This is a genomic window from Hymenobacter sp. BT491 (assembly GCF_014349165.1).
GTDB lineage: Bacteria > Bacteroidota > Bacteroidia > Cytophagales > Hymenobacteraceae > Hymenobacter > Hymenobacter jejuensis.
The window spans coordinates 57,672-115,342 of record NZ_JACSJJ010000002.1 but is presented as its reverse complement, the minus strand read 5'-3'; the positions used below and the strand labels follow the sequence as shown (position 1 = coordinate 115,342).

The 57,671-nt window shown below is 57.4% G+C and carries 43 protein-coding genes (2 of these 43 cut by a window edge); 29 read left to right on the top strand and 14 right to left on the bottom strand.

Going from position 1 to position 57,671, the window contains the following annotated elements; all coding sequences use genetic code 11:
* Positions 1–2,027, bottom strand: the 5' portion of a protein-coding gene (locus tag H9I52_RS06355; RefSeq protein ID WP_187453182.1) for a hypothetical protein. It extends 160 nt beyond the left edge of the window; the window shows 2,027 of its 2,187 coding nt (coding positions 1–2,027); the start codon lies at positions 2,025–2,027; its stop codon lies off the left edge, out of view.
* Between the two features lie 256 nt (positions 2,028–2,283).
* Here H9I52_RS06355 and H9I52_RS06350 point away from each other — a divergent pair, with 256 nt between their 5' ends.
* The 5 genes from H9I52_RS06350 to H9I52_RS06330 all read left to right on the top strand — a co-directional run bounded on the left by H9I52_RS06350 (position 2,284) and on the right by H9I52_RS06330 (position 6,307).
* The gene (locus H9I52_RS06350; RefSeq protein WP_187453181.1) at positions 2,284–2,859 is read left to right on the top strand and encodes a DinB family protein; all 576 of its coding nucleotides are present in this window, start codon (positions 2,284–2,286) and stop codon (positions 2,857–2,859) included.
* 4 nt (positions 2,860–2,863) lie between these two features.
* Positions 2,864–3,430, top strand: a complete 567-nt coding sequence (locus H9I52_RS06345; protein ID WP_187453180.1) for a 2'-5' RNA ligase family protein — start codon at positions 2,864–2,866, stop codon at positions 3,428–3,430.
* Positions 3,431–3,589: 159 nt separating this feature from the next.
* Positions 3,590–4,051, top strand: a complete 462-nt coding sequence (locus H9I52_RS06340; RefSeq protein ID WP_187453179.1) for a hypothetical protein — start codon at positions 3,590–3,592, stop codon at positions 4,049–4,051.
* Positions 4,052–4,264: 213 nt separating this feature from the next.
* Positions 4,265–4,441 carry a hypothetical protein gene (locus tag H9I52_RS06335; protein WP_187453178.1) on the top strand — a complete coding sequence of 59 codons (177 nt, stop codon included), beginning with the start codon at positions 4,265–4,267 and terminating at the stop codon, positions 4,439–4,441.
* A 465-nt stretch (positions 4,442–4,906) separates the two neighbouring features.
* Positions 4,907–6,307: an OmpA family protein gene (locus H9I52_RS06330; protein ID WP_187453177.1), complete on the top strand. Its 1,401-nt coding sequence runs from the start codon at positions 4,907–4,909 to the stop codon at positions 6,305–6,307.
* A gap of 80 nt (positions 6,308–6,387) precedes the next feature.
* Here the strand turns inward: H9I52_RS06330 and H9I52_RS06325 are convergent, their stop codons facing one another.
* The 6 genes from H9I52_RS06325 to H9I52_RS06300 form a co-directional block, all read right to left on the bottom strand.
* The gene (locus tag H9I52_RS06325) at positions 6,388–7,359 is read right to left on the bottom strand and encodes a deoxyhypusine synthase family protein (RefSeq protein ID WP_139516499.1); all 972 of its coding nucleotides are present in this window, start codon (positions 7,357–7,359) and stop codon (positions 6,388–6,390) included.
* Positions 7,360–7,509: 150 nt separating this feature from the next.
* The gene (locus H9I52_RS06320) at positions 7,510–8,025 is read right to left on the bottom strand and encodes an STM3941 family protein (RefSeq protein WP_187453176.1); all 516 of its coding nucleotides are present in this window, start codon (positions 8,023–8,025) and stop codon (positions 7,510–7,512) included.
* Positions 8,026–8,039: 14 nt separating this feature from the next.
* Positions 8,040–8,576 (bottom strand): ATP-dependent protease subunit HslV, encoded by a 537-nt coding sequence (hslV, locus tag H9I52_RS06315; protein ID WP_139516497.1) that lies wholly within the window; start codon positions 8,574–8,576, stop codon positions 8,040–8,042.
* Positions 8,577–8,733: 157 nt separating this feature from the next.
* On the bottom strand, positions 8,734–11,283 hold the full coding sequence (locus H9I52_RS06310; protein ID WP_187453175.1) for a TonB-dependent receptor: 2,550 nt from the start codon (positions 11,281–11,283) through the stop codon (positions 8,734–8,736).
* 186 nt (positions 11,284–11,469) lie between these two features.
* Positions 11,470–13,194 carry a pyruvate dehydrogenase complex dihydrolipoamide acetyltransferase gene (locus tag H9I52_RS06305; protein WP_187453174.1) on the bottom strand — a complete coding sequence of 575 codons (1,725 nt, stop codon included), beginning with the start codon at positions 13,192–13,194 and terminating at the stop codon, positions 11,470–11,472.
* Between the two features lie 228 nt (positions 13,195–13,422).
* Positions 13,423–14,046 carry a histidine phosphatase family protein gene (locus tag H9I52_RS06300; RefSeq protein ID WP_187453173.1) on the bottom strand — a complete coding sequence of 208 codons (624 nt, stop codon included), beginning with the start codon at positions 14,044–14,046 and terminating at the stop codon, positions 13,423–13,425.
* Between the two features lie 80 nt (positions 14,047–14,126).
* Here H9I52_RS06300 and H9I52_RS06295 point away from each other — a divergent pair, with 80 nt between their 5' ends.
* The 11 genes from H9I52_RS06295 to H9I52_RS06245 all read left to right on the top strand — a co-directional run bounded on the left by H9I52_RS06295 (position 14,127) and on the right by H9I52_RS06245 (position 25,987).
* On the top strand, positions 14,127–14,573 hold the full coding sequence (locus H9I52_RS06295) for a hotdog fold thioesterase (protein WP_139516493.1): 447 nt from the start codon (positions 14,127–14,129) through the stop codon (positions 14,571–14,573).
* Positions 14,570–15,808 carry a chorismate-binding protein gene (locus H9I52_RS06290; RefSeq protein ID WP_187453172.1) on the top strand — a complete coding sequence of 413 codons (1,239 nt, stop codon included), beginning with the start codon at positions 14,570–14,572 and terminating at the stop codon, positions 15,806–15,808. Before H9I52_RS06295 ends, H9I52_RS06290 begins: the two co-directional genes overlap by 4 nt.
* Before the next feature lie 199 nt (positions 15,809–16,007).
* The gene (menD, locus tag H9I52_RS06285; protein WP_187453171.1) at positions 16,008–17,915 is read left to right on the top strand and encodes a 2-succinyl-5-enolpyruvyl-6-hydroxy-3-cyclohexene-1-carboxylic-acid synthase; all 1,908 of its coding nucleotides are present in this window, start codon (positions 16,008–16,010) and stop codon (positions 17,913–17,915) included.
* 133 nt (positions 17,916–18,048) lie between these two features.
* On the top strand, positions 18,049–18,873 hold the full coding sequence (menB, locus tag H9I52_RS06280) for a 1,4-dihydroxy-2-naphthoyl-CoA synthase (protein ID WP_187453170.1): 825 nt from the start codon (positions 18,049–18,051) through the stop codon (positions 18,871–18,873).
* A gap of 215 nt (positions 18,874–19,088) precedes the next feature.
* A complete protein-coding gene (locus tag H9I52_RS06275) occupies positions 19,089–19,961 on the top strand; it encodes a sugar phosphate isomerase/epimerase family protein (protein WP_187453169.1) in 873 nt (290 codons plus the stop codon).
* Positions 19,962–20,184: 223 nt separating this feature from the next.
* Positions 20,185–20,862, top strand: a complete 678-nt coding sequence (locus H9I52_RS06270; protein ID WP_187453168.1) for an adenylate/guanylate cyclase domain-containing protein — start codon at positions 20,185–20,187, stop codon at positions 20,860–20,862.
* 203 nt (positions 20,863–21,065) lie between these two features.
* Positions 21,066–22,607: a lipase maturation factor family protein gene (locus tag H9I52_RS06265; protein ID WP_187453167.1), complete on the top strand. Its 1,542-nt coding sequence runs from the start codon at positions 21,066–21,068 to the stop codon at positions 22,605–22,607.
* Between the two features lie 97 nt (positions 22,608–22,704).
* Positions 22,705–23,154: a hypothetical protein gene (locus H9I52_RS06260; protein WP_187453166.1), complete on the top strand. Its 450-nt coding sequence runs from the start codon at positions 22,705–22,707 to the stop codon at positions 23,152–23,154.
* A gap of 129 nt (positions 23,155–23,283) precedes the next feature.
* On the top strand, positions 23,284–24,114 hold the full coding sequence (locus H9I52_RS06255; protein ID WP_187453165.1) for a hypothetical protein: 831 nt from the start codon (positions 23,284–23,286) through the stop codon (positions 24,112–24,114).
* 144 nt (positions 24,115–24,258) lie between these two features.
* Positions 24,259–25,404, top strand: a complete 1,146-nt coding sequence (locus tag H9I52_RS06250; protein ID WP_187453164.1) for an AMP-binding protein — start codon at positions 24,259–24,261, stop codon at positions 25,402–25,404.
* 208 nt (positions 25,405–25,612) lie between these two features.
* Complete coding sequence (locus H9I52_RS06245; RefSeq protein ID WP_139516483.1) at positions 25,613–25,987, top strand: hypothetical protein; 375 nt, start codon at positions 25,613–25,615, stop codon at positions 25,985–25,987.
* Positions 25,988–26,062: 75 nt separating this feature from the next.
* Here the strand turns inward: H9I52_RS06245 and H9I52_RS06240 are convergent, their stop codons facing one another.
* Positions 26,063–26,767, bottom strand: a complete 705-nt coding sequence (locus tag H9I52_RS06240) for a hypothetical protein (RefSeq protein WP_187453163.1) — start codon at positions 26,765–26,767, stop codon at positions 26,063–26,065.
* A gap of 183 nt (positions 26,768–26,950) precedes the next feature.
* On the opposite strand from H9I52_RS06240, the gene H9I52_RS06235 reads away from it, so the two are divergent.
* The 6 genes from H9I52_RS06235 to H9I52_RS06210 all read left to right on the top strand — a co-directional run bounded on the left by H9I52_RS06235 (position 26,951) and on the right by H9I52_RS06210 (position 31,874).
* Positions 26,951–27,400 (top strand): ABA4-like family protein, encoded by a 450-nt coding sequence (locus H9I52_RS06235; protein WP_187453162.1) that lies wholly within the window; start codon positions 26,951–26,953, stop codon positions 27,398–27,400.
* A 106-nt stretch (positions 27,401–27,506) separates the two neighbouring features.
* A complete protein-coding gene (locus H9I52_RS06230; RefSeq protein ID WP_187453161.1) occupies positions 27,507–28,178 on the top strand; it encodes a CPBP family intramembrane glutamic endopeptidase in 672 nt (223 codons plus the stop codon).
* Positions 28,179–28,288: 110 nt separating this feature from the next.
* A complete protein-coding gene (locus H9I52_RS06225; protein ID WP_222940424.1) occupies positions 28,289–29,176 on the top strand; it encodes a hypothetical protein in 888 nt (295 codons plus the stop codon).
* 100 nt (positions 29,177–29,276) lie between these two features.
* Positions 29,277–30,377 carry a sensor histidine kinase gene (locus tag H9I52_RS06220; RefSeq protein WP_187453160.1) on the top strand — a complete coding sequence of 367 codons (1,101 nt, stop codon included), beginning with the start codon at positions 29,277–29,279 and terminating at the stop codon, positions 30,375–30,377.
* Positions 30,374–31,144, top strand: a complete 771-nt coding sequence (locus H9I52_RS06215; protein WP_187453159.1) for a LytR/AlgR family response regulator transcription factor — start codon at positions 30,374–30,376, stop codon at positions 31,142–31,144. The genes H9I52_RS06220 and H9I52_RS06215 overlap by 4 nt, the downstream gene beginning before the upstream one ends.
* Before the next feature lie 70 nt (positions 31,145–31,214).
* Entirely contained in the window at positions 31,215–31,874 is a 660-nt protein-coding gene (locus tag H9I52_RS06210) for a GNAT family N-acetyltransferase (RefSeq protein ID WP_187453956.1), read from the top strand.
* On the opposite strand, the gene H9I52_RS06205 is transcribed toward H9I52_RS06210, so the two are convergent.
* From H9I52_RS06205 to H9I52_RS06195, 3 genes are all read right to left on the bottom strand, one after another.
* Positions 31,852–32,655 (bottom strand): LytR/AlgR family response regulator transcription factor, encoded by an 804-nt coding sequence (locus H9I52_RS06205; protein WP_187453158.1) that lies wholly within the window; start codon positions 32,653–32,655, stop codon positions 31,852–31,854. The genes H9I52_RS06210 and H9I52_RS06205 overlap by 23 nt on opposite strands.
* 59 nt (positions 32,656–32,714) lie before the next feature.
* Entirely contained in the window at positions 32,715–33,788 is a 1,074-nt protein-coding gene (locus H9I52_RS06200) for a sensor histidine kinase (RefSeq protein WP_187453157.1), read from the bottom strand.
* Positions 33,789–33,905: 117 nt separating this feature from the next.
* Positions 33,906–34,607 (bottom strand): hypothetical protein, encoded by a 702-nt coding sequence (locus H9I52_RS06195; RefSeq protein ID WP_187453156.1) that lies wholly within the window; start codon positions 34,605–34,607, stop codon positions 33,906–33,908.
* A 1,389-nt stretch (positions 34,608–35,996) separates the two neighbouring features.
* Between H9I52_RS06195 and H9I52_RS06190 the strand changes: the two genes are divergently transcribed.
* Together H9I52_RS06190 and H9I52_RS06185 are read left to right on the top strand one after the other, a co-directional pair.
* On the top strand, positions 35,997–43,394 hold the full coding sequence (locus H9I52_RS06190) for a malectin (RefSeq protein ID WP_187453155.1): 7,398 nt from the start codon (positions 35,997–35,999) through the stop codon (positions 43,392–43,394).
* A gap of 158 nt (positions 43,395–43,552) precedes the next feature.
* Positions 43,553–48,154: a malectin domain-containing carbohydrate-binding protein gene (locus tag H9I52_RS06185; protein WP_187453154.1), complete on the top strand. Its 4,602-nt coding sequence runs from the start codon at positions 43,553–43,555 to the stop codon at positions 48,152–48,154.
* Between the two features lie 104 nt (positions 48,155–48,258).
* On the opposite strand, the gene H9I52_RS06180 is transcribed toward H9I52_RS06185, so the two are convergent.
* The gene (locus H9I52_RS06180) at positions 48,259–50,469 is read right to left on the bottom strand and encodes a TonB-dependent receptor (RefSeq protein WP_187453153.1); all 2,211 of its coding nucleotides are present in this window, start codon (positions 50,467–50,469) and stop codon (positions 48,259–48,261) included.
* Positions 50,470–50,696: 227 nt separating this feature from the next.
* On the opposite strand from H9I52_RS06180, the gene H9I52_RS06175 reads away from it, so the two are divergent.
* A complete protein-coding gene (locus H9I52_RS06175; RefSeq protein ID WP_187453152.1) occupies positions 50,697–51,575 on the top strand; it encodes a pirin family protein in 879 nt (292 codons plus the stop codon).
* Between the two features lie 121 nt (positions 51,576–51,696).
* The gene (locus tag H9I52_RS06170) at positions 51,697–52,146 is read left to right on the top strand and encodes a GNAT family N-acetyltransferase (RefSeq protein WP_187453151.1); all 450 of its coding nucleotides are present in this window, start codon (positions 51,697–51,699) and stop codon (positions 52,144–52,146) included.
* 60 nt (positions 52,147–52,206) lie between these two features.
* On the opposite strand, the gene H9I52_RS06165 is transcribed toward H9I52_RS06170, so the two are convergent.
* Positions 52,207–52,638 (bottom strand): EamA family transporter, encoded by a 432-nt coding sequence (locus H9I52_RS06165; protein WP_139516469.1) that lies wholly within the window; start codon positions 52,636–52,638, stop codon positions 52,207–52,209.
* 313 nt (positions 52,639–52,951) lie between these two features.
* Here H9I52_RS06165 and H9I52_RS06160 point away from each other — a divergent pair, with 313 nt between their 5' ends.
* Together H9I52_RS06160 and H9I52_RS06155 are read left to right on the top strand one after the other, a co-directional pair.
* Entirely contained in the window at positions 52,952–54,469 is a 1,518-nt protein-coding gene (locus tag H9I52_RS06160) for a malate:quinone oxidoreductase (RefSeq protein ID WP_187453150.1), read from the top strand.
* 230 nt (positions 54,470–54,699) lie between these two features.
* On the top strand, positions 54,700–55,311 hold the full coding sequence (locus tag H9I52_RS06155; RefSeq protein WP_187453149.1) for a hypothetical protein: 612 nt from the start codon (positions 54,700–54,702) through the stop codon (positions 55,309–55,311).
* A 79-nt stretch (positions 55,312–55,390) separates the two neighbouring features.
* Here H9I52_RS06155 and H9I52_RS06150 read toward each other — a convergent pair whose 3' ends face one another.
* Positions 55,391–56,356, bottom strand: a complete 966-nt coding sequence (locus H9I52_RS06150; protein ID WP_187453148.1) for an alpha/beta fold hydrolase — start codon at positions 56,354–56,356, stop codon at positions 55,391–55,393.
* A gap of 223 nt (positions 56,357–56,579) precedes the next feature.
* Here H9I52_RS06150 and H9I52_RS06145 point away from each other — a divergent pair, with 223 nt between their 5' ends.
* A protein-coding gene (locus H9I52_RS06145; RefSeq protein WP_187453147.1) for a Gfo/Idh/MocA family protein crosses the window boundary here: on the top strand, positions 56,580–57,671 show its 5' portion. 114 nt of this gene lie beyond the right edge of the window; the window shows 1,092 of its 1,206 coding nt (coding positions 1–1,092); it begins with the start codon at positions 56,580–56,582; the stop codon falls past the right edge of the window.

The window sequence follows — 57,671 nt, the reverse complement described above, 5'->3', positions numbered from 1 at the left end:
GGGTTTTCGTCCCGAATCACGATGCCATTCACCAGTTTGGACGTGACTTTGGAGAGCAGCGTTTTCTGGTCGGCGCCCCCTTTTTTGCTTAGGAAGGACAGCTTTAGATCGTAGTAGCTGGCCCACATAGTGCCGCGGGCCTGCTGCTTGTCGAGTTGAAGCTGAACGGCCACGTGTTGGATCTGACCACGCTCGAAACGCACCATACGCGTGGGTTCGGTCATGGAGTTGAGCAAGGTAATCGAAGCCGGCCCGAACGTGCCTTCGGCCCGGTGTGCCCCGTTCGGGTCGAGCAAGGGCAGCCAAAAAGTAGCCTGCACCAAGCAGGCGTTTTGCAGCAGGCCCGACGCCCGCGCAATGGCCGGGTGGGCAGCCGTCATGTGGGCGGGGTCGTTGGAAATGTTGGTGAGCGTACCGTTCAGGCGCGTCAGGGTCATAGTACCGGTTTTTCCGCTTACCGGGGCTAAGTAGCTGAAGTTCATGTTCCAATCGCTGAGCCGCAGTGCACGCACGTCCAGCCGAAAGGGCAGCTTGCCTAGCGACTCCGGCGTCACGACCGACGGATTGGGATTGACCGGAAAGCGGCCGTCGCCGGCGACCGCCACGCGGGCCTGCCGAATAAGCACCTCGCGCGCTATCACAGCGCCGTGCCGCTCCAAGGCCGCGAAATCGAAGCCGGTTACGCGGACCTGAGGTGTTTGGAGCGTAACATGCGGCGCCTGATGGTGCTTGCGCCGTGAGAGTTCCGCTACCGACATGGTAGGGGCCAGCCGCACGTCCAGCATGTGAAACAGGCCAGGCTTGGTAGATAGGCGCAACTGCTTATACGCCAGCCGGTAATAAGGCGCGTCCAGCAACAGGGTTCCCCGCCCCGTCTGCGCCTGCCAAGCCGTGGCGTACAGGATGCGTTTCGGGTCCTGCGCGCCTACCCCATCAACGCGCAGGTCGCTTCCGTCGATGGCGATGTTTTCGATAACGGGTTTGCGCTCAATGCTTTCCACCTTAATGTATCCATGCGTCAGGCGCAGGTGGTGTAGTTGCACACGGTCAAAGTACGGGGCCAGCAATTTGCTCAGGGCCGGCGGGGGCTGATCGGGTGGCGAAAAGCTAGCATTTGGGCCTTGCAGCAACAGTGACGCAGCCCGAAACTGCCTGCGCGCCAATTGAGCAGTCTGTAGCCCTGTTAGCAAAATACGCGGCAGCCGGAGCGCTATGCGCAGGTTTCCTTGGCGCTTGGCGTTGGCAAAAAGTGGGGTTACGCGCAACGAATCGGCCTCCAGCCGGTGCCGCGCCGAAATGAACTGCACCGCCGCCAAATTCACCTCATGGCGCTGCACGGTTGCTTGCCAGCCCCGCACGCGCACGGCCACCGTGGCGGCATAGCCAATGCGCTGGATGTCAGCGGCCCCCGTAGCTGAGAGCAGCAGATCTCGAACCAACGCATCGCCTTGCCGAAATTGCAGAACGGGCTGTTCATTAGGCCCATAGGCCGCCTGGATTCGCGTGAGCGCTATTTCGCCTAGACGCAGCCCTTTCAAATCGAAGGGTAACTGCTGGTAAAGAGGCTTGCTGGAAGCGTTACGGCTCGTTTTGGGCCATTCGTACACGCGCAGGTGCAACGAATCCAGTTGCACTTTATCAACGGCCACGACGTCGCGCCGGAGCAGGTCGCTCAGACCGATGCCCGCAATGCGCAATTCTTGCAACGCGAATTGCAAATGGGGTAACGCATTGATATTCTTTAACTTACCAAAAGAAGCAGTAGGTTTCAGCCGCACGCCGTTCAGCCGAATGCTACGCTGCCACAAGCTGGTTTGCAAGGAGGCGATGCGCAGCTCGTAGCGGCCCGCCGAGCGCGTTGCTACCTGTTTTTCGAGCTTCTGGCGCAGCCACGAGTCGAGAAAAAGCAACGCCACGCCGAGTAGCAGCGCTAGTAGGCCCACGCCCATCAACGGCCAGAACCACCAGCGCGATCGCGTTTTGGCAGGCGGCGTAAGGGGTTCGGGCAACGCTGGAGAATGGGGCACGCGGCAGCAATGAAAGTGGTAGTGGCGCTGATTGGTTCTGCCCTAAACGGAAAACGGAACGGCGGTGGCTATGCAGGACCAACAGTTATTTTCCTGGCTGGTGACGACAGCGTTTTCTGCAACAACTGACGGGCCTACTTGCCGATCTGAGCGCACGAAAAGTTTCTGATTTCCTATTTAGTCGCCTGTTTACCACCTCGATATGGGTGGAAGGACTACCTTAGGGCTCTTGACTCTGCATCACACTTTGTTGTCTATGGATGTTGCCCCCGATTCGGTTGCCGCAGCCGTGCTGAGTTCCTTTCAGCACAGCTTCCGCAGTTACAAAACCCTCGCTGAGCGCGCGCTGGCCCAGCTCACCCCCGAAGAATGGCTGTATCGGCCGGCGCCAGGCTCCAACAGCACCGCCGTGATCGTGAAGCACATGGTGGGCAATCTGCGCTCCCGCTTCACCGATTTTCTGACCACTGACGGCGAAAAACCCGACCGCAACCGCGATCAGGAGTTTGAGGAACCCACTGATGTAGAAGCCATTACTCCTCTGCAGAAGCAGTGGGAAGCGGCATGGCCTATTTTGCTGGATCTGTTGGATACCCTTACCCCCGCCGACCTCCTGCGCACCGTCACGATTCGCGGCGAAGCCCACTCGGTGCTGGCGGCGCTACAACGGCAAGCAACTCATTATGCGTATCATACGGGCCAAATTGTGCAGCTAGCCAAACAGATTCGTGGGGAAGCGTGGCAAACCCTGAGCGTGCCACGTGGACAAAGCCAGGCGTTTAACGCGGCCAAATGGGCCGAATCCAACAACGACGACGCCTCTAGGTTGTAGCATCATGTTGGCCATCACTTCGCTTCTGAATCCGCAAAACGCTGCGCGCATTAATGGTATCATCAAAGGGCTCGAAACCGAGTTTGGGCTCGACGACGTGCAGGCCACACCCGACCCCCATCTTACGTATCAGCTGGCCGGCGTGCGCAAGCTTTCGGCCCTGAACGCGGTGCTGCGCGAAGTAGCCCAAAGCACCAAGCCTTTCACCGCTTACACCACGGGCTTGGGCGTGTTTCCGGGCCCCAACCCCGTGATTTACATTCCGGTGCTGCGCTGCGATGCCCTCAACCAACTGCACAGCCGCATCCTGAAAGCCACGGCACCGCTGTGCCTGCGCACCGATAAGTTTAGCGGCCCCGACTGCTGGCTGCCGCACATCTCGCTGGCCTTGCACGACACCACCCCCGATTTGCTCGGCCCCGTACTGCAATACCTTAACAAACAGACTTTTAACCTTAAGCTCACCATCAACAACATTGCGGTGCTACGGCAACAGGGCGATATGTTTCTGCGCGAGCGAGTGTTTTCTTTTGAGGGCCATAAGCAAGAAAAAACAGCTTCCTTGTTCTAACATAACTGTCTCATTATAAGAAACTTATATAACAATGCATTCCAAGCTGTAGCCTTCCCTTATTGTCGGCCGCCTCAAATTTCTCCTTATCTCCTGCGGCATTTTCCTCGGCGCCTCCGACCTTTACCGCCTCACTTCACCCTGCTACTCCTGCTACTTATGTACGACATTTTACTGCATGTCCACTCCTGGACGCGTTGGCTCGTGGTTGTTTTTGGCCTGATTGCGGTTTTTCGCGCCTTTTCGGGTTGGCAGGGGCGCCGCCGCTACGTGGGCGCCGACAACGGCATGGGCGCAGCCTTTGTGGGCTCCATGCACCTGCAGTTGCTCGTCGGCCTGATTTTGTATTTAGGCCTGAGCCCCGTGACCAAAACTGCCCTGGCCAACATGGGCGCGGCCATGAAAAGCCCCGAGCTTCGCTTTTGGGGCGTTGAGCATATCACCGTGATGGTACTGGCCGTGATTGCGGCCCAAGTGGGTCGCTCGCTCTCCAAGAAAGCGACGGAGCCGGTGCTGAAGCACAAGCGGGCTTTCGTGTGGTTCACCATCGCGCTGGTACTGGTGCTGCTGATGATTCCGTGGGGCATCTGGAATCCGGCTCGTCCGCTGTTCCGGTTCTAAATTAGGCCGCTTTTGGGTAGCCATTGCAAAAAGCAGACGTTCCAGCCGGAGCGTCTGCTTTTTTAATTTTAGTCCATTGTTCGCGGTTCACGTAAGGGGAGAAACAGCCGGTTTATAGACGAAAATATTAATTTGTCAATATTGCAGAGCTGAAACTAAACATCGTACTATTGCGACGTTTTCCCGTCCTCTGAGGGCTAAGTAACAGTACTAGTGACTCCTTCACCCGCCAAAAACCGCTTTTCACGAGAAGAATTTCTCAACCTGATGGCCATGCAATTGGACACCCTCGAGGGTCGGCAAGATGCGCAGCGCCAGTACGGGCCGGTATTGGCAGCCCTACGGTTTCATTTGGAAGCTTACAAGCAAAGCCAGCTCAAGCGCCGTTAACAGCTAGCAGGCAGCCGCAACTGCCTTGGCAATTTCATCTCATCTTGTCTGACGCCGGGCATTGATAGCGCTTACAAATCGGCGCTGATTCGTTTAGTCGTTCCGAATTCTCCTTTCAGGAAGTTTCCTGCACCACTTTACCTACGTCCGGGCACAACATAGTATGGACGGCAAGTGAAAGGGAGCTTGCGGAACGCCGCGAAGCACCTCGCGTGCTGAGGCCGGAGTAGTTGCTAAACGACTGAGAGCGCGATGCTTCGCGGCGCTCTGCATGACCGGCAGAAGGAGTTAAAATTCAACAAAATGCTTTTTCTCCGCCTACACTATACAGGCGTCACCAGACTGCCTAACAGGGAAATCTGCGCCACTTAAAAATGTAAATTCAAAAATAAAGATATTCAAATTCAGACCTATATCTTATGCATTCGTAGAAAGCTGATTCATACACTTTTCCCCCTTTTTCCGATGAGCTCGAACCTATTAGACCTCGTTCAAAACTACTTCAGCGGCGATACAGTGCGCCAAACCAGCACTGCGCTGGGCGAAAGTGAAAGTAGCATTGGCACTGCGCTCCGCAGCGTAGTTCCCTTGGTATTGGGCGGTTTGTTTGCGCGTTCCCAGCAGCCCGGCGGAGCCGAAGACTTATTTGGCTTGGCCCGCCAAGCTCACAGCAGCGGTATTTTAGGCAATCTGAGTGGCCTGCTCGGCGGCTTAGGCAACACTACTGCAACTACCGCTACCACTTCGGCAGCCGACGGTGGTCTGCTGAACCGGGGCACCGAGCTATTGCGCTCCGTGTTAGGTAGCAGCTACACCCCTGCCGTGGAAGGTGTAAGCCAGCAAGCCGGCGTACGTACTTCTACCGTGAGCAGCCTGCTGAGTATGGCGGCGCCAGTGGTGTTGGGCCTGCTAGGCCGGCACGCCGCCGAAAACAACTTGGATGCCAGCGGCTTAGGCAGTTACCTGACCAGCCAGCGAGGTAGCATCATGGGGGCACTCGGCAGCTTGCCGGGCAGCCTAGGCACGATACTTTCGGGGCTGGGCCTAGGCGCTGGCGCCGCGGCAGCTAACTTGGGTAACGCTGCAACAAACACTGCGAATGCCCTTGGCAACACGGTTTCGGCGGCCGCCAACCGCACCGGCGATGCCGTTCGCAACACAGCGCGGGACGTCGAAACGGCAGCGGCCACGCCCAGCCGCTGGCCCTGGATCTTATTGATTCTCTTGGCTTTAGCTGCGCTGTTCTATTTCATGCGCAACTGCAACAAGACGCCGGAAAACGCAGCGCCTGCATCCACGACCACTACAACGGATACGACCACCACGACGGCCGTAGCTCCGGCGGCCGCTCCTACGGGCCGCTACGATGCGGCCAGTGGCAACTACATTTATGACACGGGTGCCAACACGGAAATCAAGTTGCCCGATGGCACAGTGCTGAACGTGGGCGGCAATTCGTTTGAATCCCGGTTGTTCAACTTCCTGAACGACAAGAATCAAACGGTTAGCGACGACAAAACGCAGGGCTGGATGAGCCTCGACCGTGTGTATTTCAATACCGGCAAATCGACGCTGACGGCCGAGTCGCAGGCGCAGCTGAAAAACCTGGCTGCCATTCTGAAAGCCTTCCCGAACGCTACCGTGAAGCTAGGCGGCTACACCGACAACCAAGGCAAAGCCGACATGAACCTGACGCTCAGCGCCGACCGGGCTAACGCCGCTCGCAAAGCCGTGATGAACAACGGCATCGACGCAAGCCGCGTTTCTGCCGAAGGCTACGGCCAAGAACACCCGCTTGCCTCTAACGACACGCCCGAAGGCCGCGCCCAAAACCGCCGGGTAGACGTGCGCGTGACGAAAAAGTAAGCTTTTGATTTGAGCGCACAAAAAAGCCCGCCGCTGAGTTCAGCGGCGGGCTTTTTTATAACCTTTTGACTAAGTGACAGTTACTGCCCCAGCACCATCGCAAATACCAGCGGCGCTACGATGGTAGCATCCGACTCGATGATGAACTTGGGCGTGTCTTGGCCCAGCTTGCCCCAGGTGATTTTCTCGTTGGGCACAGCACCAGAGTACGAACCATACGAAGTCGTCGAGTCCGAAATCTGGCAGAAATAGCCCCATAGCGGCACCGAAGTACGCTGCAAGTCTTGGTGCAGCATGGGCACGACGCAGATGGGGAAGTCGCCGGCAATGCCGCCGCCGATCTGGAAGAAACCTACTGGGCTCTCATCGGTGGCTTGCTGGGTGTACCAGTCGGCCAGATAGATCATGTACTCGATGCCGGTACGCACCGTGTGCACGTTCTTGATATCGCCCGAAATCACGTGGCCAGCGAAGATGTTGCCCAGCGTGGAATCTTCCCAACCGGGACAGATGATCGGCAGGTTTTTCTCGGCGGCAGCCAGCATCCAAGAGTCTTTGGGATCGATCTGGTAGTACTGCTCCAACTCGCCCGACTTCAGGATTTGGTAGAAGAACTCGTGGGGGAAATAACGCTCGCCGGCCTTATCGGCCTTTTCCCAGAACTTCAGCACCGAGTGCTCGAGGCGGCGCATGGCCTCTTCCTCGGGGATGCAGGTATCGGTTACGCGGTTCATATGCCGCTCCAACAGTGCCTGCTCGTCGGCGGGCGTCAGGTCGCGGTAGTTTGGTACGCGCTCGTAAAAATCGTGGGCAACAAGGTTGAAAATATCTTCTTCCAGGTTAGCACCTGTGCAGCTGATAATCTGCACTTTATCTTGACGAATCAGCTCGGCCAATTGAATGCCCATCTCGGCGGTACTCATGGCACCGGCCAGCGTGATCATCATTTTGCCGCCGTCGGCGAGGTGCTTGTTGTAGCCCTCTGCCGCGTCGATCAGCGCAGCGGCGTTGAAGTGGCGGTAGTGGTGCTTGAGGAAGTTGGTTACGTTCATTGAGTCGTGTGTTCTGTACTTGTGGGTGTGCGGTTTACAATCAATTATTAGCTTGGAATCGTTCAAGAACTGTGCACTATATCCAAAATTCTGAATAGAGCACAATTGCGGCTGGGTTGCTCACAAAGACAGCCTGATTGGGCTATTTAGCTACGAGTTAGGCGGTAATTCGGGGTGTTGAAGCTTCGCGGCAGCACTCTGCTTTAGGATATACTCTAGAAGCTGCTCCGGGTTGAGGTCAACGCCGCTTAGGTTTACCGAAATAGGTGTGAAGCCCAAGGCCTCGTTGGCATTCGCAAGCCTGCGCTTCAGCGGCGACAGACGACCTAAATAGGCCTGTTCATCGCGTACCTGCAGACAGATAAAATATTCGTGGTTTATGGCCCGTACATACGCGTCCGTAATTTCAGTCCACGGAATCAAACCTACGCCCAAGGTACGATCTAGGATGCCCTCATCCGTGATTTGCAGCCTCGGGCGGGTATCCAAGAATTGCCGGGCTCCTACGGCAACACCGGCTCCGAAGAAGATGATGGTTATCATTCCCTGGCTCCAGTTGCCCTTTTTCACGATCAAAAACACCCCCACAGCAACAAACGCCAGCGAAACTAAGGTCAACAGCACATAACGCTTGCGGGAGTTGTAGTAAATCAGGTCTTCGGTCATGACGCGAATTCGGCCTAGCTAGGCTGCTCAATCATCAGGTTGTGGTTGGTGTAAATGCAGATGTCGGCGGCGATGTGCAGGGCATCTTCCACCATTTGGCGGGCCGTGAGGTGCGGGGCGTGCTTCTTGAGTGCCAGCGCGGCGGCTTGGGCATACATGGCACCCGAGCCGATAGCGGCTACGTCGGAGTCGGGCTCCAGTACGTCGCCGGTGCCGGCAATGATGAGCAGCTCGTCTTTATCGGCTACTACCATCATAGCCTCTAACTTCCTGAGGTACTGATCTTTACGCCATTCCTTGGCTAGCTCGATGGCTGCCCGCCGCAGTTGGCCATTGTAGCTGCCCAGCTTTTCTTCAAACTTATCGAGCAGCATGAAGGCGTCGGCTGTGGAGCCGGCAAAGCCTGTCACGACTTTGCCATCCTGAAGCTTGCGCACCTTGCGTACGTTGCTCTTGGCCACGTGTTTATCCATAGTAGCCTGCCCGTCGGCGCCGAGGGCAATTTCGCCGTTGTGGCGTACGCCGAGCACGGTAGTGGAGCGGATTTTCATAGTAGTTGCTGATTATCGGTTGCCTGTGACAAGCGGCCAGAAAACGCTTGTCATCCTGACGGAGGCAGGACCTTATCGGCGCCGAACGGGATGTTGTTCAGGCGCGATAAGGTCCTGCCTCCGTCAGGATGACAGACAATGTTTTGCCGACACCTGCTTAGAAACGGGCCTGCAATTTAGCAAAGTAAAACCGACCGTTGGATCCCATCTGCACGGGGTCCCAAGCGCCGCCGGTTTCGGTGAGTTGCGGATCAAACAGCGTCGGATAGCGGTTGAAAAGGTTGGAACTGCCCACAATTAGCTGCAAGTGGTTGGTGAGCGCGTAGTTAACCGTCAGGTCCGTGGTGATGCGAGAATCGTACTTCATTGGGTCGCCATTCCAGTCGATGAGCGTCAGCTTGTCGAACCGAACAAACCGCACCAGCGTACCAAACCGGCCCACCTGATAATCGAAGGTGAGGTTGATTTTGGAAGGTGGCGCCGAAGCCTTGACAAACGCCTGCTCGCGCGGCCCAAAGAAGTCGTCTTCCCGCCCCGCCAGTCGGCCCGAAGTCCGGACGCGGTCGATGCGCAAGTGGTTGAAATTGGCTGCCAGCGTGGAGTTAAGACGCCCTTCTCCCAAGGTGGCCGTATGATTGAGCACTACATCGAGGCCCAGCGAGCGCGTATCTGCCGCATTGGCAAAGAACTGCGCCTGATCGACGTTAAGCGCCTGCAAATCAGGCCCAATCACAGGGTCATCGGCCGAAAACTGCGTCGTCAGCACCACGCGGTCTTTTACCTTGATGTAGTAGCCATCCAAGGTCAGGCTGAGCGAAGAGCCAATGCGACTGGTGAGGCCGATGTTGGCGCTGTTGGAGGTTTCCTGCTTCAGACTTGGGATGCCCAGTTTTTGCGTAACGGCGCTGTTGTTGCGGGCCAGCAGTACTTCCACCGGCGTACCGTTGATGAAGTTGGTAAAGGTGGAGTTGAAGTTGATTTGGGCTAGCGAGGGTGCCCTAAATCCTGTGCTGTACGTGCCGCGCAGGGTAAGGAACTCGGTGAGGTTGAAGCGGGTAGACGCTTTGTAGTTGAGCGTGCTGCCGAAGTCGCTGTAGTGCTCGTAGCGCAGGGCCGCAGCCAACAGCCAGCGCTGGGTTACGCTTAGCTCGGCATCCACGTAGGCCCCAAAGTTGTCGCGGTCGGCCTTAATCACGTCGCTGGGTTGGAAGCCAGGAAATCCCTGCGAGCCGCCCGTTACGGTGGGGTCATAATTACGGTAAGAGGCTTCTTCGCCCGCAAACAATGAATACCACTCGCGGCGCCATTCGGCTCCGGCCGCTACGTTGAGGCCTTGCAGCACGGTTTTATAGTTGCGCGTCAGGCCCAGGCTTACCACATCTTGCTGTAGCTGAAAACCACCGGCGTCGAAGGACGTGGGCGAACTTGCTCCTAATGAGGCATTTAGCGTATTCTTTACGCCGTAATGAAAACGGTTGGAGCCGAAGTTGTTGCTCAAATCCAGTTCCCAGCTACCCAGCGCCGTGTGCACGCCTACTACGCCAGAAGCATCCACAATGTCGCTGGTGATGATGGGGTCGAAGCCGTTGGGATAAATGGCCGGCACATTGCGGTCGTCGCCGGCAAAACGCGTCCAGGCGTAGGCGTCGCCTTTGCGTTTGTTGCCGCCGCCAAACACGTAAATGTGCGCTTTGTCGCTGAGCGCAAACTTCGAGTTGATGTACGCCGACGCGTTGGATATCTGCGGGTCGCCGTATTCGCGGCGGGCCAGCCCGTCGGGAGCCGGCACGTTGGCGCGCTGGGTATGTTCGCGCTGGTTGTAGTCGAGGGTCGCGTTGATAAAGCCGCCCTTGTCTCCTATCCCGACGCCGTAATTGACGTTGGCGTTGAAGTTGCCGCCATCAAATTTTTTGTCGTCACGACGGTATTTGGCGTCGTAGGCACCGTAGTTGACGTTGGCTGTCAGCTCCTTTACCGAGCTTTTCAGCACGATGTTGATGACGCCCGCAATGGCATCGGAGCCGTATTGCGCCGCGGCCCCATCGCGCAGAATTTCAATGCGTTCGATGGAAGCCGCCGGAATCACGTTTAGGTCGGTGCCGGTATTGCCGCGGCCGCGCGTGCCAAACAGGTTCACCAGCGCCGACTGGTGTTGGCGCTTGCCATTCACGAGCACCAAGGTCTGGTCGGGACCGAGCCCGCGCAGGGTGGCGGGGTCTACGTGGTCGGCGCCATCGGAGCCGGTCTGGCGGTTGGAGTTGAACGAAGGCGCTACGAACTGAAGCAGTTGGTTTACATCGAGCTGACCAGTTTTGGTAGTCACTTCCCGCAAGTCGATGATATCCACCGGCGAAGGCGAATCGGTGACTGAGCGGTTTTGGCTGCGCGAGCCCACCACCTGCACTGCGCCGAGGCTGGTTGTGGCTTCCGCCAATCGCACGCTGATCTGCTCGCCTCCACCTTCCACTTCCTGCGCGCTGTAGCCGATGGAGCTGATGACCAGCCGAGGGCTGGCAGTGCGAGCGCGTAGCGTAAAGCGTCCATCGCCGCCCGTAGCCGTGCCGTTGTTGGTGCCCTTTTCTACCACAGTAGCCCCGATTACAGGCCGACCCGCAGCGTCTAACACTTGCCCGTTCAGGGCTTGCCCCTGCCCAAAAGCCGTTGCGCTAGCCAAACACAACGTTATTGCCAGTAGATTCTCTTTCATGACTTTGTACGATTGAACGATTCACAATCGGGTGCCGCCGACGTAGCTCCCACCACTGGCAAGTATAGAGCTTTTACAATGAACTTATACCTCAGAAGAGGCTGCTCCGTTCGTTGATTTGGCCGAGGCAACAAAAAAGCCAGCCCTTGGGAGGCTGGCTTTTTTCAATTGATATGGTTCGTGCTATCAGATGAGCATGCGCATCGGATCTTCGAGCAGGCTCTTCAAGGTTTGCAGGAAAGCAGAACCGGTTGCGCCGTCCACCACACGGTGGTCGCACGACAGGGTCACTTTCATCACGTTGCCAATGGCCAGCTGCCCATCTTTCACGACCGCCGTCTGCTTGATGCCCCCCACGGCCAAGATGCAAGCATCCGGTGGGTTGATGATGGCCGTGAATTCTTCAATACCGAACATGCCCAAGTTGGAGATGGTAAAGGTACTTCCCTCCCACTCAGCGGGTTGCAGCTTCTTGCTCTTGGCTTTGCCGGCCAGTTCTTTTACTTCCGTAGCAATCGCCGAAAGTCCTTTGCCATCGGCGTTGCGCACTACAGGCACCAGCAGACCTTCGTCCACGGCTACGGCCACCCCGATGTTTACGACTTTGTTCTGACGGATTTTGTCGCCTAGCCACGAAGAGTTGATAACCGGGTGTTGCTTCAGGGCGACAGCGCACGCCTTGATAACCATGTCGTTGAACGACAGCTTCACCGGCGACAGCGTATTAAGCTGCGTGCGTACTTCCATGGCGCGGTCCATCAGGATTTCCATCGTCAGATAGAAATGCGGCGCCGTGAACAGGCTCTCCGACAGGCGGCGAGCGATAACCTTACGCATCTGCGACACGGGCGTGTCGGTATAGGTGCCTTCGGCGGGCGTCGCAGCTGGAGCAGCAGCCGGTGCGGCGGCTTGCGGAGCCGGAGCAGCGGCGGGCTGTGCCGCTGGCGCGGCTTGCGGTACGGGCGCGGCAGCGGGCTGCGCAGCGCCGGGCTGGAAGCTCTCCACGTCGCGGGAAATAATGCGGCCGTTGTCGCCCGAGCCTTTTACCTGGCTGATGTCGATGCCTTTGTCTTTGGCAATACGCTTGGCAAGCGGCGAGGCCAGCAAGCGGCCACCCGTTTGAGCAGTTGTTGCCGCTTCGGCTGGTGCAGCTTGGCTGGTGGTGGCAGCAGAAGTTGCTTCCGCGGGTGCAGCTGGGGCCGCAGCCGGAGCAGCCGCCCCGCCCGATTGGCCGCCCAGAAGTGCTTGTACATCAGCACCTTCCTCACCAATGATGGCCAACACACCGTCTACGGCTACTGCTTCGCCTTCTTTCGGCCCGATGTAAAGCAACGTGCCGTCGTCGTAGTTTTCCAGTTCCATCGTGGCTTTGTCGGTCTCGACTTCGGCCAGTACGTCGCCGGATTTTACTTTGTCGCCTACTTTTTTCAGCCACGAAGCGATGGTGCCTTCCGTCATCGTGTCGCTCATTTTGGGCATCCGGATGACGGTGGCTTTTTTGCCGTTGCCGGCCGGCGCGGCAGCCGGTGCTGGGGCAGCAGCTACAGGTGCTGCGGCCGGTGCCGGAGCTGGCGCAGGTTGCGGAGCCGCGGGAGCCGGTGCGGCTTCGGCTTGCGGGGCCGGGGCTGCACTACCGCCCTGTGCACCACTCAGCAAGCCCGAAATGTCTTCGCCTTCTTTCCCAACAATGGCCAATACCCCATCTACGGGCACGGCATCCTTCTCTTTCGGCCCGATGTAAAGCAGCGTGCCGTCTTCATAATTTTCCAGCTCCATGGTCGCCTTATCGGTTTCCACTTCCGCTAGGATATCCCCAGATTTAACTTGATCACCCACTTTTTTGAGCCAGGCGGCGATGGTCCCTTCGGTCATCGTATCGCTCATCTTGGGCATTCTTATGATTTCGGCCATCTGCTTCTGCGGTGTTGTGTTGTGAGGGGTCAAAATTAGCCCGAAAATCCGGGGGTGCAAACAATATCAGAACTCTCGGTTTAGGGGCAATAATCTACGAATTTTCGCTTCTGCTGTTGTTCTTGGTTGTTGCTTGAAAGGCTTGTCCGCACGGGCTGGAGTTGCCAATACAAACCTCTTTTTATAGCCGCTTCTCGACTGATTGGGCTGGCAGCAGTGTACTGCCATTTACCCATGTTCGGCCAAGTGATTCACATCCAAAAAGTTACGCACCGTGAACATATTGCCGGTGTAATGCAGCTTGTACAAGCACAAGTTACGATGTTCGAACGCATCCATGAAGCTGAGCGGGTAATTGAGAAGCTGACAGAGCAAGACGCGCATGGCCCGGCCGTGCATGCACACGAGCACGGTTTCCTCCTCGGGACGCGATAACAGCAAGTCGATAAAGGCGCGTTGGCGGGCCGCCACGTCATCGGGACTTTCGCCGCCGGTGAGGCTGATGGCGGTGTTGCCCTGCGTCCATTGCTGCAGCACGTGGTGGTATTCCTCGTCTTCCTCGGCCGTGATGCGCGTGCCCTCTCGGATGCCCCAGCTGATCTCGTTGAGGCCGGCATTATTCTCGTGCGCAAGTCCCAGATTCAGAAAGCCTTGCACCGACTGCTGGGTGCGCCTGAGCGTAGAGGTGTAGACTTTATCGAAGGGCACGTGTTTATAAGCCGCAAAGAAGCGGGCGGCCTGGCGCCGTCCGGTTTCGTTGAGATCGGAGTCGACGCCGCTGCCTTGCACGATGCCGCGGACGTTAAAATCCGTTTGACCGTGCCGGATGAGGTAGATTTTTTTGACGCTCACTTTCCCGCTAGCTTTGCTTGTTCAAGCCCGAAAAGTAGCTCTTTCGGGCCTATAAATCGTCTTTTTCGCCTCTTTTACGCATGACACAGCCCACCCACGATCTCGCTCAACTTAACGCTTGGTGCCGCAATACGCTGGGCGAGCATTTGGGCATCGAACTCACGGAAGTAGGTGACAAATACATTGTGGGGCGCATGCCCGTCGATCGCCGCACGCACCAGCCGATGGGACTGCTGCACGGCGGGGCGTCGGTGGCGCTGGCCGAAACGCTGGGCAGCATTGGCGCTACCCTTCAGGTTGATATACGGGAAAAGGCGTGTGTAGGGCTGGAAATCAATGCCAATCACCTGAAAGGCGTGCATTCGGGCTTTGTGGTAGGCCGGGCTTCGGCGCTGCACGTGGGCCGTAGCACCCAGGTGTGGGAAATCCGGATTACGCACGAAGAAAGCGGGGCGCTCGTGTGCATCAGCCGCATCACAATGGCCGTGATCGATCTGCCCAACAAATCGGCTTCCCCAAAAGCATGAGCACTTCTTCCCGACGGGCGGTAGCGTGGCCGGGCCCAGTGCCCGCCGTAACCGACCAACTGCGCTTGCTGGCTGCATTTGCCCTGCAAAGCGGGTTGCCGGTCGCTCTGTGGCGCCTGCCCAACGCCGAACATCCGCAACTGTGCCTGAGCTTTTCGGCCGAAGATGCCTTCACTGGGTTGCCGCCGGCCCTGGAACCCACGGCTCCGGCCGGTTTCGCCTTCTTTCCGTTTCACGACTCCGACCACAATCCGGCGCTGTTTCTGCCCGCCGATGTAGTGTTCAGCGCCGAGCGCCCCCACGAGCTCGACATCAGCGACGAAGCCCATCTTAGTTCGCAACTATCTGATTTACTGGTATTTATATCAAAACCCGATAGCTGCGATTTTGTGTCGTGGTACGTGAGCCCGCAGCCCATACCGCACATTGCCGACCAAGCCGAGTTTTCGGCGCTGGTGACCAAAGGCGTGGAGGCCATTGAGCAGGGTGCGGTGGTGAAAGTGGTGCCCTCGCGGGCGGCCACGCGGCCCCTGCCGCCCGCTTTCGACACGCTGGAAGCCTTCGAGGAATTGCAGCGCCGCTATCCGCGGGCATTTGTGTCGCTGGTGAGTGCGCAAGGCATTGGTACCTGGCTGGGCGCGACGCCGGAGGTGCTGGTGGAAATCGGCGAAGACGGTCGCTTTTGCACGATGGCCCTCGCCGGCACGCAACCCATCGTGGATGGCCTAACGCCCCAAAACGCCATTTGGCGGCAAAAAGAAATTGAAGAGCAAGCATTGGTGGCGCGTTACGTGGTAAGTTGTTTCAAACAGCTGCGCTTGCGCGAATACACGGAAACCGGTCCGCGCACCGTGGCAGCGGGCGAGCTGCTACACCTGCGCACCGACTTTTCGGTGAACTTGCGCCAAGTGCCCTTCCCGACCCTGGGCACCGACATGCTGCGTTTGCTACACCCGACCTCGGCCGTGGGCGGCATGCCCAAGCAAGCGGCCCTCACCTTTCTGCACCAGCACGAGCACTACGACCGCGCCTATTACAGCGGCTTTCTGGGCCCCGTAAACCTGCCGCAAACGGGCGTGTCGCGGCTATTTGTAAACCTTCGCTGCCTGCAAGTGCGGCCCACCCAAGCGATTCTGTACGCCGGCGCCGGCCTCACCATCGACTCCGACCCGCTGCGCGAATGGAACGAAACCGAATTGAAGCTACGCACAGCCGGCGCCGTGCTTGACACATAAATATTTAATTATCAATAATTTATAAACCAAACTGATTACCCTGATTCCTTTTGTTATGCAGAACGTGAGCGAAGCATCTCTCTCGCTTCTTTGAGTTACTAATCAATAGAGATGCTTCGCTCACGCTCTGCATGACACGAATTTATATACCACAATAACCTATTGATTATGAATTACTTAACTATTATTTGAAAATCTCATGCAGGCTGTTCATAATATCGCGGAAATCTGCGCCCAGATGGGCATTACGGATGTGGTGCTGTCGCCGGGTTCGCGCTGCGCACCCCTGACGATTGCCTTTGCGCGGCACCCGCGCATCCGGGTGCGCACCGTGCCCGACGAGCGAGCCGCCGCGTTTATCGGCTTAGGGTTGGCCCAAACGCAGCGCCGGGCCGTGGCGCTGGTATGTACTTCAGGCACAGCCGGTTTGAACTACGCGCCCGCCGTAGCCGAAGCCTACTTTCAACAGATTCCGTTGGTGGTGTTCACCGCCGATCGCCCGCCGGAATGGATTGATCAGCTCGACGGCCAAACCATCCGCCAAACCGATTTGTACGGCGCCCACGCCAAAGGCACTTTTACCTTTCCCGTCGACACCGCGCACGCCGACGCCAAGTGGCATTCCGAACGTATTGTTACAGAGGCCATTAACATAGCCCAGCAATTTCCGGCCGGACCGGTACAGGTAAATATTCCGTTGCGCGAGCCCTTTTACCCAAAAGAGGAGGTGCACTTCGAAAAGGTAAAGGTGATTCGGGAAGAAGCACCAGTGCTCATGCTGGCGGCCGCGGAGTTGGAAACCATCCGCCAAACCCTGCGCCAGATGCCGCGGACGCTGGTTGTGGCCGGACAATACCACCACGACGAGGCATTGTTGCTGGCTCTGTGGGAGTTTGCGGCGGCTTATCAGGTGCCTGTGGTGGGCGATGTAATTTCGAATCTGCACTTGCCCGTGGGCGCTAGTTTTGACGTGCGCAATGTTCCCCTGGGTCGCCAGGATGTGTTTATGGCCGTGCCTGAGCCGGGGCTGAAAGCGGCACTGCGCCCGGAACTCCTGATCACTTTTGGGCAGTCGTTGATATCAAAAGCCCTGAAGCTCTACCTGCGCGATTCGGCCCCGCAAGAGCATTGGCACATTCAGCCGGCCGGTGCCGTGGCCGACACCTTCCGCTCGCTGACACGTGTAATTCGGATGGAGCCCGCGACGTTTTTCACAGCCTTACTAAGACCTGACAGTCAGAATGTTGCAGAACCAGCACTCGCTACCGAATTCTCGAAGCGATCAAGTATGAGTTCGGCAGAGCCGTTGGTCGCTGCCGCGGATGCTACCCGCGTGGCCGCAGCACCCATTCCCATTGGCTCGCCGCGCCTGACTTGGCCAACGGCCGGTTGGGCTCTGGGAAAAGAGGAGGCCAAACAAAAAGCCGCTTTCCTCACGCCTTGGCAACGTGCCGAGGGCTGGGCCAAAGGCTTTCTGAACGAGTTTTTCAGCGCCAAAGACCAACCCTTCAACGAGTTCTCGGCCTTCCGAAAAGCGTTGGAATTTGTGCCCGACCGCGCGGCGCTGCACCTAGCCAACAGCATGGCTGTGCGTTACGCCAACATCATCGGGCTGCCAGCCGGCCGCGCAATTGAGGTGTTTGCCAACCGTGGCACGAGCGGCATCGACGGCTGCACCAGCACGGCCGTGGGCTCGGCCTTGGCCAACCCCGACCGCCCTGTAGTACTGCTCACTGGCGATGTAGCGTTCTTTTATGACCGCAACGCGTTCTGGCACAATTACTTAGCTTCTAACCTGCGCGTAGTGCTGTTTAACAACCACGGTGGCGGCATTTTTCGCATCATCGACGGGCCGCGGCAACAACCGGAGCTGGAGGAGTTTTTTGAAACGCGCCAAACACTTACGGCCGAGAACACGGCCCGCGATTTTGGCCTGAATTACTTCACGGCCCGCAGCTTTGCCGAACTAGAATCCGTATTACCGGTTTTCTTTGCGCCCGGCAATTCGCAAAGTGGGGCGGCGCTGTTGGAAATCGCCACGGACAGCGCCACCAACGCGGACTTTTTCGAGCATTATCGCGCCTTGGTGCGCTCATCTTTCGCTTAAATCACTTTTTCTATCAGATTGTCATGCCGAGAGCAGCATCTCTACTGCTGGTGTTACAGTAGTAATTTCAACGAAGCAGCAGAGATGCTTCGCGGCGCTCGGCATGACGGATGACTTTCTTCCCTTACTTACTATGGCCGAACAAATCACCTGGACTCCGATTAAGGAGTTCCGCGAAATCCTTTTCAGCTTTCACGAAGGCATCGCCAAAATCTCGATTAACCGCCCGCAGGTGCACAACGCCTTCACGCCGCTCACGGTGCAGGAGATGATTGAGGCCATGGACATTTGCCGCAACCGCACCGACATCGGCGTCGTGATCCTGACCGGCGAAGGCGGCAAGGCCTTCTGCTCAGGCGGCGACCAGAGTGTGCGCGGCCACGGCGGCTACGTGGGCGAAGACACCGTGCCTCGCCTCAACGTGCTGGATCTGCAAAAGCAAATTCGCTCGATTCCGAAACCCGTCATTGCGATGGTGGCCGGTTGGGCCATCGGTGGCGGCCACGTGCTACACGTGGTCTGTGACCTGAGCATTGCGGCCGAAAACGCCCGCTTCGGCCAGACCGGCCCGAAAGTCGGCTCCTTCGATGGCGGTTTTGGCGCGAGCTACCTGGCGCGTGTCGTTGGCCAGAAAAAAGCCCGCGAGATCTGGTTCCTCTGCGACCAGTACGATGCGCAGGAAGCCCTCGACATGGGCCTCGTCAACAAAGTGGTGCCCCTGGAGAAGCTGGAAGAAACGACCGTAGCTTGGTGCCGTAAGATATTGGAAAAGAGCCCATTAGCTTTGCGTATGCTCAAATCCTCGTTCAATGCGGAGCTCGACGGCCAAGCTGGCATTCAGGAGTTGGCCGGCAACGCGACGTTGCTGTATTACCTTTCTGAAGAGGCCAAAGAGGGCAAAAATGCCTTCATCGAAAAGCGTCAACCCGATTTCTCGAAGTACCCGAAGTTCCCGTAATCGGGTCGGCATTTGCGTAAGAACTCAAAAGGCTCTATACTCCTGTCAGACAGGGTGTAGGGCCTTTTGGCTTTAGCCCTTATTCGCGTAATAATATAGCGTGCCCCGCTAGCCCAAACGATGGAAAGCCAAGTAGTTTCTGCGCTTGTACATCGGCCGATGCGGAGCTTCCGCTTGATATTCCCTTAATTCCACTCTCACCTAAAAGCTGTTCTATGAAATTGAAATTCGTACCCGGGCTGGCACTTTTCGTTGCGCTTGCGGCTTTGCTCAGCTTTGCGCCAAGCAAGGAGTACATTCCGCAAATCGGCCTCGTGGCACCCATTGATCAGGACAGCTTGGTGTATGCCGCTGGTTTCCGCATGATCGGGGAAACTGTAAGCCGCATGGTTTCGCCGGCTCTATCGGAGGAGCAATTCAAGCAAAACTTGTCCCGGATGAAAAAGGCGAAGTGCAAAGTATACCTCTGCAACATTCTCTTTACCGGTAAAATAAAAATCGCCGGGCCGAACGTAAATGACGCCCGCGTGGTAGCGTATGTCGACAGCGTTTTTACGCGGGCTCAGCAAGCCAATATCCCTTTTATCGTACTAGGCAGCGGGGGCGCTCGCCGGATTCCGGAAGGCTATGATGCGCAGAAGGCCCAGGCTGATTTTGTTGTCTTGTGCCGCAAAATGGCTGTTGCTGCGCAAAAACACGGAATCATGATTGCCATTGAAAACCTTAATTCTTCCGAAACGAATTTTCTGAACACCGTAAAGTCAGCGGCGGAAGTCGTGCGGGCCGTCAATCATCCCAACTTCAAACTCAACGCTGATATTTTTCACATGCTGCGCGAAAGTGAGTCGCCGCAGAGCATCATCGACGCCAAGGATATATTGGTCCACTGCGAAATCGCAGAAAAACAAAACCGCTCGTTCCCGGGCGTGCAAGGCGAAGACTTTAAGCCGTATTTAAGAGCCTTGAGAAAGGCGAAATACAAAGGCAATGTTTTCATCGAAGGCAATACCACCAGCCCGCGTACCGACATACCCCTAGCCTTTAACTACCTAACAAATCAGATAAAGGAAGTGTACGCGGAGAAATAAGCATTCCCAGGATGGCGTAAGCCACATAGGTGTAGCGTTACCGGAGTCGGTTTGCGCCAGCGCCCACTACATGCGCCCGGTAATACGAGCAAGCAGAACAGTATAAAAAACGTATAATTATTATTCAATATAATGCTAAATTAATCTTGAGGCCGCAGCAAGGGACTTCAAGAGTATTATGAAAGAATCACAGATTTGCTTGGGTTGCTGGGAACATATGCATATGCCAACTGTCATCCGGGGCCCCTTTTCTTTTCTTTTCAAGAGTTTTGGCATCAAGAGAAGCCAAATGCATCCAAATCTTTGCACCTATTGCGAAAGCAATTTTGCCAAGATCATGAATCATAAGCAGATACCCGTTTCCACCACCATTCTCTTTGCTGACATTCGGGGGTACACGGATTTGTCGCAGCAAATAGAAGGCGCAAAAGTGAATGAGCTGCTCAACAGCTTTTACGACCGCTGTTCGGCAGCGATATGGGAAGAGGACGGGATTGTCAACAAATTCATCGGCGATGCTGTGCTGGCTATTTTCAATTTCCCGTTAATCAGGAAAGACCACGTACAAAATGCGGTAAGTGCAGCTGTTCAGCTGCAAAAAAACTGTAAACACCTGAAAGAAGAAATTGGCCTGAGTGATATTCACACGCTTGGGGTAGGAATAGGAATCCATACAGGCGAATGCTACATGGGGGAAGTAGGAACCACGTACAAAGATTTTACCGCCATAGGCCCGGTGGTTAACCTTACTTCAAGATTACAGGGGGCTGCCGGCGTAGGTGAAATCATGGTCACGGAAGAGGTATTCAACGAGGTAAAAGAGCAATTCCCCGATGCGCAGAAGAAAACCCTGACCTTGAAGGGCATCAACAACCCTGTAACTGGCTATGTACTTGCTTAGAGACTAACGCGTTCATAATTAGCACGTTATAATCAAAGCAGCACTACCTGCCTACGGTAGTCATTCTATCTATCGAGGCCTTTAAGCAAGGAGTGAGAGGGCAATACTTTAAACGCATTTTTTAACCCGTCACTAGTCGCCAACCATGAAACGTCAGTCGTATTAAGCTTCCATTGGCAACAACCGACCGGAAGTAAAACGACATGGCTAGCGAATCTCAACGTGCTACGCGCGCCCTGGACAGCTCTCCCTCTTATTGGCTCACCCGTTTCGTCATTCTGCGCCTACTGGGCGTGATCTATGCGGTAGCATTTCTGGTAGCAATCAACCAGATTGTCCCCTTGATCGGCTCCAACGGGCTGCTGCCCATGGAGAGTTACCTCAAGCAGGTAAGCGACGTACTGGGCTCCGACAGGGCGGGCTTTATGCGCCTGCCGTCGCTGTTTTGGCTGTGGCACTCTGACACGGCTCTAATAACAGTCGCCTGGATTGGGTTTTTGCTTTCCTGCGTCGTTGCGGCCGGTTTTGCGAATGCGCTGATGCTGGCCGTGCTCTGGTTTCTTTACCTGTCCTTCACGCACCTGGGGCAAGACTGGTACAGCTACGGTTGGGAGATTCAGCTGACCGAAACCGGGTTTTTGGCCATTTTTCTCTGCCCTTTGCTCGATCTGCGGCCGTTTCCGAGGTACGCGCCGCCCATGCCCATCCTAGTGTTGTTTCGGTGGCTGGCCTTTCGCGTCATGCTCGGCGCGGGGCTGATTAAGGTGCGGGGGGATGAAATCTGGCGCAACAGCACGGCCCTTTACTACCATTTCGAAACGCAGCCCATCCCCGGCCCGCTAAGCCGGTGGTTTCATTTTCTGCCGCGCACGGCGCTGCGGGTGGGCGTCTGGTTCAATTGGCTGGCCGAGATCGTCGCGCCTTTCTTCGTGTTCGGGCCGCGACTTGCCCGGCATATTGCAGGAGCGGTGATCGTGTTATTCCAGATTAACATCATTCTCAGCGGCAACCTGTCGTTTCTGAACTGGCTGACGATTCTGCCGGCGTTGGCTTGTTTCGACGATGGCTTCTGGGCCCGGCTGCTTCCCGGCTGGCTCGTTCGGAAAGCGCAAGCGGCGGCTGAGCGGACCGAAGTATCTAAGTCCATGCGGGCTACTGCCTGGGCCATAACGGTTCTTATTGCCGCCCTCAGCATTCGACCCGTGCTGAACATGGTGTCGCCGGGGCAGATCATGAACACGTCCTTCGACCCGCTGGACCTCGTCAATACTTACGGGGCCTTCGGGACCGTGGGACAGCAGCGGCTCAATGTGGTATTTGAGGGAACCCTCGACAAAACGCCCAACGACAGCGCCCACTGGCAACCCTATCTCTACAAAGGCTTGCCGGTGCTGCTGGACCAGAGGCCGCCGCAAATTGCACCCTATCAGCTGCGGCTGGATTGGCAAATGTGGTTCGCGGCAATGGCCTCGCCGGCCGAATATCCCTGGACGCTGAACCTGGTATGGAAGCTCCTGCACAATGAACCCGGGGTTGTCGGCTTGTTTACCCATAACCCTTTCCCCAACCGGCCGCCGCGCTACGTCCGGGCCGTGCTGTACCGGTATTGGTTTGCCCAACCCGGCAACGCCCAGGGCTTGTGGTGGCAGCGCGAGCGAGTTAGCATCTGGCTGCCGCCCATGTCCGCCGACGATCCGCAACTGATCGGAGTGTTAAGAAGTGCCGGCTGGATTCCGCTTAAGTGAGCAATACACACCGCCCAAGGCAAGATGATTTTCCTTGGCAGAACGCCGGCCGGCCTTTGCTTCATCCGAACCAGAAGTTACTGCGTAGCATACATTTATGGGAGATGAGGCTTACGACAAGGCTATCCGCCGGATTCGGCGTTTGCACTGGTTGCAGTATCTCCTTCAGGCTGGCCTGACCGCTGCACTGGTCCTGCTGGCCAAACAGCGAGCCGCCGCTAGCACGGCCATCGAGCCGCAGCTTGCTACCTGGCCCGCCTTGCTTCTGCTCACGGGCTTGCTGGTGCTGGTAAGCGTGCTGGTATACGTGGTATCAAAGTACATCAAGCCTAATATCCGGCGCCCATCGGCGGAAAACCTGAAGATGTACCAAAGTCGTATCTTCTTAAGAAACAGCTTATTAGGTTTAATCAGTTTGCCGCCCTTGGTATCGTATGCCCTGACTCAGAACCCGTGGGACCTGGTGTTTTTCGTTTGCCTGCTCTTGGTGCTGTGCACTGTGACGGTACCTTCGGCAAGGACTTACCAGCGCTGGCTGATTCAGTAGATTTTTGCTTCATTAAAATCGGGCGCTCCTTCCGCAATCAACAGCTATATAGAAAAAAATAATTTAAGGCTTATTATATACAACCGCCCGCCCCTATCTTTAGCTAAAAATTCAAACGCTTATAAAAACATGAAATACCTCTCGCTGATAGCACTTACTTTTTTAATCTACACACAAGTATTCAGTCAAGGCAATAAAGATATTATCAACATTAAAAAAGAAGGTAAATATCTATATAGATCTGAAATGGCTTCATGGCTCGGCAGTGATATTTTTACAGAAAAATTCAAAGAGCAACAAGAAAACATTGGCGGCTACTTCTCATATCCTGATAATGAACGCACAAATTGTGTTTTCTTTTCCAAAGACACTGTTCCAAAAGTTATAGCAACTATTTCTTTTGATAGCACTTATAATATTTCAAAAGCTATTGTCGACAGTAAAGAAAGGGCCTTTCTCGACTCAGAAAACGATCTCTATACTATTCGGAGGAAGGCCCTTGAAATTATACGTACTGATACCCTATTTAAAGTTTATCAGAACACCAGGTTGAATCTTATACCAATAATTCAGGGTGATGAGAGAAAAGTTTACGTTTTAACAGGACCGCAAGTCAGTAATGTAGTAATCTTCGGAAACGATTATAAAATAGATTTTAACAAATTTAATGAGCCTACTAATAGGGCCAGAATACATAAGAGCATCATTCCTATTGAATATAAACAAGACGAGCAAAAAGGAGCGGTAAGTATGCATAGCCATTTACCCGAAACCGGTGAGTATATAACATCTACTGATATTTGCACTTTAATGCTTTATGAAAAATTTGTTAAATGGAAACAACATATTGTAATATCAAAAACTTATGTCTCTATATGGAATTGTGATGACGATCAATTATTGACTTTAACTAAAAAGGCTTGGGAGAAGATATACATCAATCAGAAAAAAAGGAATTAACTACACGTTTATGCTGAAGCAGCAATCCTGTGTTTTTGTATACACGCGATGAACAGAAGTAAAAAATGACGTCTCGTTAGTAAATTCCGTATGCAGTTGTGGTTAACTCTGTAAATCTTTGCCTTCCGCTTTCTGCTGTTCTTCATGGCTACCGATTCCGATCTCCTCCCCGACTCCCTTCTGCTCAACGGCCGCGAATTCCGTTACGACGACATCCGGCAATACCCGGCCAACAGCCCCACCGAGCTCAACGGCTACGAGGCGAAAGTGCTGGATTTCTGTCGGCAGTGGCTGAACGGGGCGCAGGAGTTTGGGCTGCGCACATCGGGCTCGACCGGGGCACCGCAGGCCATTCAGATGCGGCGGCGGCAGCTGGCGGCCAGTGCCAAGCGCACCGGCGACTACTTCGACCTCGGCCCCGGCGACCGTATGTTGGTGTGCCTCAATTGCGAGTTTGTGGGCGGCCTCATGATGCTGGTGCGCGGCTTCGAGCTGAACCTGCAAATGACCATCGTGGAGCCGCACGCCGACCCGTTGGCGCTGGTGTCGGCGAAGGAGCCGTTTGATTTTGCTTCGTTTGTGCCGTTGCAACTGCGTACGGTGCTCGACAACGGCCACAGCGCGCGCCTCAACACGATGCGCGCCATTTTGGTCGGCGGCGCTTCTGTGGACAGCAGCCTGAACAAGGCCATCCAGAAGCTGAAAGTGCCGGTGTACCTCACCTACGGCATGACCGAAACGGCCTCGCACATTGCCCTGCGCCGCCTCAACGGCCCCGAGGCTTCGCCGCACTACCGCGTGCTCCCCGGCATTCACGTCGAGCAGGACGACCGTGGCTGCCTGACCGTGCGTGCCGATGTTACTGACAATCAATTAATTATCACCAACGACCGCATCCGACTGCTCGATGCGCATACGTTCGAGTGGCTGGGCCGCGCCGATTTTGTCATCAACTCGGGCGGCGTGAAGGTGCAGGCCGAGAAAGTTGAGCAAGTATTGGAAGTAGCTCTAGCTGAGATAGATACCGCAAACCGCCGATCTTTTGTAATCGGTCGGCCCGATACGCGGTTGGGCGAGCAAGTCACGGCGTTTATTGAAGGAAAGCCGCTGTCTGCTGCGCAAAACAAGCACCTGCTGGCCTTGCTCAGCGAGCGCCTCGACCGCTACGAACGGCCGCGTGAGCTGGTGTACGTACCCGAATTTCGGACCACCGCCTCGGGCAAGCTCGATCGGTTGGGTACGGTACGCGCCAGCGCTACCACTACCCAAAAAGACGCTGCACAGCCCTAACGCGGCGAAATACCATTGCAGGCCCCGGCTCCGACGAGCCGGGGCTTTTTTTATGTTTTAAATACAAAATAAAGTATCTGAAAAAAGCCGTTGCTTTGCAGAGCCTCTGCCCATTGGCGGGCGCATTTGGGCTTCGCATCGGGCTTCTGCCACACGAAGGCTTCGCGCTTTGATTGGACGGGCCCGGTAACTTTCTTCCTAATTCCTCATGAAAAAACTACTACTCTCCTTTCTGCTCCTGGGCTCCGCAACGGCTTACGCGCAAACGACCAGCGCCAACACGGTACACTACGAGTACTGCGAGTTGCTCAAAACCGACCGGCTGAACGACCAGACCAACACCAAGGGCAGCGACATCTTCGTCGATTTCGGCTACGGCTTCGAGAAGCTGGGCGACAGCGAGTTGGCCAAACGGGAAGTGGGCAAAATGGAGGTTTTCTCGACGCCGCTGAGCACGCTCAACTACATGGGCAAGCTGGGCTGGGAAGTGGTGCAACTGTATTCGCTGCCGAATGGCGTCAAAAACCAGGAAACCACCCACATTCTGCTGCGCCGCATTACCACCGCATCAGGCCCCAAGTAAATACTTAATAATCAAATAGTTAGAAATAAAGCTTTTCAGGGGCGCAGACTGCACGTCTGCGCCCTTGGGGTTTTGTTAATACCCTTCGCTTGTGGCTCTGCTTTCGAGGCCGCGCTGGGAAAATAGCCGCTCGTGCCCCCGAAATACCTTGTACAAATCGCCCAAAAACAGCTTGACGCGGCCGTAAAAGATCGGTGCATTCAGCTCGTGCTCCAGGGCGTTGTTGATGAACAGTGTCTGGCGCCAGCCCAGCCCGGCGCCCACGCCCAGCCACCGCCACACACGGTAATGGCTGGCCACGGAGGGTTCTACGAGCCAGATTAGCTCCTTCGGCGACTTGCGCACCTGCCCGTTCGGCAATTCGTAACGCGAAAAAAAGCGCCCGACCCCGAACTGGGTAGGCGTGCTCAGCTCCCAGCGCCGGTTGCCGATGAGCACGTATTCGCCATAGACGGCCACGTACCGAAAGCGCATTTCGGCCGTGGTGGCGGGCGGCAGATCAAGTGGCGTGGGCTCGTCGGACGGAATGCCGCTACTGAGCAGGTACAGCGCGGCGCCCGTGCGCAGCCGGTTGCGCCATTCTACGCCCAGCTTCAGCCCGTTGATGCCAACCAAACGCCCGTTGAGGAGCGAATAGCGGTTGTCGAATTGAAACACGATCCGGCGGTGCGACTGGTGCACCGCTACGGTATCGGCCAGTACGTCGTCGGCATACGTCAGGCCAGGCGCTAACAGAGCGCCCAGACACAACACAAAATATTTGCCGAAGGAAAATCGCACGGCGCAAAGGTAGAGGCTGCCGCTTACCTATACGACGGGCGGCCGGTGTTGGCGCTCACACCAGCTATCCGCTTCGCCCTGCGGTTCTGTCACTTCACCCCAAGGAAGAACGGCTTCACTGCTTTTGGGCATCCGAAACGCGGTGATTTTGAGCAAGTTTGGTCAACGCCAATTGCTTTCGCCATGACTTTCTCCCCTGACGCTCTCTTCTCGCTGGCCGGCTCCGTAGCGCTGCTGGGCTGGCTGTTGCTTGTGTTGCTGCCGCGCTGGCGCGTAACGCGGTGGGTGGTCCTGAGCAACGCCCTGCCGCTGGTGCTGGCCGTGGGTTATACTCTCTTCATTGGAAGGCACTTTCTGGGCCCCGATGCGGGCGCGGGCGGCTTTGGCTCGCTTGGTCAGGTGGCGGCCCTATTTCGCGATCCGTGGGCGCTGCTGGCCGGCTGGGTGCATTACCTGTGCTTCGATCTGGCGGTGGGCGCCTGGGAAGTGCGCGATGCCCAGCGCCGCGGCGTGCCGCACCTGCTGGTGGTGCCGGCGCTCCTGCTCACTTTCCAGCTGGGGCCAGTGGGTCTTCTGCTGTATAGCCTCCTGCGCCGCTTCTATGCCGTTGCACCAACGGTTTCAGTCCTTTAAAAACGGGGGCACAAACCCCGCATATAGTTCATGGCAGCACGCTTAGGAAGCCCCCGATAGCCCCCATTTTTCACACAACTAGTAAGTACCTATTTACACCAAGATTATGACCTTTTCCGATCAGCTGCCCAAAACCGAAATACTAATCACCATCCTGTGCTTAGCCCTGATAGTTGGCATTCCGCAGTACGGCGTAATAGGGGCGTTTGTGCTAGTCTTTGCGTACATCCGAAGAAGCAAAGAACGCAGCACTTTGCTTACTTCCATCGGGTTTAGGAAACCCCACAGCGGAATCAAGGTCCTTCTGACGACACTGCTTCTCGGGATAGCCATCGAGCTGTTTGCCGAAATTATTTTTAATCCGCTGGCCGAGAAAATCGTCGGCGCCCCAATTGACTTAACAAGAGTTGACTTCCAGGGAAGCATCCTGGTGTATCTGGTGTGGGTAATTATCGGATTTGTACTCGGTGGGCTGCTGGAAGAGGTATTGTTTCGCGGATTTCTCCTGACCCGAGTAGCTAAGCTCTTTGCGAATGCCGATGCGGGCAAAGTATTCGGGCTTGTTACCACTTCCGTAGTTTTTGGTCTGTGCCATCTGTATCAAGGCTGGGGCGGGGTGCTCAGCACCGGATTCATCGGGCTCCTGTTGGGCTCTGTTTTTCTGCTTTCCGGCAAAAACTTATGGTATGTTATTCTGACGCACGGCTTTATCAATTTGGCCAGCATCACCATTCTTTACCTCAACTACTATGACAGCTTAAAATCGCTGGTTTTTTAAACTAAAACTCGAGTACCCCCTAGCCGATTTAGCACAGGCAAAGCGCACAGGGCGTAATATTATATATCTGATTATCAATACTTTACAAGTACACCTAATCCTTCATGCTAATGAAAACGCTGACACTTTCTTCGGTCGATTCTTCGGTTTCGATGGGCGCCGCACCCCAACTGCACAAGCTGCACTTAGGCGCAGCGTTGCGGGAGCGCCTCGTGGTGCTGCACCGAAGCAGCCCGGTACTGTCGTGGGCGGGGTGGCTCAACGTGGGGCTCGTGGGGCTGGCGCTGGTGTTGCTGCCCTTCGACCACCGCGTGGTAACCGGCCTGAACGTGTGGATCAAGCCCCTCAAGTTTGCAGCCTCCAGCGTTATCTATCTCTGGACGCTGGGGTGGCTACTGGCCGACTTGCCGGCCAAAGCCCAACGCGCCGTGCGCTTCATCGCGTGGGGCGTGTCCGTGAGTATGCTCGTCGAGATGCTGTGCATTTATCTGCAAGCCTACCGCGGCACTACGTCGCACTTCAACATAAGCTCCGCCTTCGACGGCTTGATTTTTGGCCTCATGGGGATGTTTATCATGCTCAATACCCTTTTGGTAATCTGGGCGTTGGGGCTCTCGCTGCGGCACCGGCCGTTTGGCTCGGCGGGGTATGTGTGGGGGATGCGGCTGGGCTTGTTGCTGTTTCTGGTGGGCAGCGCCATTGGCGGCAGCATGGTCAGCCACATGGGGCACACCATCGGGGCGGCCGACGGCGGGCCGGGCCTGCCGGTACTGGGCTGGAGCACCCGCTACGGCGATTTGCGCGCCGCGCATTTTCTGGGGCTTCATTCGTTGCAGGCCCTGCCGCTGGCCGGGTGGTGGCTGCATCGCTACGCCCCGCGGTGGCGCAACAGCACCCAAACCCTGAGCATTTTCGCGTTTGCTGGGCTCTATGCCGGGGCCGTGGGCCTGCTCTATTGGCGGGCCATGCAGGGCCTGCCCTTGATAGCCCTTCACTAGGCTGCCCACGCCGCCCTAATGCTCAAGCTGCGGGCGGCCGCAGCTTGAGCAACCCTTTACTTCTGCGTAAGTTGCCGGCGCACGAAGCCGGATGAGCCCGATGAACGACCGTCGTCTGTTGCAGTGGGGACTCCCGCTGGTAAGCCTGTTGATGCTGCTGCCCAACTTCGGCTATGCCTTCCAGTCTGTGCCGATGTTTCTGATCAGCTGGAGCATTTCGCTGGTATACACAGTGGGCATCTGGTGGGGCACACGCACCATTTGGAAGCGCCTGTACGAGCGGTTTCCGCAGGTCGAGCAAACGGCCCGCCGAATCTGGCTGCTGGCCGTGGGCTGCGTGCTGTACGCCAGCCTCGCCACGCTGCTCATCACCACCGGGCTCGCGCTCGTAGTGCCCCAGTTTGGTACGTTAAGCGCAGAAAGCCTGCTGGTGGGCATGGCCGTAAATCTGGTCCCGACCTCTATTGTATTGCTTGTGTACGAAAGCCGGCACTTTTTCTACCAATGGGAACTCAACGTGCGGCGGGCCGAACAGCTCAGCCGCGCCGGTGTGCAGTCGCAGCTCGAGGCCTTGCAAAGCCAACTCGACCCCCACTTTCTGTTCAACTCCCTCAACACGCTCTCGGCCCTGATTGAGCCCGAAAACGAGCCTGCTCAGCAATTTCTGGAGCACCTCTCCGATGTGTACCGCTACGTGCTGCTAAGCCGCGCTACGCCCACCGTGCCGCTGGCCGAGGAGCTGGCTTTCGTGGATACGTATCTGGCACTGCACAAAATCCGCTTCCGCGACAACCTTCTCATTACCAAATCAATACCTAGTGCCGCTCTTGAGCAGCGGGTAGCTCCGCTGAGTGTGCAGCTGCTGGTCGAAAATGCCCTGAAGCACAACGTCGCGTCCCGCGAGCACCCGCTGCATCTGCACCTGAGCGCCGATGTAGCAGCCGGTCATTTCGAAGTGCGGAATTCGCGGCGCCTGCGCATGGCTGGCCTTACGCCCGGCACGGGCATGGGTCTCCAAAATGTGCGCCATCGCTACGAATTGTTGCAAGCGCCGCGGCCGGTGGAAGTGCTGGTCGACGAAGATTTCTTTACCGTCCGGCTGCCGCTTCTGCCCCCGGACGCCTCTAGCTCACCTGAACCGCATGGCAGCAAACAGCTTACCACTCATCAACATAACATCTTATCTAGCAACAAGATATGAAAGTATTGTTGCTTGAAGACGAATACCCGGCGGCCGAGCGCTTGCAGCGGCTTTTGCACCAAGCCGCGCCCGAAGCGCAAGTGATGACCGTGCTGGACAGCGTGACGGCGGCGGTGGCCTGGCTGGCCGCTAATCCTGCCCCGGACGCGATTCTGGCCGACATTCAGCTGGCCGATGGGCTGAGCCTCGAAGTGTTTGACCGAACGGTGGTGAGCAGTCCGGTTATTTTCACCACCGCTTATGATGCCTATGCCATCCGGGCGTTCAAGGCCAACAGCATCGATTACCTGCTCAAGCCCATTAAGCTCGCCGACTTGCAGGCCGCTTTTGCCAAGCTGCGCCAGTGGGGCACGCCGGCCGCATCCAACCCCGATCCGACGCAACGCCTCGAACGCCTCCTCGACAGCCTGCCCCGGCCGGCGCAGCCGTTCAAAACACGATTTTTGGTGCGCAGCGGCGAGCAGCTTCTGCCCTTGCCCACCGAGCAAGTCGCTTGGTTTCAGAGCCGCCACGAGGTCACGACGCTCGTCGCCACCGACGGCCGGCGCTTCGTGGTCGATTATACGCTGGAGCAGTTGGAGCAGCTCCTGAATCCGCAGCAGTTTTTTCGCCTCAACCGGCAGTTCCTGGCGCATTTGCAAGCCGTACAGCGCCTGCACCCGCATTTCAACGGCAAGCTGAAGCTTGATCTCTCGCCCGCCCCCACGGATGAGGTGATGGTCAGCCGGGAGAAAGCGGGCGCGTTTAAGAATTGGCTGGAAGGCTGACCCCACGCGGTGCATGCCTTACCGCAGTATATTTCCAGTTTTGAAAAGAACCACTAATTTTCTCAATTTCATGACCCTCGACTTAGGTCTGCTGGAGCGCTGGTTGACGGGCTGGAGCCTGGCCCGCGGCTTACCGCTTCCCCAACCTTACGGGGGCGGGTTGGTAGTCGAAGTAGGCTGGCCCGAGCAGGTGCGGCGCCACGTGTTTGTGGAAGCAGGACCCGCCCTACAAGCCTGCGCCGCCCGCATCCGGGACCCATTCATTTACCTCAAGGCGGCAGTCGAGCCGGCCCACCTGCGGCGGGCACTGCCCGCGCCTTGGCAGATTGAACAGCCCCGTTATTTGATGTGCTCTACGGCACCGATGACTCCCGTCCCGGTGCCCGCCGGGTATGCCGTGCAGGCAACCGTAGAACATGGCGCTTCGGTGATCCGCTTGGTCGATGCCACCACCGGGCAGACCGCAGCGATGGGGCGCGTTGTGATGCACGGGGCAAGTGCAGTCTTCGACCGCATCGAGACGCAGGAAGCTCATCGCCGCAAGGGGCTCGGAACCAGCGTCATGAGCGCCCTGGACGACCTGGCCAAACAGGCTGGCGTATCGGAGCGCTTGCTCGTGGCAACGGAGGCCGGCTGCGCACTCTACCAGCGTCTGGGCTGGCGGGTAGTGGCCCCCTATGCAACGGCCGTACTTCCCGCGTCATCGTTTACCGATCCAGCCACGCCTTGAACGCAGGCACGCGCTCGCGGCTGACGAGCACAGGCGCCTCCTCTGGGGCGGCGGGGCGCAGCACGGTTTGGAGGCGGCTATTGGTGTAGTGAATGATGTCGTGGATGGCGTCGGCGTGAGCGAGGTAGGCGCGGTTGAGACGAAAAAACTCACGCGGATTGAGCATGTTTTCGAGCTGCTCCAGCGTGTAATCGACCACGAAGCGCCGGTTTTCGCGTGTTTGGAGCATCGTCACTTTTTCGAGGCTGAAAAAGTAGCTGATCTGCTCCACCGGAATCACTTTCAGATGCTCCCCGACGCGCACTACAAACTGCTTTTTGTGGTTGGCCTGGGGTTGCAGTTGCTGGAGCATCTGGGCCAATAGCGCCGGATCGAACGCCGGCGCTATTGGCCCGGCGGGCGTTTGGCGTAGCGCATGGAGCTTCTGCAGAGCCACTTGCAGCTCTTCCTCGTCGATGGGCTTGAGCAAATAATCGATGCTATTGACCTTGAATGCCCGCAGGGCATAGCGGTCGTAGGCGGTGGTAAAAATGACGGGGCACGTCACGACGGTGCGCTCAAATAGCTCAAAGCTCAGGCCATCAGCCAGATGGATATCCAGAAACAGCACGTCCGGCGCGGGCACCACGGTTTGGAGCAGCACCACAGCCGCCTCCACCGATTCGGCCGTCCCGACGACCTCTACCGTGGGCTTCTGCCGTCGAAGCAGGTCGGCAAGGCGCCGGGCCGCGAGCGGCTCGTCTTCAACCAGAATGGCACGCAAAGGATAAGCAGGGAGCATGGAGAAAGCAGAGAAATAAATTATGTAAATATCTTACAACCAATTACTTATAAATAGCATTACGCGGTTGCCATTTCCAGCACCGGCAGCTTCACAATGAATTCCGTGGCCGTCTGCTCAATCTGAACGGGTTGTTTGCTGAGGAAAGCGTACCGGGCCTGCAAGTTACTCAGGCCCAGGCCCGTAGATTCTTCGGGACTCACGCGGCGCGGCCGGAGCGTGTTGCGGACCACTACTTGCTGGGCGGCTTGGTCAAGCTCCACGCGGATGCGCAGGGGCTGATCGGTGCGGGTAGCGTTGTGCTTGATGGCGTTTTCGAGCAGCAGTTGCAAGGCCAGCGGCGGCAGCATAAACTGCTCCAGCGCCGCGGCCGGCGGCAAATCGAAGGCGACGTCGAGCCCCTCGCCGAGGCGCGTGCGTTGCAAATACAGATACGACTCGGCAAACCGCAGTTCTTCGGCCAGCGATACCACTTCTTGTTCTTGGCTGTCAAGCACGTAGCGATACACTTCCGACAGCTGCCGAATGAAGCGCACGGCCCGTTTGGGGTCTTCCTCCACCAAGGAAGTCAGGGCGTTGAGGGAGTTGAACAGAAAATGCGGATTGACCTGCTTGCGCAACGACTCGTACTGCGACACGGCGTTTTCCTTTTGCAGCCGCTCGTTGCTGACCAGCGCTTCACGCCACCCCTGCAAAAACGCGCGGCTGTGCATCACCAATGAGCAAATGATGGTAATGACGATCGGGAACGCGAGCTGGCGCAATACCGGCGCCGACAGCAGCACCGACGCATCGTGGCCGCGGTAGAGCACCCGGTACACAAAATGCAGCCCGAAAATGACTACCAACGACCCTCCCAGCGACACAATCAGCGTCAGGATCAGGCGTTTAACCGGCTGCTGCTTCCAGCTGACGTAGCCGTTTAGCCACTCAACGGCAAACCCGTTGGTGAGCCATAGCCCGACGGTAAAAGCCAGGCAGAACAGGAAATTGGCCATCATTTCGTGCGGATCGCTCCAGCACGGCCCACACGTAAACAGCGTTATGCTCGCGGCCAAAGCCAGCATCAACAGCAGGGTTCGCACCCACGGAGCGAGGGCCCGTGGTAGAGCAGTTGTGGGCGAGTGAGCCATAACAGGAAAATGAGCGACAGAAAGATAAGTAGGGAACGACTGCGGAGCGAATTTTCCCTGCGTTTCACCTTTCATTATAATGCTATTACCAAGATTAACTATCTGATTCTCAATAACTTATTTGACATCTGCGGTAGCTGCCGTGTAGGCGGCCAATCGGGCTTGCACTTGCCGTTCGCCCCACGCCGGGGCCAAAGGAGTGGCGGGCTTGAAGGCAGCAAAACGCGCTTTGGCTTCTTCGAAAAGGGGCTTGGCCGCTTCTGGTCCGCCGCCAAACATCTTGGGCGTAAAGTACACGTTGTTGCCCTGTACCAAGTAAATGCGTGGGTTGGCCGGGTTCAGCTTTTTGGCCTGCTCCAGCACTTCTTTCACCATCATGGAGTACTTCGCCGAACGGGCCATGGGCGAAATACCCAAGCGTGCCTGGTAGATATAGCCTTGCAGCACAAGCAGTTCCGACTCGTCGCCCCCGAGCTTGCGGGCTTGCGCCAGGGCGGCTTCAGCCTGGTCGAGGTACTTATCTTTTACGTCCCCCTCTTCCTTGCTTTGAAACCATACAATCAGGTGGGCATAGGCTTGATAATACCTTGGCAGCCAATCGGTTGGCGCTATGGCTGCGGCCCGCTCCAGCTTGCCGGCGGTTTCTTTGAGCTGGGCCACGTCACCGGTGCTCATCAGCTCGGTAATGGTGGCAGCCAGACCCTCGGAGTACCCAGTCGGCACGGGTTGCGTGGTCATTGCTTTGGGCGAGGCTGGCTGCTGGGCCGCAGCCGAAAACGAGGTACAGGCCAGGGCAAGAAGAATCAGAGTGGTTTTCATGGGAGCAGTAAAAGAAGATGGAGGGTAATAGCTGCTAATCGATGGCCCAAATGTGGCACCTTGCTTCCCTCCTCGAAATTAAAGGTTACCGAACCGTCGGATCAAGCAGATGGGGCGTTGGGGGAGCAGGATCAAGGCCAGTCCGGCGCCTATTCGCCTCCCGGTCAGTCACCAACGAAGCTCAACTTCTGCTTATGCTTGCCCCACGCAGATAGAATATAACCGTTAAAATTGTATTATTACAATAATACAAGCGAAAAATAGTTTCTCCTGAGGTAGAAATTTTATGACTCCTACCCAGCTTATCTTATTATATGATTTACCAAAATAATAAGTATTTTATCAAATCTATATTATTGATTATCAGATAAATGAATTCAAAATTAGAAGGCTATTTATATATACTCTTAATAAGCAGGGCCAGTAGAGCTAAGTAGACTGGCTATAAAGCTGAGATTGGCACTAATTCCCAATAAAAAAAAGCAGCAAGTTTGATTCTCGTCTTAATTCTTATGATTATGTTTATAAAAACTATTTGATAAGTACCAGTCACTAGATTTGATTGGTTTCGCAGCGGAGTGGGTTGCTGAGAAGTTGGTCAGGCTGAAGTGAACGGAGGAAAAAGCGATGGATAATATAATAAAACCGGATTATGATAGCACTTTATATCACTTATCAGGTTACTCGCACTCGGGTTAACCCGCAGACTTTAGTGTGTTTCGCCTTGGCTACAGGGGCAGAGGTACTACCCTTGTGTTCGGGGCAGGCCGTTTATGAGCGCTTGGAATGGATGGGCCCGCCGTAAGGATGAATCTGCCTGCTGCACTCACCCAAGCCTGCTACTCACGGCTTAGCCAACGACCTGATACCTAGTTTTTTACTACACTAAAAACTAGCTTTTTACCCCGCGACTTAGTAGCTTCATAGTAGCCCTTTCGGATGGGTTACCTGTGCCCCGCCCCGCCCCGACTTCGCTTTTGCAGCGGCCCTTCGGTGCCCTGTTCAGCGCTTTTAGCATCTGGCTTTCTATCGCTGCCGAATGCCCCCTCGTCCGGATTTCTAACTGGTGCCTACGCATTTACCTTCCCAGCCTGCCGCGCTTTTTAGGCTACTACGCAGATAGTTTCTGCCCCGCCACGCGGGGCCCCACCGATCGTTCTTCTACCTAGACCACTTGGTATTCTAAGCTGGCCACTCGGGCCCTTAGCAAGCGTGCGCCCTGCACAGCTTTTCTATTCAATACAGCATACTTTATACTTAAACCCTTGATATACAGTGTTTTACTGCTGTCCTGGGCGTTATACTTCTTTCAACCCTTGTGCCATGAACCACCGCAAACGCTACGACTGTGGGAGATACCTTAGCCCAAGCCGGCTTGTTTTACTTGCCTTGAGTAGCATCCTTTTAACCCTCGCTTTTCCAATGGGCTCGCTGGCCCAAACGCCCATTCCGATAAAGCAGGGCGAGGCGCCGGCCCCCAGCCAAGCGCAACAAGCCAACAAAAAGAAGAAAAAGGCCAAGCTGCCACCCGAGCCTCTGTCCTTTGCGCTGCTGGCAGCAGCCCAGTATAACTTTTCGCCCAGCGGCCTGAGCGGAGCGAACATTACCAACCCTACGTCCCTGCAGTTCGGCCCGGATGGACGGTTGTATGTGTCTCAGCAAGACGGCGTTATCAAAGCCTTTACGATCGTAAAAAACGGCACCAACAAGTATGCCGTCACGGCGACCGAGATCATCAACCTGATTAACCTGATCCCGAATCACAACGATAACGGCGTTCTGAATGCCTCCGTCACGACCCGGCAGGTAACCGGCATTTTGGTAAAAGGCACCGCTGCCAACCCGGTCATTTATGTGTCTTCCAGCGACAGCCGCATTGGCGGCCCGAGCGGCGACCTAAACCTGGACACGAACTCTGGCATTGTTTCGCTCCTGAGCCGCTCGGGGGGCACTTGGTCGAAGCTGGATTTGGTGCGAGGGTTGCCGCGCTCGGAGGAAAACCACTCCAGCAACGGGATGCAGCTGGACCCACAGACCAACACTTTGTATCTGGCCCAGGGTGGGCACACCAATGCCGGGTCGCCGTCCACCAACTTTGCTTACACACCTGAATACGCGCTTTCGGCCGCTATTCTGTCCATCAACCTTACGGCCATCAATGCCCTGCCCACCAAAGGCAGCGGCAACTCGGCGTATAAATACGATTTGCCGACGGTAGACGACCCGGACCGCGCCAACAACCCCGATGGCTCCGACCCCAACGACCCGTTTGGCGGCAACGACGGCCTGAACCAGGCCAAGATCGTTCCGGGCGGCCCCGTACAGATTTTTTCGCCGGGCTACCGCAATCCCTACGACCTGGTTATTACGCAAAGCCGCCGCGTCTATACCATCGACAACGGCGCCAACCAAGGCTGGGGCGGCTACCCAGAAAACGAGGGAACTGCCAATGTCACAAACAATTACGTGCCGAACGAGCCGGGCTCTTCTACTCCTACTGCCACCGAAGGAACGGTAAACAATCTCGATAACCTGCACTACATCGGCACCTTGGGCACGTACACGCCCGGCAGCTATTATGGCGGGCACCCCACGCCTACCCGGGCCAACCCCAACGGGGCCGGGCTTTACACCCACAACGGCACCTCAGGTGTTTTCCGCACCACCAAAACTGGCCCGTCTCCCTTGCCTGCCGACTGGCCCCCAGTCACGACGGCCAACCCCATCGAAGGCGATTTCCAGATGCCTGGCAGCTCCAAAAGCAAGGCCTTGTTAACCTTTGATGCTTCTACCAACGGCACTGCGGAATACACCGCTTCCAATTTCAACAACGCGCTGAAGGGCTCCTTACTGGCCTGTAGCTACGATGGAAAAATCGTCAAGATTTCGTTTAACGCAGCGGGCACCGACGTTACCAACACACGCAACTCGACTGACAAGCTAAATCAAGATCTGCCCTTTGCGTCGGGGTTTGGCTCTACTCCGCTGGACATTATTGCGCAGGGCGATACCGACGTGTTTCCGGGCACGGTGTGGGCCGCTACGTACGGCGCCAATGCCATCACGGTGTTTGAACCCCAGGATTTCCTGACCTGCACCGGCAACTACGACGCCAACGACGACGACCAAGATGGCTACACCAACGCCGATGAGATCGACAACGGCACCCAGCCCTGCTCCGCCTCGAGCGTACCGCCCGACGCTGACCACGACTTCGTTTCGGACCTCAACGACAACGACGACGACAACGACGGCATCGCCGACAACTTGGATTTCTTTGCGCTGGATGCCAACAACGGGCTGACCACTGCACTGCCCATCAAATACGATCTGTTCAACAATTACCCCGGAACCGGCCTATTTGGGCTGGGTTTCACGGGGCTAATGGTGAACAAGGACAGTGTTTACTCCGACTTATTTTTTGAGCAGAACCTGATTGCCGGCGGCGCAGTTGGAGCATTTTCAATTGTAAACGTTTCCCCTGGCGACGCGCTCGGCACCAAAAACGATCAGGAAGACGCCTTTCAGTTTGGGGTAAAGTCCTCGTCTGCTCCCTTCACGGTGCAAGGCCGTTTGCTGGGACCTTTTTTTAATGGCCAAACTCCCAAGAATTTTCAGTCGCAGGGCATCTACCTCGGCAACGGCGACCAGGATAACTACCTGAAAATTGCGATCACCGCCAACGGCGGCGTGGGCGGCCTTGAAGTAGTGTATGAAAACGCCGGCGTACCCGTCGCCACATCGTATCCGCTGCCGGGCGGCATTCCGGGGTCTACGCTGGATTTCTTCTTCGCCGTCAACCCCGTCACCGGAATGGTGCAGCCCAAGTACTCCTCTAACGGCGGAACCATTACCAACCTAGGACCCGCTATTCAGGTTACGGGGGCGCTTTTAAGCGCCCTGCAAACTGGCAAATCGTACGCCGTGGGTTTAATCGCTACCTCGCGGGGCGCTACGCCCTTTACGGCCGTCTGGGATTTTATTTACGTCACGGCCGACGGAGCGCCTTCCAGCGGCACGCCGGTTTACCGGCTCAATGCGGGTGGCGGCGCCTTGGGCACCTCGCTGGGGGCGTTTGCCGCGGATCAGTATTTCTCACCTAGCCCCGGCAGCACTTATTCTTCAACGGCTGCTATTTCCGGCACCACCGACGACGCGCTGTACCAAACCGAACGGTTCGGCGGAGCCGGCACTTTCTCGTATGCGCTGCCCGTGACCAACGGGCAGTATACCGTAATCCTGCACTTTGCCGAGCTGTACTGGACGGCCGTGGGCCAGCGCGTGTTCGACGTGAGCCTGGAAGGCAATAAGGTGCTATCGGCCTACGACATTTTCAAGAAAGTGGGCGCCAACGCGGCCACCACCGAGTCGTTCCCGGTCACGGTCAGCGACGGCACGCTCAACCTCAACTTTACCTCCCTCAATACCGGCGGCAAAGACAACCCCAAAGTATCTGCTATTGAGGTACTTAGCACAGGCGTCACGGGCAACCCTGTGGCTAACGCGGGTCCGGACCAGACCATTACCCTGCCCGCCAGCAGCGTCACGCTGGCCGGGTCGGGCACGGCCGCCAGCGGCAGCACCATCACGGGCTATACCTGGACGCAGGTCAGCGGGCCGACGACGGCCACCTTCACGCCCGGCAAAACGGTGGCCAACCCTAGCGTAACTGGCTTATCCACTGGTACTTACATCTTCTCACTGGTCGTCACGGACAGCAAAACCCTGAGCAGCCCCGCCGACCAGGTTATCGTCACCGTCAATCCGGCGCCGGGCAGCGGCGTTGCGATCTATCGCATCAACGCGGGCGGTGGTGCCCTGACCACGTCGTTGGGCGCATTTGCCGCCGATCAGTATTTCTCGCCCACGCCGGGCAGCACCTATTCCTCGGGCAACGCCATTGCCGGCACCACCGACGACGCGCTCTACCAGACCGAGCGCTTTGGCAATTCCTTTGGCTATGCCTTTGCGGTGAGCAGCGGGAAGCAATACAAGGTAGTCCTTCACTTCGCCGAGCTCTATTGGACGGCCGTGGGCCAGCGCCTTTTCGACGTGTCCATTGAAGGCAATAAGCTGCTGGATAACTACGACATCGTTAAGAAAGTAGGCGCCAACACAGCCACTACCGAAACCTTTACTGTTTCGGTTACCGACGACGCGCTGAACATCAATTTCAGCTCGCTGGCATCTGACGGCGGAGTAGACAATGCCAAAATCTCGGCCATCGAAGTCTATGACCTGAGCGCAGGCAGCAACCCGGCGCCGGTAGCCAACGCGGGCCCGGACCAGACCATCACCTTGCCCGCCAGCAGCGTCACGCTGGCCGGGTCGGGCACGGCCGCCAGCGGCAGCACCATCACGGGCTACGCCTGGACGCAGGTCAGCGGGCCGACGACGGCCACCTTCACGCCCAGCAAAACCGTCGTCAACCCCACCGTCAGCGGCCTGACGACGCCGGGTACCTACGTCTTCTCGCTTATCGTCACGGACAGCAAAACCCTGAGCAGCCCCGCCGACCAGGTCACGATCACCGTCAATGCTCCACCGGTGGCGAATGCGGGCCCGGATCAGACCCTCACCCTGCCCACCAGCTCGGCGACGCTGGCCGGGGCGGGCACCGACGACGGCTCGATCAAGACCTATACCTGGAGCCAGGTTAGCGGCCCCCTGACGGCCACCTTCGCTCCTGGCAAAACCGTAGCGGCGCCCACCGTCAGCGGGCTGACCCAGGCCGGCACCTACGTCTTCAGCTTGGTGGTCACCGACAACCTCGACGCCCCCAGTGCCGCCGATCAGGTCACGATTACGGTGAATGCTCCACCGGTGGCCAACGCGGGCCCCGACCAGACCATCACTTTGCCCACCAGCAGCGTCACGCTGGCTGGGGCGGGCACGGCCGCCAGCGGCAGCACCATCACGGGCTACGCCTGGAGCCAGGTCGGCGGCCCCGTGATGGCGACTTTTGCGCCCAACAATACCGTGGCGGCGCCCACCGTCAGCGGGCTGACCACGGCCGGCACCTACGTCTTCTCGCTTATCGTCACGGACAGCAAAACCCTGAGCAGCCCCGCCGACCAAGTCACGATCACGGTTAACCCAGCATCCACTGGCCAGCCTACGGCTATCTATCGGCTCAACTCCGGCGGCGGGGCGCTTACCACCTCGATCGGAGCCTTCGCCACCGACCAGTACTTTTCGCCTACGCCGGGCAGCACCTTTTCGACGAGCGCGGCCATCGCCGGCACCACCGACGATGCCTTGTACCAAACCGAGCGGTACGGCACTAACGGAGCCTTCGCCTACGCCCTGCCCATCGCCAACGGTACGTACACTGTGAAGCTGCACTTCGCCGAGCTGTACTGGACGGCCGTGGGCCAGCGCGTGTTTGATGTGAGCCTGGAAGGCACCAAAGTCTTGACGGCCTATGACATCGTCAAAAAAGTGGGCGCCAAGACAGCTACCGTCGAAACTTTCCCGGTCACGGTCAGCGACGGCACGCTCAACCTCAACTTTACCTCCCTCAATACCGGCGGCAAAGACAATCCCAAAGTATCTGCTATTGAGATACTTAGCACTACAACCGGTACGCCGCCGGTAGCCAACGCGGGTCCGGATCAGACCATTACCCTGCCCACCAGCAGCGTTACGCTGGCCGGGGCGGGCACGGCCGCCAGCGGCAGCACCATCACGGGCTATACTTGGAGCCAGGTTAGCGGGCCGACTACGGCCGCGTTCACGCCCAGCAAAACCGTCGTCAACCCCACCGTCAGCGGCCTGACGACGCCGGGTACCTACGTCTTCGCACTGATCGTCACGGACAGCAAAACCCTGAGCAGCCCCGCCGACCAGGTGAGCATCACGGTCAATGCGGCCCCGGCGGCGGCACAGCAGGTGGTCAGCTTTACGCTGATCAACGCCGACACCGACCAGCCGATCCGGGATTTGGTGGCCAACGACGTACTCAATCTGGCCACGCTGCCCACCAAGAACCTCAACATTCGGGCGAACACCAGTCCGTATCCGGTAGGCAGCGTGGTGATGGTGCTCAGCGGCACCCAAAGCCGTACCCAAAGCGAGACTGGTGCGCCGTATGCGCTGTTCGGCAACTCCGGTACTGACTACGCGGCCTGGACGCCGGCTATTGTCGTCGGCGCGTACTCAATCAAGGGAACCCCCTTCACGGGGGGCAACGGCAACGGCACGGCCGGCACGGCCCTGACCGTCAGCTTTACGGTAACCAACCAGCCGCCTAAAGTCAACACGGCACCGGTGGCCAACGCGGGGCCGGATCAGACCATTACCTTGCCCACGAGCAGCGTCACGCTGGCCGGGTCGGGCACGGACGACGGCACGATCAAAACCTACGCCTGGACGCAGGTCAGCGGGCCGGCCACGGCGACTTTTGCGCCGAGTGCCGCTGTGGCCGGGCCCACCGCCAGCGGCCTGACGCTAGCCGGCACCTACGTCTTCTCGCTCGTCGTTACCGACGACCTGGATGTACCCAGCCCGGCCGACCAGGTTACGATTACGGTTAGCCCACCCAAAGTCAACCCGGCTCCGGTGGCCGATGCGGGCTTGGATAAGACGATCACCTTGCCGACTAATAGCGTCACGCTGGTGGGGTCGGGCACCGACGACGGCTCGATCAAGACTTACGCCTGGAGCCAGGTCAGCGGGCCCGGTACCGCCACCTTAAGCGGGGCGGCTACCGCCTCCCTCACTGCCAGTGCCTTGCTGGAGGGCACCTACGTCTTCGACTTAATCGTTACGGACAACCTGGATCTTGCCAGCGCGCCCGACCAGGTGACCGTCATCGTGAAGCCAGCCAACACCGCGCCGGTAGCCAACGCGGGTCCGGATCAGACCATTACCCTGCCCACCAGCAGCGTCACGCTGGCCGGGGCGGGCACGGACGACGGCACGATCAAAACCTACGCTTGGACGCAGGTCAGCGGCCCGGCCACGGCGACTTTTGCGCCGAGCGCCGCCGTGGCCGGGCCCACCGTTAGCGGCCTGACGCTAGCCGGCACCTACGTCTTCGCCCTCGTCGTCACCGACAATCTGGATGTACCCAGTCTGGCCGACCAAGTTACGATCACCGTCAACCCAGTACCGGCTCCGGCGCCCGCGTCGCAGGTGGTCAGCTTCACGCTCCTCGACGCCGACACCGGCCTGACGATCCGCGACCTGGTGGCCAACGACGTGCTCAACCTGGCCACCTTATCGACGCAGCATCTGAACATTCGGGCCAATGCCAATCCGGCCGTGGTCGATAGCGTCAGGTTTGCGCTGGGTGGTACGGCTGTGCAGCACGTAACCCGGGCCGTTTCGCCTTACCTGCTATTTGGCGCCACCAGCCCCTGGACGCCCGCGCTGGGCAATTATTCCCTCACGGCTACGCCCTTCACAACCGTAGCCACTGTAGGCACGGCCGGTACCGCCCTGACCCTCAGCTTCTCGGTCATCAACAATGCGGCGTTTGCCGGTGGGCCGGCCGCGCTGAAAAAAGAAGCCCGGCCGGGCATTTCTACGCTGGTAACGGCCTACCCCAACCCTTCAACTGATGGGCATTTCCGGCTGGCGCTTACGCAGCCCGTGCAAGGACAGGTTACTTATAGCCTGGTATCTGTAATCGGGACGACGCTGGCGAGCAAGACGATCAACTTGCCCGAGCCCACGACTACGCTGGAGCTGGATTTCTCGGAGCAGGTGAAAAATGTGGGCGTCTACTACCTGCGGCTGGAGAACCAGAAGCTGAATACCCAAATCAAGCTCATGCACGAATGAGGCGGGTCCCAAGAGGGGCACTCCTGCCCGGGGTTGGGAAAAAACACGCCCTTACCCAACCCCGAGGCACGCCGCCCCCGACATAGCGGGCCCGGCCTAGCCCCAATACGCCTGAAGTCAAGCACATACGAAGCAGGTACATAAACAACTGATTCACAATGAAATACGTATTAAACTCTACCCAGATGGCCGTCAGAAGCCTGCTGTTTATTGGTCTGCTGGTGTTATTTCTGCTGGGAGGCGCTACCCCTGGGTGGGCCCAGACCGGCAACTGGGTAACCGTGGCCCCTTCGGGCACGCCTACTTGGGTTGGCTTCAGCGTGATGATCAACAACAAGATGTACGTGTTCTCGGGCTTTGACTCGCCCAGCGTGACCACGACGGCCAAGTGCCAGGTGTACGACCCCGCCACAAACACTTGGTCCTACATTGCTGATATGCCTTTTCCGGTCACCCATGCCGGTATCGCCGTCGATGGCACGAAGGTGTATGTCGCCGGCGGATTTTTGTCGGGCCAGAGCGGTGGTCCTAACTCCGACAAGCTGCAGATCTACGACGTAGCTACCAACACCTGGAGCCAAGGCACGCCGCTACCCACCAAGAGCGGCGGCAACGCTCTGGTCCGGATAGGCCGGAAGCTGCACTCGTTTGGGGGCCTGCTGGAAGACCGCCAGACGGGCTCGATGGCCCACTACGTGCTCGACCTGAACAACGTCGGGGCCGGGTGGGGCGTGGCAGCAGGCATGCCCTTGCCCCGCTGCCACTTTGCCAGCGGGGCGGTCGCCGGCAAAATCTACGCGCTGGGCGGCCAGACCGGCCACGACGGGGCAATTGCCGACGTGAACTACGTGCAGGTCTATGACCCCTCGACGGACGTCTGGACGCGGTTGCAGGACATGCCGTATGTCCGTTCGCACTCGGAGCCTGCCACTTGCGTCGTGGATGGCACCATCGTATTGGCCGGCGGCCGCAGCGGCCGCCCCAACGGCACCGACAACGTCATTCCCAACGTAACGGTCTACAACCCCGCCACCGATAGCTGGACGGAGCAATTGCCCCTGCCGGTCAACCTGTTTGGCCCCAGTGCGGAAATGATTGGTAATGAATACATTGTGGCCAACGGCGGCCTCAACCAATCTACAAACCCACAAACCACCACCCGCAAACGCAGCCAGACCCGCACCCCCAACAACACCATCGGCTTTTGGCCTAGCCAGGTTACCCTGAGTGCCGTGGCCGGTGCCAGCGCCAGCCGTGATATCATTTTGTGGACCAAGAGCGGCAATCCCTCCTACTCCATCGACACAAGCGGCCTGCCGGCGTGGCTGAGCGTAAGCCCTACTTCCGGCACCATCGACCTGCTGGGCGGCACCGAAATAAAGGTAACGGCCAACGCCGGCAGCCTCGCCGCCGGCACCTACACGGCCAGCATCACGGCCAAAGCCACCGGCTACCCCGATGCGACTGCCAACATAACGTTCACGGTATCGGGCTCAAAACCAAAGATTCTATACCTGTACGGCAGCATTCCGCCCTCCATCCACGATATGAAGCTGTCGGACACGGGCAGCTTGGGCATGTCGCAATTCAATCAGGCGCTGCTGGATGCCGGGTTCACGACCACCGAGGCGCTGGATGCCAATACTACGCTGAATGCGGCTACGCTCAACGGTTATAAAGTACTGATACTGAGCTCAAATAACCGGCGCTTCACTGCCGCCGAAGCCGCTGCCGTAGCTACGTGGGTAAATGCCGGCGGTGGCGTAGTGGCTTGGTCCGATGCGGCCTTTGGCTGGCAGAACGGTGGCGCCAATAGCTCCGAAGGCATGTTGAGCGACAACGACATCATGCTCCAGTTCGGGATGCAGTTTCTGCACGACAACACCCAGGGCGCCTTCACAATGGATCAATGGGCTGTAAATCACTACATTAACAACTTCAACAAAAACGCCGGCCTTACTATCGAGGCCGAAGGCGTAAGCCCCATCCGCACGACTACCCCGGCAACTATTATTGCGAACTTACCGCCGATTGCCGCGCACCTCAACAGCCTGGACGGCCCGCTGCAGGCCAATGATGCGGCCCTATCGGTAGCCAAAATCGGACAGGGTCGGGCCGCAGGCTTTTTCGATCGCAACTGCTTTTGGAACGCCGGTGACGGCACGTATTTGAGCCGCGTTCAGAACAAGGCATTTGCCCAACGCCTGATCCAGTGGGTAGCGGGCGCCGACGACTCCGCCCCGTCGGGTACGCCTCCGCTCGCCAACGCGGGGCCCGACCAAACGATCAATCTACCCACTAGCTCGGTAATCTTGGCTGGGTCGGGTACGCCGGCCAGCGGCAGCACCATCACGGGCTATACTTGGAGCCAAGCCGGCGGCCCGGCCACGGCAAGCTTCTCGAGCACCTCAGTGGCCAACCCCACCGTCAGCGGCCTGACCCAGGCCGGGAGCTACACATTTTCGCTCGTCGTCACCGACAACAAAACCCTGACCAGCATCGCCGATCAGGTTACGATTTATGTAAACCCAGCCACCGCGGGCGGCCCAGCCGTGTACCGCATCAACGCGGGGGGTGGCACTTTAACCACTTCGTTGGGCACCTTTGCCCCCGATCAGTATTATTCGGGCTCGGCGTATACTTACTCGACCGGCAACGCCATTGCGGGTACCAACGACGATGCCCTCTACCAAACCGAGCGTAGCTCGTCCACTGATAAAGGGGCTTATAGCTACGATTTTCCGGTGGCCAACGGCACGTATACTGTGACGCTGCACTTCGCCGATATCTATTGGTCCAGCGTGGGGCAGCGCATCTTTGACGTATCTATCGAAGGCGCTAAGGTGCTCGACAATTATGACATCATCCGCAAGGTAGGTGCCTTTACGGCTACCACCGAAACCTTTACTACCACCGTCTCCGACGGCACGCTCAACATCTATTTTAGCGCGCTGGCCGCCGACGGCGGTGTGGACCGCCCCAAAATCTCGGCCATCGAAATCTTCAATGCTACGTCGGGTGGCAACCCGGCGCCGGTGGCCAATGCGGGCCCCGACCAGACGATCACCCTGCCCGCCAGCAGCGTCACGCTGGCCGGGGCGGGCACGGACGACGGCTCGATCAAGACCTACACCTGGAGCCAGGCCGGCGGACCTACGACGGCCACCTTCGCTCCTGGCAAAACCGCGCAAAACCCCACCGTCAGCGGGCTGACCCAGGCCGGCACCTACGTCTTCAGCTTGGTGGTCACCGACAACCTCGACGCCCCCAGCGCCGCCGATCAGGTCACGATCACCGTCAACCCCGCCCCGACTGGTCAGCCTACGGCCGTGTACCGTCTCAATAGCGGCGGCGGGGCGCTCACTACGTCGATTGGGGCCTTTGCAACGGATCAGTACTTTTCACCGAACCCCGGCAGCACGTATTCAACGGGCTCTGCCATCGCTGGCACCACCGACGATGCGCTCTACCAAACCGAGCGCTTTGGCACCAATTTCAGCTACGCCCTGCCCGTGGCCAACGGTACGTACACTGTGAAGCTGCACTTCGCCGAAATTTATTGGACGGCCGTGGGCCAGCGCGTGTTCGACGTGAGCCTGGAAGGTAATAAGGTGCTATCGGCCTACGACATTTTCAAGAAAGTGGGGACAAATGTGGCCACCGTCGAGTCATTCCCCGTCACGGTCAGCGACGGCACGCTCAACCTCAACCTTACCTCGCTCAATACCGGCGGCAAAGACAACGCTAAGATCTCGGCCATCGAAGTACTGAGTACAACTTCAGGCAGCAACCCGGCACCGGTGGCCAATGCGGGGCCCGACCAGACGATCACGCTGCCCACCAGCAGTGTCACGCTGGCCGGGGCGGGCACGGACGACGGCTCGATCAAGACCTACACCTGGAGCCAGGCCAGCGGCCCCCTGACGGCCACCTTCGCCCCCGGCAAAACCGTAGCGGCGCCCACCGTCAGCGGGCTGACCCAAGCCGGCACTTACGTTTTCAGCTTGGTGGTCACCGACAACCTCGACGCCCCCAGTGCCGCCGACCAAGTCCAGATCACCGTCAATCCGGTTCCGAGCAGTCCACAGCAAGTCACGAGTTTGACCTTGATGAATGCTGACACCGACCAGCCGATCCGGGATTTGGTGGCCAACGACGTGCTCAACCTGGCCACCTTGCCGACCCAAAACCTGAACGTGCGGGCCAACACCAGCCCGTATCCGGTGGGCAGCGTAGTGCTGGTGCTCAGCGGCACCGTAAACCGCACCCAAGTCGAAACCAGCGCCCCCTATGCCTTATTCGGCAACTCCGGCCCTGACTACGCGGCTTGGCCGGCACCGGTAGGGTCTTATACTCTCAAAGCCACGCCTTACACAAGCAGTGGCGGCAACGGCACGGCCGGCATGGCTCTCACCGTCAACTTTACGGTAACCAACCAAGCCGCCCTCACCGCCTCAGGCTTGTCGGCGGCGCTTAAAGGCGACAAGACTTCGGGCTTTTCTTCGGTAGCCGCTGTCTATCCGAACCCTTCCGACAACGGGCGCTTCCGCCTCAGCTTACCAGAAGCTTTCCAAGGAGAGGTTTCTTATACGCTGGTTTCCGCGGTGGGCGCAACTTTGGGTACTGGCAAACTCACCCCCGCCGCATCCGGCACGCTACTAGAGCTTGATTTCTCGCAGCAGATGCCAGCCAACGGAATCTATTACCTACACATAAATGGTCAGAAAGCGCAAGCACATCTCAAATTAATTCGCAGGTAAAATATTGATTATCAAGTTTTTATAAACATAATACCGCAGAACCCATCTCAATCGCTTTAAGCGCGGATGGGTTCTGCGGTATTCTTTTTTGTCCTACTAATTCATTACTCCGGAGCGGTGTTCGTGTCGGCGGGGCGTTTTTTGTTGATCGAGATCATGAGCACCACAAACACCATGCGCGGAGCCGAAGGCGTGATGGCCACGCGGGCGTAATTCAGGTCGGCAGTGGGCGTGGCGCCGTACCGGTAGCCAAACACGTTCTGGCGGCCCAGCACGTTGGAGCACGACACGTGCACGATGGTCAGGTTGTTCCACAGCGTGGTCACGTAGCTCAGGTTGACGCTAAGATCGTGGTAGCTAGGCGTATGAAACTGCTGAAAGCTAGGGTCATATGATGCGCGTGGGCTGCCGTAGCTGTAAGTCGCCCCAAACAGCGTGTGCATCTTTTGCACCCAGTATTTGCTTACCACCGACAGGTTGTGGCGCGAGGCAAAAGTGGGCATGGCCACGCCGGCGTCGGCGCGCTGCTGGCGGCGTGTGTCGAGCAGGCCGTAGCTCACCCAGTAGTCAAGGTTTTTGACGGTTTTGCGGTCGCGCCAAAACAGGTCCAGCCCGCGGGCATAGCCCGTGCCGGTGCTTTGATAAGCGGTCGGTTGGTAGAGGCGCGCGGCATCGTAGCGCAGCAGGTGTGCGTAGTTTTTATAGTAAGCTTCGGCCCGCAGCGTACGGTCGTCGTGAATGCGCTGATAGGTAAGCAGATAGTGAGCGGCGCGCTCAAAACGCAGATCGGGGTTGCGGTGGGCACTGAGCAGCAGGTCGTTGGCCGGCGTTTGGTAAAAATCGCCCCAGGCGGCAGATAATTGGCTGTATTCGTCGGTTTGGTAGGCCAGCGCTACCCGCGGCGCGGCATTCCAGCGGCCCAGCACGCGCGAATATTCGGTGCGGCCGCCCACGCGGGCTACCAATTGGTTGGTGAAGGAAATATTGGCCTCGGCAAATCCTGCGGCCCGCTGCTCGTCGAAAGCCCGAGTTGGCAATTTGGTATCATCTTGATAATAAGCATCTTGCAAAAAACGCTGCTGCAAGCCTTCGGCGCCTACTTTCAGGTTCCAATAAGCGCTCACCGAGTCGTTGGTGAGCACCACGCGCCCTACCACCGATTGCTCCAGCTCGTGCACCTGTGCTACGTCGGGCTCCACAGTCCGGACGCCGAGATGCAGCTTTTGCTCGTCGCGGGTGGCGGCAACGCCGGTTTGCACCGACCAGCCGCGCCGGAGCGGACTGCGAAACGACGCATTCAGATAGCCGTTGGTGTTGCGCAAATCTATGGGCCGGCCGTTCTGCCACTCGACGTCGGGCGTGCGCACGCCCGAATGCTGCCCGGTGAAAGCGCCGTACACTTTCAACATGCCTACGTCGCCGGTGCGCTGCCGAAACGCGACGGAGCCGCCGCCCGATTCGGAAGCCGTAAGCAGCCGCTGGGGCACCAGCCCGAAATAGGGTTTCATGTTCATGTAGTTACCGGTCACGGCCACTGACGAACGTTCCCAACGTTGCCGCTGCGACAAGCTCACCTGCCCCAACGAGAGCAGCGAAATGCCCGTCTGGGTTTCGGGTTCTAGGTCGACAGAATTCAGAATCACGGCCGCCGACAGGGCCTGCCCATATTCGGCCGAGTAGCCGCCGGTGCTGAACACCGTGCCTTTGAACAGATCCGGCGTAAAGCGCCCGCGGGCCGGCACCCCCGACACGCTGGCGTTGTAAGGACTTTGCAAAGGAAGCCCATCGAGGTATTGCTTGGTTTCGCCGGCCGCGCCGCCGCGCACAAATAGTTTGCCTTCTTCGCCGTTGCGCGAGATGCCCGGCAAGGTGTTCAGAGCGCCCGCAACATCGGCGAGCGCGCCGGCCGTGGTCACCACATCACGAGAGGTAAGCACCGTGGCCCGCTTTTCGTCGCTGGCTTCGAAGGCACCGGCCGTAATCACGACTAAGCCCAGCTCATTGCGCGCTGCTTTCAGCGTGATGGCGAAGTGCTTAGCAGTACCGTCGAGCACAACGGGTTGCTCCTGGAGCTGGTAGCTGAGCAGCGTCACGACCAGCGACAACGTGCCCGTTTGGCGAGTGGTGAAGCGAAAGCGGCCCACCGAATCGGTGCTGGCGCCGTCGAAGGTTGATTTGAGAAACACGTTGGCCCCCGGCAGCGGCTGACCGGCCGCATCGCGTACGGTGCCGGAAAGCGTGGTAGCAGGCGTTTGGGCTACCAGCGGAAGCGCCGTAAGCAACAGGAGCAGCAGCGGGAGTAGAAGACGTTTCATCGGGGTAGCAGCGAAGTGATGGCTCAAAGGTGGCCGGCTGCCGAGGCGGATGAAATTTTATGTTACCGAAGCGTCGGATTGGCGGGATGAGACGACAAATAGCTCCCCAGCGAAACCCTGAAGCGGAAATCCGGTTAGCATTCACAGGGTTCGGGCGCTGCCGTTCGCCGTTTATTCCTGTTCGATATCGGTTCGATTTCTTCATTTCTCTTATTCGTGCTTATTACATGGCTAGCCCTTTCCGCAGAATATTTCAGGTAATCGACGGCAACAAGAAGCTCGTCGGCGACGGTTTTGACGTAACCAGCCCCATGCCAGGGCCGCGCATCCGGCAGCTGAGCCCGTTTCTGCTCATCGACCACACCGGCCCGATGCCGGTAGCCTCCACCGACAGCCCTTTGGGCACACCCCCGCACCCCCACCGCGGGTTTGAAACGGTAACGGTTGTGTACCAAGGCTACTTATCGCACCGCGACACGGCGGGCCACAACGGCAAGCTCGGCCCCGGCGATGTGCAATGGATGACCGCCGGAGCAGGCTTGCTCCACGAGGAACGCCACGAAAAGGAGTTTGCCAAACAAGGCGGCACGCTGGAGCTGTTGCAGCTGTGGGTGAACGTGCCCAAGAAGGACAAAATGGCCCCGCCGCGTTACCAAAACATCCGGGCCGCGGCCATTCCGTCGGCATCCGCACCGGGTGGCCCGGGCGCGATCCGGGTTATTGCCGGCACGTACAACGGCGTAACCGGGCCTGCCGAAACCTTCTCGCCCATGATTATGCTGGACGTGCACCAGCCCAAAGACAGCACCATAACTCTTTCATTACCTGCCGATTACAACGTAGGCATTTACGTAGCTTCGGGCCAAATCTTGCTCAACGGCGATCGGGCCGCCGCTACCAAACAGCTGGTGGTATTTGGCTGGGATGCGCCGGACGTGCAGATCACCTTTGTCGAAGACAGCATTTTGCTCGTGCTGGCCGGCGAGCCCATTGAGGAGCCGCTCGCAACGTACGGCCCGTTTGTGATGAACACCAACCGCGAGTTGGTCCAAGCCATTGCTGATTTTGAAAGCGGCGGCATGGGCACGTTTCCAGAGGACGAATAGCCGGCCGCATCCCGTTTTTGAAAAGCAGCGGCTGGGATCTCGGCCGCTGCTTTTCGGTTGAAAGAGGACTCAGTTTCGCCTCCAACTACCCATCTTTGCGCGACATATTTCTGATGCTGCCATGACCCTCAACTGGACTACCAAATCTTATAACGCACTGGCGCTTAACGAACTCTACAGCCTTTTGCAGCTCCGGAGCGAGGTGTTTGTAGTCGAGCAACACTGCGCCTTTCAGGACATTGATGGGCAGGACGAAGCAGCGTATCATTTGCTGGGCCGCACCGACGACGGACAACTAGCAGCCTACGCCCGCCTCTTCGACGCCGGCAAATGCTACGAGCAAGTGAGCATCGGCAGAGTGGTCGTGAGCCCAGCATTTCGCCGGTTTAGTTTCGGCCGTCAGCTTATGAACCAGGCCATTGCGGAATGTGAAGCGCTCTTTGGCCCGCAACCCATCAAGATCGGAGCCCAGTATTACCTGCGCGCGTTCTACCAAAGCCTGGGGTTCGTGCAGCAGGGCGACATTTATCTCGAAGATGACATCGAGCACATTTATATGCTACGGGCTTAAACCCGCGGTTTTATTCATTACATAAAAAACTGATAATCAGATACTTATGTAATGAATATATTAACCAGCCGATTGCTTGGAAGTGGCGATAAATACGGCTCCGGCAGCCATCAGCAACGCCCCGACAATTACCTGCCAGTTGATTTTTTCTTTCAGGAAGATCACGGCCAGCGCAATCGAGAAAATTAGGGAGATTTTGTCGAGTGGGGAGGCGCGGGCCGCGTCGCCGAGTTTCAGCGCCCGAAACGAGAGCAGCGACGAAACGCAGGTAATGACGCCGGCTAGCACCAGATAAAGCCAAGTACGTGGTTCAATGCGCGTTACCTCCGGCAACCGGCCTTGCCAGATCACTACGCTCCAGGCCACAATCAGAATCAAAACCGACTGCACGGCAAAGGCCAAACTCGAATCCATGTTTTTGATGCCGGCTTTCGACAACGTCACGACAATGGCCGCGGTCAGTGCGGCTAACAACGAAAATACAATCCACATACCCTCAGTTTAAACGTTCTTTTCCGTGCCTGCGCGCCGCTTGCGAGGGGCCGCGCAGGTTGCTAACACCTTGAGAGGAAGTACGGTGCACCGTTGACTTGGTTATTGGGCCCGAGCCTGAGCAGTGAAACGCGGGTTAGGTTTTGGACCGCAGCTAGACACCGCAAAAACTACCGTTCAGGTTGATACAAACCATTACTTTATTACAACATAACTGCTTTTGATACAGGCGTTTATGTTGAAATCAAGAAATTTTTTGAACAACTAAAGACCGGAGGTTGTAAACACCGTTTGTAACGATCCAATCGATCTCATGTCTACAAACGATAATTTGCCTAATCAAGCCCCCGATGTCGTTTTAATCGGGGCTGGCATCATGAGTGCCACCCTTGGAGTATTGTTGAAAGAACTCCAGCCAGACCTAACCATCGAGATTTTCGAGCGCCTCGACAACGCGGCCGCCGAAAGCTCCGACGCCTGGAACAACGCCGGCACCGGCCACTCAGCCTTTTGCGAGCTCAACTACACGCCCCAGCTCCCCGACGGCTCCATCGAAACGTCAAAAGCCATCAAGATTGCCGAGTCCTTTGAGGTCTCGAAGCAGTTTTGGACGTATCTGATGCTGAATAAGTCGATGACGGTGGTGCCCAATTTCATCAAGCCCATTCCGCACATGAGTTTTGTGTGGGGCGAGAAGAACGTGGACTACCTGAAGAAGCGCCACGCAGCGCTCACCCAAAACCACCTGTTCAAAGGCATGCAGTATTCTGAAGACCCAGAGCTGCTGCGCGAATGGATTCCGCTGGTGATGGAAGGCCGCGACAAAGCCCAGAAAGTAGCCGCTACGCGCATGGATCTGGGCACCGACGTTAACTTTGGTACCCTCACCCGCAACATGTTCAAGCGCTTGCAAAAGATGCCGGGTGTGCAGATGCATTTTCACCACGAAGTGCGCAAGCTGCGCCGCGACGACGAGGGCAACTGGGTAGTAGGCGTTCGCGACCTTACCACCGACCAGAAGCGCAAAGTGCGCACCAAGTTCGTGTTCATCGGCGCGGGCGGTGGCTCCTTGCCGCTGCTCGAAAAGGCCGATATTCCGGAGGGACGCGGCTTTGGCGGCTTCCCCGTGAGCGGGCAGTGGCTGAAGTGCACCAACCCCGAAGTCATTGAGCAACACCAGGCGAAGGTCTACGGCAAAGCCTCGGTAGGTGCGCCGCCCATGTCGGTGCCGCACCTGGATACGCGCGTGATCGAAGGCAAGCGCGAGCTGCTGTTCGGTCCGTATGCCGGCTTTTCGACCAAATTCCTGAAGAACGGCTCGTACCTGGATTTGCCCGCTTCCATCAAGCCGACCAACCTGCGGCCCATGATCTCGGCCGGCCTGCACAACCTCTCGCTCACCAAATACCTGATCGACCAGGTGCGGCAGTCGCCCGAAGACCGGTTGGCCGCACTTCGTGAGTATTTCCCCAACGCCCAGATGCAGGATTGGGAGCTGGAAATCGCGGGGCAGCGCGTGCAGGTGATTAAGAAAGACGCGAAAAAAGGCGGCGTGCTGGAGTTCGGCACCGAAGTCGTGAGTGCGGCCGACGGCAGCATCGCGGCGCTGCTGGGCGCTTCGCCCGGCGCTTCGACTGCCGTTTCCATTATGCTCGATTTGCTGAAACGGTGCTTCAATGATCGGCTGCAAACCGAAGCGTGGCAGACCAAGCTCAAGAAGATGATTCCTTCCTACGGGCACTCGCTGGCCGACGACCCCGAGCTGACCGAAGAAATGCGCAATTATACCAGCGAAGTCTTGGGCATAAACACAGTGGTTACTACGGAGTAATTAATTATTAGTTAAGGAGTTAACTTCTCAACTTAAAAAGCAAAACGCCTCGCATTGCCTTAGGTAGTGCGAGGCGTTTTTGTGTCTGACTAGTACGAAAGCCACAGCAACGCAGGAATAAATGACGCCATAACCAACCATTTTTTATGCTAAAATCCACGGAAAATTAATACTTTAGACAGCCTTTTACAGTTGGGCTTATCCTCGCTTCTCCTGCATCCATTTGCGTCATGATTATTTACGGCAGCAACTCTTCGCACCTGCTCACCAAGCCAATTCCAGAAATTACATGCGAAGCCTGCGGTACGGCCGAGTCGCTGCGCATCAGCGTATTTGGTCGCTACGCGCACATCTATTGGATTCCGCTGTTGCCCGTCGGGAAGCTTGGCGCTTCGGAGTGCAGCAAGTGCCGTTTTGTATCGCGCCACAGCGAAATGCATCCGACGCTGAAAGCGGAGTTTATGGCCCTGAAAAAGCAAGCCAAAACGCCCGTGTGGCACTACGCAGGGCTGGCGATTATTGCGCTGATTACGCTTAGCTCGTTTGTCATGAGTGGCCTTAATAGCCAGGAAGACAAGAAGTTGATTGCTGCGCCACGCGTGGGCGACTTGTACCACGTCCGGGGCGAACAGGGCAACTATTCGCTGCTGAAAGTGGTGGAGGTAAACGGCAACATCATCATGCTGCAGGCCAACTCCTACCAGACCACCAACAGCAGCAACGTATCGGAGCTGAACAAGCCGGAAAACTACGATGAGCCCCCCTTCGACCTCACGCGCTTCGACTTGGAGGCCATGTTGCAAAAGGAAGAGATCGTGGATGTGGAGCGCCTTGCCAAATAAGCCCTTGATTTTCAGAGCCTAACAAAAAACCTCCGGCAACGTGCCGGAGGTTTTTTTGTTATTCACAACCATTTGATAATTAAATACTTCTGTTCGATAGCTTTTTCACGTAGCTCAGAACGGCTTTGCGGAAGGCTGCTGGCTCCTCGACAAATGGTACGTGGCCGGTCTGCAGTTGGGCCACCTGCTGGTTGGGAAAGTGAAATTGCTTATAGTGCTCAGGCCCAATGCAATAGTCGTACTTGCCGGTTACGACCAGCACCGGAACCTTGATTTGAGAAGTGAGGGTAGTAAAATCCTTGCGGTAATCGGGCAGACGAAAGCCGTACCCACCAAACTCGCCCGTGCCGGGGTTGCCTTTGTCGGCCTCAGTTACTTTTTGCAGACCCGCTTCGGTTCGGTATTGCAACTTAAACCAGCCGTTTTGGGCACTGAGCTGCGGCATGAGCATTCCGAACCGCTCGTCCAGAGGCTTGCTTTCGTCGAGGTAGGGTGCTTTGTCGGGCACACTTACTACGTTCAGGCCGTTTTCGAGCGTGCTTTTCATCGATTCGCGCAGGTTAAGGGTGCAATTGAGCAGCACCATGCCCCGCACGCGCTGCGGGTATCGGGCGGCGTACTCGGTGGCGATGGTGCCGCCAAACGAATGCGCCATCACTACCCAGCTTTCGAGTCCGAGTTGTTGGCGCAGCTCCTCCATGTCCTGCACCATGCGGTCGAGGGAGTAATTGTGTTTAGGGTCGTTGGCCGACCGGCCGCTGCCGCGCTGGTCGAACCAAATCATCTGAAATTTGTCTTCCAGGTTGGGGCCAGCCAAGGCTTCGGGCATGCCGCTCCAAGCGCCCGGTCCGCCATGCACGAATACGCACGGAATGCCCCGCCCCGAGATTTTGGCAAATAGCATCACGCCATCGCTGGTCGTGATGCTGGGCGTGCCGTTGGTGAGGGCAAGCACGGGCTTGGGAGAGGCAAGTAGCTGTCTGGCCAGCAACAGGCTACAGAACAGCAGCGCAAATATGTAGGCGCGGCGAAGAAAGTGGAACATAAAACAGGGAGTGGAAAAGGTGGCAATACAAGAGAAAACCAGAACTCTTTATCTCTAGGATGCCAACAGACCGATATTTCGTTGCCTGACGTTGCTACTGCCGTTTACTTTTTTAGCGGTTACGAGCTTCTGAGTGCTAGACCGGAACACGCCGTTTCGTAGCTGCACCTAACCTTGTGCTGCCTAGTTAAGTAAAGCAGAAGCATTACCAGCAGCTATCACTATGCAACCGCACGATCACACAACGCCTTATTTTTCAAACAGTTCGGCTTCACGCCGGGAATTCCTCCGCAACCTTAGCCTGGGCCTGGGCGCCGCTTTTGTGAGCCTGCCGACGCTGGCTGAGGCGCTCCCCGGATTGAATAAAACGCAATTAGGTCCTACCAGTCGCGAGGCGCTCCAAACCGGCCGCAAGATGGGCATTGCTTTGGTAGGCCTGGGCGGCTACAGCACCGGCGAATTGGCCCCGGCCTTGCTCGAAACCAAGCTATGCCGCCTGGCGGGCGTCGTGACGGGCACGCCCAGCAAGGCTGAGCAATGGAAAAAGCAGTATAACATCCCCGACAAGAATATCTATAACTACGAGACCTTCGACCGCATTGCCGACAACCCCGACATCGACATTGTGTACGTGGTGCTGCCCAACGCCCTGCACGCCGATTTTGTGGTGCGGGCGGCGAAAGCCGGCAAGCACGTCATCTGTGAAAAGCCCATGGCGACCTCGGCCGCCGATTGCCGCCGCATGATCGAGGCCTGCAAGAAAGCGGGCAAAAAGCTCGGGATCGGCTACCGGCTCCACACCGAGCCGCACAACCTGGAAATGATGCGCCTGGGGCAGAAAGAAGTGTACGGCCCGGTCAAGCGCATCATCGCCGACAACGGCTTTACGATGGGCAACAACCGCCCTTGGCGCATTCAGAAGAAGCTTTCGGGGGGCGGCCCGCTCATGGACATGGGCATCTATTGCGTGCAGGGCGCGCTCTACACCAAAGGCCAGATCCCGGTGTCCGTGACGGCCCAATACGCCAAAAAGCAACGCCCCGAGCAGTTTAACGAAGTAGAAGAGGCCATCAGCTGGCAGTTTCGTTTTCAGGATGGCAGCGTGGCCGACTGCCGCACGAGCTACGTCGAAAACATGAGCCAGTTGCGCGCCGAGGCAGCCAAAGGATGGTTCGAGCTTAAGCCGGCCTTTGGCTACGGGGGCTTGCAGGGCAAAACCAGCCAGGGCCCTATGAATGTGCCCAACATCAACCAGCAGGCGCGCCAAATGGACGATTTTGCCGATTGCGTGCTGCACAACAAGCCAACCCGCGTG

What these genes read in the sequence shown, in the direction of transcription:
- H9I52_RS06310 (WP_187453175.1), bottom strand. Translation starts at nt 11,283, where the DNA reads ATGAAAGAGAATCTACTGGCAATAACGTTGTGTTTGGCTAGCGCAACG.
- H9I52_RS06165 (WP_139516469.1), bottom strand. Translation starts at nt 52,638, where the DNA reads ATGTGGATTGTATTTTCGTTGTTAGCCGCACTGACCGCGGCCATTGTC.
- H9I52_RS06205 (WP_187453158.1), bottom strand. Translation starts at nt 32,655, where the DNA reads ATGCTCCCTGCTTATCCTTTGCGTGCCATTCTGGTTGAAGACGAGCCG.
- H9I52_RS06320 (WP_187453176.1), bottom strand. Translation starts at nt 8,025, where the DNA reads ATGACCGAAGACCTGATTTACTACAACTCCCGCAAGCGTTATGTGCTG.
- hslV (WP_139516497.1), bottom strand. Translation starts at nt 8,576, where the DNA reads ATGAAAATCCGCTCCACTACCGTGCTCGGCGTACGCCACAACGGCGAA.
- H9I52_RS06260 (WP_187453166.1), top strand. Translation starts at nt 22,705, where the DNA reads ATGGGAGATGAGGCTTACGACAAGGCTATCCGCCGGATTCGGCGTTTG.
- H9I52_RS06295 (WP_139516493.1), top strand. Translation starts at nt 14,127, where the DNA reads ATGACACAGCCCACCCACGATCTCGCTCAACTTAACGCTTGGTGCCGC.
- H9I52_RS06185 (WP_187453154.1), top strand. Translation starts at nt 43,553, where the DNA reads ATGAAATACGTATTAAACTCTACCCAGATGGCCGTCAGAAGCCTGCTG.
- H9I52_RS06250 (WP_187453164.1), top strand. Translation starts at nt 24,259, where the DNA reads ATGGCTACCGATTCCGATCTCCTCCCCGACTCCCTTCTGCTCAACGGC.
- H9I52_RS06195 (WP_187453156.1), bottom strand. Translation starts at nt 34,607, where the DNA reads ATGAAAACCACTCTGATTCTTCTTGCCCTGGCCTGTACCTCGTTTTCG.
- H9I52_RS06150 (WP_187453148.1), bottom strand. Translation starts at nt 56,356, where the DNA reads ATGTTCCACTTTCTTCGCCGCGCCTACATATTTGCGCTGCTGTTCTGT.
- H9I52_RS06330 (WP_187453177.1), top strand. Translation starts at nt 4,907, where the DNA reads ATGAGCTCGAACCTATTAGACCTCGTTCAAAACTACTTCAGCGGCGAT.
- H9I52_RS06290 (WP_187453172.1), top strand. Translation starts at nt 14,570, where the DNA reads ATGAGCACTTCTTCCCGACGGGCGGTAGCGTGGCCGGGCCCAGTGCCC.
- H9I52_RS06345 (WP_187453180.1), top strand. Translation starts at nt 2,864, where the DNA reads ATGTTGGCCATCACTTCGCTTCTGAATCCGCAAAACGCTGCGCGCATT.
- H9I52_RS06210 (WP_187453956.1), top strand. Translation starts at nt 31,215, where the DNA reads ATGACCCTCGACTTAGGTCTGCTGGAGCGCTGGTTGACGGGCTGGAGC.
- H9I52_RS06170 (WP_187453151.1), top strand. Translation starts at nt 51,697, where the DNA reads ATGACCCTCAACTGGACTACCAAATCTTATAACGCACTGGCGCTTAAC.
- H9I52_RS06230 (WP_187453161.1), top strand. Translation starts at nt 27,507, where the DNA reads ATGACCTTTTCCGATCAGCTGCCCAAAACCGAAATACTAATCACCATC.
- H9I52_RS06225 (WP_222940424.1), top strand. Translation starts at nt 28,289, where the DNA reads ATGAAAACGCTGACACTTTCTTCGGTCGATTCTTCGGTTTCGATGGGC.
- H9I52_RS06215 (WP_187453159.1), top strand. Translation starts at nt 30,374, where the DNA reads ATGAAAGTATTGTTGCTTGAAGACGAATACCCGGCGGCCGAGCGCTTG.
- H9I52_RS06245 (WP_139516483.1), top strand. Translation starts at nt 25,613, where the DNA reads ATGAAAAAACTACTACTCTCCTTTCTGCTCCTGGGCTCCGCAACGGCT.
- H9I52_RS06275 (WP_187453169.1), top strand. Translation starts at nt 19,089, where the DNA reads ATGAAATTGAAATTCGTACCCGGGCTGGCACTTTTCGTTGCGCTTGCG.
- H9I52_RS06155 (WP_187453149.1), top strand. Translation starts at nt 54,700, where the DNA reads ATGATTATTTACGGCAGCAACTCTTCGCACCTGCTCACCAAGCCAATT.
- H9I52_RS06200 (WP_187453157.1), bottom strand. Translation starts at nt 33,788, where the DNA reads ATGGCTCACTCGCCCACAACTGCTCTACCACGGGCCCTCGCTCCGTGG.
- H9I52_RS06325 (WP_139516499.1), bottom strand. Translation starts at nt 7,359, where the DNA reads ATGAACGTAACCAACTTCCTCAAGCACCACTACCGCCACTTCAACGCC.
- H9I52_RS06265 (WP_187453167.1), top strand. Translation starts at nt 21,066, where the DNA reads ATGGCTAGCGAATCTCAACGTGCTACGCGCGCCCTGGACAGCTCTCCC.
- H9I52_RS06160 (WP_187453150.1), top strand. Translation starts at nt 52,952, where the DNA reads ATGTCTACAAACGATAATTTGCCTAATCAAGCCCCCGATGTCGTTTTA.
- H9I52_RS06235 (WP_187453162.1), top strand. Translation starts at nt 26,951, where the DNA reads ATGACTTTCTCCCCTGACGCTCTCTTCTCGCTGGCCGGCTCCGTAGCG.
- H9I52_RS06255 (WP_187453165.1), top strand. Translation starts at nt 23,284, where the DNA reads ATGAAATACCTCTCGCTGATAGCACTTACTTTTTTAATCTACACACAA.
- H9I52_RS06270 (WP_187453168.1), top strand. Translation starts at nt 20,185, where the DNA reads ATGCCAACTGTCATCCGGGGCCCCTTTTCTTTTCTTTTCAAGAGTTTT.
- menD (WP_187453171.1), top strand. Translation starts at nt 16,008, where the DNA reads ATGCAGGCTGTTCATAATATCGCGGAAATCTGCGCCCAGATGGGCATT.
- menB (WP_187453170.1), top strand. Translation starts at nt 18,049, where the DNA reads ATGGCCGAACAAATCACCTGGACTCCGATTAAGGAGTTCCGCGAAATC.
- H9I52_RS06305 (WP_187453174.1), bottom strand. Translation starts at nt 13,194, where the DNA reads ATGGCCGAAATCATAAGAATGCCCAAGATGAGCGATACGATGACCGAA.
- H9I52_RS06220 (WP_187453160.1), top strand. Translation starts at nt 29,277, where the DNA reads ATGAACGACCGTCGTCTGTTGCAGTGGGGACTCCCGCTGGTAAGCCTG.
- H9I52_RS06180 (WP_187453153.1), bottom strand. Translation starts at nt 50,469, where the DNA reads ATGAAACGTCTTCTACTCCCGCTGCTGCTCCTGTTGCTTACGGCGCTT.
- H9I52_RS06350 (WP_187453181.1), top strand. Translation starts at nt 2,284, where the DNA reads ATGGATGTTGCCCCCGATTCGGTTGCCGCAGCCGTGCTGAGTTCCTTT.
- H9I52_RS06175 (WP_187453152.1), top strand. Translation starts at nt 50,697, where the DNA reads ATGGCTAGCCCTTTCCGCAGAATATTTCAGGTAATCGACGGCAACAAG.
- H9I52_RS06340 (WP_187453179.1), top strand. Translation starts at nt 3,590, where the DNA reads ATGTACGACATTTTACTGCATGTCCACTCCTGGACGCGTTGGCTCGTG.